The organism is Dokdonia ponticola (assembly GCF_042653865.1).
GTDB classification, from domain to species: domain Bacteria; phylum Bacteroidota; class Bacteroidia; order Flavobacteriales; family Flavobacteriaceae; genus Dokdonia; species Dokdonia ponticola.
In genome coordinates, this window is sequence record NZ_JBHSFV010000003.1 from 57,672 (window position 1) to 115,342 (window position 57,671).

Genomic DNA, 57,671 nt, shown 5'->3' on the forward strand with positions numbered 1-57,671 from the left:
TTGAAAATTCAGTTTAAAGCAAAAAATACAATTCATTTGGTGACTATGGTAAAAGATTTAGGGCTTTTGGAGTAATAGAATAAATTTCGTATTTGTTTTTTTGAAACAATACCTTCCCTTTTTTAAAATAATTTAAAGCCACAATAGATCATAAAATTAAAACATGGTAAATATTTTATACACGCTTTCGCGAAAGCGTGTATAGTCTTTTTAGAATATTTTTTTAAATTTTTAAACAAACCCTTACGGAAACCCGTAAGGGTTTGTTGTTAAGCTAGTTTAGTTTTGAGTATAAACTTAAAAACTCAAAATTATGGCAAAGCAACCACAAAAAACACCTAATTGGCCAAGTAAAAAACCAGGAAAACCTTCAGGTCCTAGAAGAGATGTTAATCCTCCTAGACAACCATCTAGACCATCTCCATCTAAACCGTCTAATCATCCTAAAAAATAAACAAATGGCAAAGTATTATGTAAATAATAATGCACAATCTAATGGAGATCATGAAGTGCATAAAGAAGGGTGTATATATCTACCTATCATAAAGAGCAAAAAATATTTAGGAGATTATTTGAGTTGTCAATCGGCAGTAATAGAAGCAAAGAAGACATACTCAAAATCAAATGGATGCTATACCTGTTCTAATGCTTGTCATACTACTTAAATTCTTTAGCATGAAAGCATTCATTTTAATTGGGTTCGTTATAATATTTATATCCTGTAATAATCGTTCATCGATTAAAGGAACACAGGATACTTTGGTTATAAATAATGAATACTCATCAACCAATACCAAATCTGATTCTATAAAAAAGAATTAAGAAAAAGAAGTAGAATTAGTTGTGCTAGATCCAAATCAAGTACTCGAAGAATTCGAACTGCTTTATAAGCAATTATTATATTTTAAAGATAGTCAAGATTTTAAAAAATATGGATTTGCTATAAATCAACCATATAATAGATGGTTAAAAAATGTCCAAGATTTAAAGAACAGTTCAAAGTCGAAATTATTATTAAGTAAAGGAATTATTGTTGTAGAACTTGAATTATTAGGATTGGAATATGTATCCTCGAAAGGTAAAGAGACAAATGTAACGAGACATTTTAATGCTATATTTTCTGAGATACTAGACTAAATTACATGTAGAGATACAAAATGTACTTAAAGCACTAGCAGATAAAATCAAACCTCTTAAAGATCATATTACAAATGAAGAATCTACAAAATAATATGATATTAATTCTCGCGTATTTTTGTTCAAGTTTTCTCTTTGGACAGCAAGCAGATATTATTAAGGAACCTATTGAAATTATTTCTACGAGAAGTGTTTATTTAAATTCAGGATTTGCATCTAACCTAGGTGGAGGCGTATCTAGAACATATATAAAAGTGGATCTACCTCCTAATACTATTAAGTGGTATTATAGTTTTACTACTTCTACAGATAAATCAGCAAGTCAAAACTTAAATTTAATTGCTCAACTTGCTTCTTTATATTATGATCCAAGCGGATTGTCTTCTAATAATTTACCATATCTAGAGGTTCCGACAGGCGTATGTGGAATAGACGTTTACTTACTTGATCAAGAGAATGTATCACCATTTTTAGATAAAGAAGATCTAATTGATGGAGGTTATTCTTACTATCTCGAAGGGACCATAAATAACACAAAGCAAGCTGTTGTAGAAATAGATGAAGTTATTGCCAACACTCTATACCTTGGGTTAAAAAATCCAGATGGTTTTACAGGAGTAAATATAATTCTTGAAGTTGTTGCAATAACTGAAATAGATTTGAGTAAACAAAGATATAAGGAAGAGGAAAGGGCTTCTCTTTATGGTACTCTAGCTTGGAGTTGTTTTGAGAATAAAGATTATGATAAAGCGCTACTATATTGCAATACATCTTCTCGATATTATAAGTTAGGCTGGGTAGAGGCTAATAAGGGATTAACTCAACTCGTATTAGGGGATACTTCAAAATCATTAGACACCTATATTCATGCGATACCGCTAATAAAAGAACAATTATACCCAGAATATGTTTTTGACGAAGTCATCAAAGATCTTGAGAATGTCAAAAATGAATTTCCAGATTTAGAAGGTGTGACAGAGGTAATGCAGTTAATAAAACTATATCGTGATTAATGCTTGTAGTATATGAACTCAAAAGATAAAATAGGATTGATCTTTTTACTCGGTTTTCTAGTTGGAGGATTATTTTTTTCTTCGGTTAGAGGTCGTGATACTATTATTTTTGAGTCATCCCCTGTAGATAATAAAAAATTAAATACACCTTTTACACCAACATCTTTTACCACTACAAATAAAACTGAAGGCCTAATTTACATTTGTAAAGGCCCACAGAGTAAGCGTTATCATTATAAAAAATCGTGTCGCGGTTTAAAACCTTGTTCTACAAAGATTTTTGAAGTTTCATTGTCAAAAGCAAAAGAAATGGGAAGGACATTATGTGGATGGGAAGACTAGTCTTTACAAGGCTTTCTTGAGAAGAGAGTCCTTCTTTATGTGTGTTTAAATTAAAATACTTCTTGTATTTACGGAAACCCGTAATGTACTGAATGTTAATGTTTATAGATTTGGTGAAATAGTAAAACCAATATATTAACCATGGAATATAAAGTAATCCCTTTTGTAGCATCTATACAGAATAACGGTAATTCTAAGCAGTCTGCTCAACAACTAGAAGATATTATAAAAGCACAATCTAATGAAGGCTGGAAATATATACGTTTAGAGAGTGTCTCAACTTTTGTACAACCTGAAAGTGGTTGTTTTGGATTTGGAGGAAAGCCAGGGTTTTCTACATCACATCAGATGATTGTTTTCTCTAAATAAACCATGCGTTATCTATTTCTTATAATAATTAAGATGTACTGGAAATATATTCCCGCTTCAAAAAGGAAGCGATGCATTTTTAAAGAAAGCTGTTCTCATTATGTGTATAACATCACAAAAATAAAAGGATTTTTTGCAGGTGTAAAAGCCTTGAAATATCGCTACAAGAATTGTAGATCAGGATATACAGTGCTACAAGTACATTCTCAAAAAATCTTAATCTCTTCAAACAACATTGTATTTCAGGAAGCAGAAATTCATCCACGTTTATTAAATAACTATGAACCATTACAACATGAATTATTATAAGTATAATTACATACCTATTTATTTCTTACTATTTTTTGTGATTACTGCGTGTAGTGACCCTCAAATGTATGTGCTTACAAAATCACAAAGCAATAAAAGTATAGATACTCTCCAAACAGAAAATATTAATTTCTATTTAGAGACTTCTGTAAGTATGAAAGGATATGTTAATTCAAATGTCTCGGGTAATTACACCTTAAAAAATATTGTCCCTTTTTTAATAACAGATTTAGAAAGAAATTATGGAATAGAGACAACGCTTCATACCATCTCAGATGTATCTCGTAAATACAGACAATCTAAAACCGTATTTTTTGATCAACTTAGAAATGGTTCATTACTTAATGGGAAATCATCAAAGTTACAGCGTGTTTTTGGTGATGTAATATCATCTACTAAAGAAACAGACATTAGTATTCTTGTATCAGATTGTATTGTAGATCTTGGAAAGACAGATACAATGGCAGAAGGCTCTTTGGTAACCAACGAGATATATCAACAGCTAGTATATAAAGAAAATCTAGGAGTCGCTGTTTTTAAATATATAAGTGATTTTAATGGAGGTTATTATTATGATAGAGAGAACACAGGAGGGAATGTTATTTCAAAGAGACCCTATCAAGGAGAAATTCTAAAGAATCGTCCTTTTTATATCTGGGTGTTTGGTGATAAAAGCCGAGTGAGTGATTTGGTGTCGAAAGGGATTATAAAAGGATATACAGAAGCCCATACTTATAATTTAACTCCAGAGAATATAGATTTTACTTTGTTAGAACATCCTAAAACAGGTAAAATTGCTATCAATTCTGAAAAAGGCACACTTATTATTAAAGAGATAGATCAAAAGCGTCCAGCACAATTTACGATAGGACTCCATCTTAATAAAAAAGAAAATCCATTAAATAAAATCATAACAACATCTACTAATTATTTGGTAACTCCCTCCTATATACAAAATACAATAGATATACAGATTAAGGATGCAGCGACACTACTTTCTGAAAATATTCCTAATAAATCACAGATTGATCAAGAAGGGTATACTCATTTTATCCAACCGACATTATCAGATTTTGATCCTGATACCAATGAAATTAAAATGAGTATTCATAATACAATACCCATCTGGATAGAAGAGACAAACCTTGATGATGACCTAGATATCTCAACAACGATGTTAGAGCATAAGACTTTTGCTTTTAAATTTATTTTAGACGCTTTCGCGAAAGCGTATGATGAAAAAAAACCACTACTAGAATTTACACTAACAAAACAACAGAAATAACAATATGGAAGCATTTTACTTTTTCTTTGAAGATTTAAATAACTGGTCCGTTTGGGATGAAAAAGGATATCTCATAGGCTTTTTAATACTACTCATTACCACTTTATTTTTTACGCTGATATATTACCTCTATTTCGGTAGGAAAAATATGAAGTATGCTACTGTTGGAAAGTGGTTTCTATTTGGATTACTCAACATGATTGTTGTTTTTATAGGTACTCTATTTATAGAGGGTATTGCCGTATTTGATCTTGCATTTGGCGATTTTTTCTTTGAAATATGGTTGTTTACCATGATAAACACCCTTTATGCTTTTGTATTCTATTTTATATTCTCTCTCATTTTTAAGCGTTTATCGATTTTTCCAAAATATATTCCTGTAAAATTCTAATATAATGTCAAAACCAAAATTATATCTATTTGCTATTGGAGGGACAGGTTCGAGAGTGTTAAGTTCTTTAACCATGTTGTTAGCTTCAGGCATTAAAACAAATACAGAAAAAATCATTCCAATGATTATTGATACAGATATCAATAATGGGGATGTAGAGAAGTGTCGAAATATTATAAAAGGATACAATAACATCCATAACACAGTGTATAAAGGAATTTCTGATGATCAGGATCAAGGATGTTTTTTTAGGACTAAAATCATGCCTCCTAAAGAACTCAATATTAGCGGCACCGATTATGGTACACTACGCGATATGGTAAGTTATAATACACTTAATGCTAAGGGCTATAAAAATACAAAAGGACTCTTTGATTTATTATACAGTACTAAGAATAAAGATATGCCTTTAGAAAAAGGATTTTTAGGAAACCCTAATGTGGGAAGTGTTGTATTAAAGAATGTAGTAGAGTCTCCAGAATTTAAAGAATTTACACAAGACTTTAGTCAGAATGATCGAATTTTTGTGATTAGTTCCATTTTTGGAGGTACAGGAGCAGCAGGGTTTCCTTTACTAATGAACGTTTTTAGAGATCCCAATACAACATTAAATAATGGTGCTTTTATTAATAGCGCAATTATTGGTGGTGTTTCTGTATTGCCTTATTTTCAGGTAGATGTAGAGAAGTTTAATACAGGAGAAAGTGCAATTAACTCCAGTACATTTATCACTAAAACAAAAGCAGCACTCTCTTATTACAATAGAAATTTAAGCCCGCTCATTAATGCGATGTATTATGTGGGAGATACAAAGCAAAGTAATTATGAGAACTTTGATGGAGGAATTGAGCAAAAAAACCCATCCAACTTCATAGAGGTTACAGCGGCATCTTCCATCATTGATTTTATGGATTATGATGCTACAGCAAACACAAAAGAAGATTTAGGAAGTCCGTCCAAGTTTTTTGAATATGGACTTGATACAGATACGGGGAGTATAGATTTAAAACACCTTAAAAACGATACACTAAAGCGTAGCCTTCTGCATTTCCATTATTTTAATGTATACGTATCAAATTATATGGAAAAAGGCTTACGTGATGAAAAATTAGCTTGGCGTAATGAGTTAAAATTGCCTAGTAATTACGATTCTCAAAACTTCTTTAAGTATTTAGAAAAATTCTCAAAACTTTACTACTACAGATGGTTGTATGAAACATCTCAAGATAGACATGATCGTAAATTTTTACCTTTTGATCTATCAATCATAACAAATAGAGATGAGTTAGGAAAAGATGTAGATGGCTTACTACCTGTTAAGACATATATCACTGATGAAAAGCTTTTTACACTTGTTACTGAAATGCCTGCAAACAAGAAGAAATCATTCTTCAATAAAGACAGTATAAACTACGATGAAGAGTTTTCAAAATTAGCCAGTGACATTATAGATCTCCAACATGGGAATCTGGATCGAGACGTACATATCCTCTTGAATAGAGGTATAGCCGAAATTATAGCAAAGCGCTATGTTCTTTAATTGTTTTTGAATATTTAATGTAAAGACTTTAATACAACCAGACATGTCACATAAATTAAGCCTGATACCTGAACAGAATATTGCAAATAATGGTTGGAATCCCTATCCTAATAATCCTTATGATGAAACTAGAATACAAGAGATCAAGGATAATATAACCAAGATAGAAGTTCCGGTTACTTCTATTCCTTCTCCATTTGCACAGATGCATCTTTTTGAAACCTCTTTTACATTTATTAACAAAGAGTTTGTCAATGATTCTTCTATACTTAATGGAAAAACGAGTTATCATAAATATATTTCACACTGTCTAGATGTTTTTGAAATTTTATTTAGTTATGAAACTTTAAAACTTCAAAATAGAATAGAAATTCAGCTATGGAAAAAGGAAGAATTAAATGCTTTGATAAAAGATCAAAACATAGGTCTGAAGACTTTTGCCGAAACGCTAAAGATTTTTATTACAAACTACAACAATGACAGACGATTTGTAAATCAAGGAATCACAAACGCATTTGATGAATTTATTTTGATTTATATAGATAACACGATAGTAGCTGGCACTTCTCCTTACACAGGGTTTTTTACTATAGGTGATGACATATTAGTGAATATCTCTGATAAACAAAATAGAAAATTCTTTTCCAGTAATAAACCATTATATGAAAGAGAAGTTGATTTTCAAAAGTATATGAATGTACTCTTTGCTACAGAACCGGAAGTAGCCCAATCGTTTAAAGAATTACAGACGTATATAAAAAACAACAATACAAAAACGGCTAGCGAAGAAGTTAGAAACCTTGTAGGAGAATTAGAAAGAGGTACTACTCCAGAGTTAGTAAGAGAGTATAGAATCCTTGAGATTAATAATGAGGAAGTTAGTTTTCTAAGTGGGCGAGTTCCTTTTCTATGCGAAAAATTTAATAGTGTAAATGAACAAGAAATTGCGAAGAATAGTGATTTTGTTATTAAAACATCTAAACGATTAGAACGTCCTCCACTTGCATTACTAGAAGGCGTTACTAAAAAAAGATGGACATATCTAGATAATACATTTCCTGAAAATTGTATTGTGAGATCTACAGCTCCTGTAGAAGACAGAAAATTACCAGAATCTGTCATAGAATACCCTTGGATTACTCGTGATGATGTGCTTTCTAAGCACCTTATCCAATTAGAATATAATGTGAATACAGATAAGTATTGGTTACCTCAAGGTCCCGTAAAAAATATTATGTTACCAGTGACTCCAATTTATTTTCATTATTTTACCATAGAAGACCTTAAAAAACAAATCACAGTAGAAAAACTCAATCTAGGTGCAATACTAGTAACACTAGATATTCCTGTTCAAGGTGATAATGGTAGGGGAACTATAAAGTTTGAACGTACGTATGATTTTGTAGCCCCAGAAACGATAGATAATCCTGATTATGGAGCGGTAATTAAGTCTTCTCTTGCCTTTGGGATATATCCATTTTTTAAAGTTTCTAATCCTGTATTTAATGATCGTTACAAAGTACTTTCCTTTCATTTGAAAGGAGAAGAAATTGCATATCAGTTTTTTAGAGAAGAAAATACGACTCCTGCGATTACAAAAATAGAAGCTAGCGCACATTCAAGAACGCGTAAAGATGAAGGTTATCCTTCTATTTCTACGTATTTGGATATCACAAATATTACGTATAATGCGCAAGGAGAGTTAGCATTTGATGGTGATCGTGATATCACTTTTGATGGAGTATCTGTTACTATAGAAAACCTTGATGAGAACAGTAGCTTGCAAGGTTGCCTACTTCCTTTAATGGGAGAGGCTAGACAACTTATAGATGGAGATACCTCTATCGCTTTTGATATAGGTACGAGCAATAGTTTTGTTGCTTTAAAGACAGCAAATATAGTAGAAAATCTATCCAGTTATGAAGGAAAAGGGTCTTCTATGCAACCGCATTTTGTGCTACTTAATGAGCGAGCCATTGAAGGAGAAGACTATAAAAAGAATGACCTTAATGAAGTAAACCCTATTTACGGGGTAGTACAAGATGCAGAGTTCTTACCAAGTATGGTAGGGGATGATTCCTTATTTAAATTTCCTATACGTTCAGTGATTAATGTAGATAATGATACCAATGCAGAAGAGGTAAATAGTATTAATATTCTCTCTAATGCAAACATTCCGTTCGCTTTTGGACATAATGTACTGAGAAGAGAATACGATTTTTCGCATTCCAATATCAAATGGGGTGTTACAGACAGCAAAAATCAAGGCGCTTTTAATAAACTAAGAGGTTTTATAGAACAGCTTGTTTGGATGGGGAGAAATAAGCTGTTGAGTGAAGGATACAATCCTAAAGTAGCGAATGTGATTTGGTTTAAACCATTAAGTATGGGGAACAAACAGATGACTGTTTTTAATACGATTTGGAACGAATTATATGCAAACTATTATAGTAAATCAGATAATCTGTCAAAATTAGTATCTGTTACCGAATCCTGGGCTCCTTATTATAGCTACGATAGAACGTTTGGTACTGGAGAGGTCTATATGAATCTGGATATAGGAGGTGGTACTACAGATCTTATTGTGTTTAAAAACAACAAACCTGCATTAACAACATCGTATCGATTTGCGGGTAATAGTCTTTTTGAATCCTACGGCAGTCATAACCCTTTTGATAATGGATTTGTATCAAAATATGAAAACCAAATGTTAAAACATTTTGGAAATGATGTAAAGAAAAGAGAAACAATGAAATATATTAAAGAGTCAAAAGGGTTACAGTCTACAGACTTAGTAAGCTATTTCTTTAATTATAGTTCATTTACTAAAAACTTGAAGTTAGATAGTGAGTTTAAGTTACTCTTCTTAATTCATAATTGTTCCATTTTTTATCACTCTATGCAAATTTTAAAGATGAGTGAGGTTGATAAACTTCCATCCTATATAGGTGTAAGTGGTAATGGAGCTAAACTACTAGAAATTACAAATGGAGACAAAAACTTGAATAGATCTCAAGGAATGTCAAAAGTGGTGCAATTGTTAACAAAAGAGGTGTTTGAATTGGAAGAACTCCATAAAATAGAGTTGCAGATTCTAAGCAATCCGAAAGAATCTACCGCTATAGGAGGTATACAGGGAATTGAAAAAATTAAACTAGACCCTACACTAGATACTGAGAATTACCACATCTCTATAGGAACGAAAGAAGATCTTATTAAAGACACAGATGCAGAAAGCAAACGAAACCTAAAATACGCAGACTTCATTAAGGAAGGTAACATGAAGATTGACGAGGTTGCAGAGAATATAGTTTCCTTTTTTGAATACTTCTTTGACACACTATGGTATCAAGCAGATTTTGTGAAGAATTTTGGGGTAGATAAATCTTATAATACAGATAAGCTTAAAGTATTCTTTACAGATGCTTCTAAAATAAAAAATACGATACGTGAAGTCATTAATCATAAGATAGAAGTAGAACAAGAATCTATCATAAATGACACTTTTTTCTTTGAAGCAATAAAAGCATATCTCTATGCCTTTTCAAAAATCATTGTTTCTGATACTATTAATGAATTTAAAGGGGCATAATAATGAGATATCAATATAAGTTATTCTTACTATTTATAACGTTTTTTATGTTGTTGGGTTGTGGTGATGGGTTAGAATCAGAAGGGACTAAAGAAAGTGCTCCTGATAGCAATAAAGAAGAGAAAGAATTATCAGAGGAAGAGAAATTTAAAAGAGATAGTATTCGTCTTGTTGAAAGAAAAAAAGAGCTTATCATAAAATTTTATGATAGTATAGGATACAAAATGATAGATCTTATACTGAAAAATCGAGTATATGAAACAAACCCAGACCAAAGACCTAATGTAAAAGATATAGGCTTAAATAATTTTAACTCTAAACTTAAAGAGGAAGCTGTAAAATCATATGCAAAATCTTTAATTAAGCATAGAGACATATTACTTTCTAATCTAATTGAAGATACTATCTATAAAAGATTAGACACTATTTTAATAAGTCGTTTTTATGTTGACACGATTGTTGGAGAAGATAAAGATGGGAAAGATAGGGGGTCTATAGATTTATATGTAAAGCTACATGATGAAATTCAAGCAAGTATTGATACTCTTAAAAATAATATTGAAGTATTAGATTTAAAAGATGATCAAAAACCTCACGAAAATCAAGTAAAAGAAGGAAATGCAAAAACTGCATTAAGTCAGGATTCAGTAGAAGATAATACTATTCCACTAATTGAATCTATCAAATCGCAAGGTATACTTTTTTTGATACTATTTTTAGCTAGTATTGTTTTTAACATCATACAATATATTATATATAGAAAGAAGTCAAAACAACGAAACGGGGAGCTATCACAAGCAAAGGATAAATTGACTTCAAATGAAACAAAACAGGGCAAAAATTCTGATGATTCTTTTAAACCTAAACCCTCACAGTTAAGTGCCCACATTGTCAGAAATAAAATAGAAAGTGCATATCAAACGATGCGCAAAACATTGTTACAGCGCTATCATCGAGACTGTGTGGGAGTACAAGAAGTTACCTACAATACACTTCTTTCAGATACGTTGACAGAAGCGCAATCAAAAAGATTTACTTCCGAACAAGAATTAGCCTCCTATATTTCTAATCCGCTTGATAAGCATCGTATGCTATTAGAAAGTGATATAAAAGAATGTATACCCCAAGATTTGGCAATACAACAAATACATACAAGTGTTACAGCAGAAAGTTTTCTCTCTAGAATAAATACTGCCATCATTCCCGAGTCAGATGTTCGTTCTAAAGTGCAAAGCCTAAAACAAAACCTTATAGATGAACTCCCTCTTACAACAACGCAAGAAGTGCTTTCTGGAATTATACAAGATTATAAAATAAATATAGAAACACATCTTACTAAGATGTTACAAGAAAATCTTGTTTTTTATTTCCCATTTGCAGATGTAAGAGGAGCGCTCTCAGACGAAAAAAAATCTAAGACAAAGGCACGCGACAGTGCTTTGCAATTATTGTTGTCTCCTGATGATATTACAAAAGCTGCCTTCCATTTATTACTAGATCAAGAGCAAATGATGCAAGCGGGAATTATGAGTTATGACTCCTTATTATTACCTATTTGTGAGTTGAAGCCAGAAAATTTTAATTCATCAGGCACAAGGATAGAAGAAATAGGAACACAGGGTGGCAAGATGGTTTTAGAAGACGGTAAGTGGAGAGTGAAAGATAAACTCCCTATTAAAATTATATAAAAATCTGATGAGGTTTTATGCGCTTTCGCGAAAGCGTATAGAATACTTTCAAAATAGTTAATCTATTATATTATGGAAATATTGGTTTTATTACTACTTATAACACACATCATCGTGTTAGTTCTTTTATGGAAATATATAAAAACATATAAAGAGAATAACTTTAATTACCTGAATAAGGAGCTTAAGACGCTGAAAAGTTTTTTTTCACAAGGTCTTTTAGTTTTGGAGAAAAATGTAACGGCATTTGTAGCATTATCTACAGCATCTTTTGATACCCTACAAAAAGAACATACACAGTTGGTGAGTGATCATAAATCAAGATTTAAAGAGGTAACCACTTTTATTAAGTCAGATTACACATCCCTTACAGAATTACTCAAAACAAATAATGATTTGCTCGCGAATCTTCTAGAGCGCACAGAAGAAAATATTACAAAGAATAATGATTTAAAACCATTGCTGGTTAATAGTAATGATGAACTTGAGAAGGTATATGGGAAAATAAAAATGGTCATCTCTAATTATGAGAAAAATTTAAAAGATATTAAAGAAGAGATAGAAGATGCACTCCAAATTATAGAAGATAATATGAGTAGTAAAATAAAACAAATTGCTATAAGCGGAGAGAAGACAATAGCAAGCTCCTTAGAAAACAGTAAAATAACTATTGAAAAAGTCACTCAAGAAACCAATAGTGGACTTAGAAAAGTGCTTAAAGAGAATCAGATACAATTGCTTACAGATAAGATGGGAGTGATGGAGAAAGAATTACAAGTAGGTCTTGAAAAAGTACAAGAAAACCTATCGGGTCTTGATGAAGCATTTATTATAAAATTCAAAAATCTTTTAGAATCAAGTGTAAAGAATAAAAATAAATCGCCATTAAACGATTTAAAGAAATGGTGGGATAGTTAATGTAATGTTTTTATGGAAACTTATTTTTTATGGTTTTTGATTTTTTTTGTAGGTAGTGTTATGGCGCTATTTTATTGTGAGTATAAATCTACACTACAGATTATAAAAAGCATTCTACCTAAAGTCTTTAGTAAAATACTTCTTATCTCCTTTGCCCTTATCACCTTTATTTTTGGTATACATGCTGATGTTTTTTCTAGTTATGATAAATATACAGCAGACCTAAATCGTCAATATAATTGGTTTTCTATAGAGGATATTCTTCGTTTTCCTGTAGAACAATACGGTATAAATATTAAAGATCTATATCCTAGCAATATTATTGATTTTAAAAATAATATTATTAAAGAATATCCCACTAGAAAAATCACCATCCTTTTAGATAAAACAGGGTCAATTAAAAATGATAAAGGAAGTAAAATAAAAAAAACATTAATTAAAAAACTAAATAATGAGATATATGAATTTGAAAAACATATAGATACTACTACAATAAAAGTTGAAGATTTATTTTTACTTACAGCTTTAGAACAACTTACCCGAGATGAGAAGAGAGGTTTAACACATATAGAGGTTCTCATCTACACTGGAAGCGAAAATAATAAAGGAGTGGTAAACTATATTGAAAAAGCACTTAAAATTGATTATAATAAGTATGATGATAGCCTTAGAAGTCAGGCCATAATAAAATGCCTCAAAAAAATAAATAACTACAATACTGAGGAGTATAAAAAAATTATAAATAATCGATTTACAGATTTTTATGAACTTGGGAACGAACTTAAAGCTCCTAAATTCATAGGAAATGGAACTTCAAAAAATAATGGTTATGGTAAAAAATATGATCATACAAGCATAATACTTCTTAGTGATTTCTATCATGAAGAAGGTTTTTTAAATAAAAATGTAAAAGATGTAGAAAATGTTTGGTATAATATTAGAAATAGAGTTTCTCAATTAAATTTAATCTCATTCAATAATTCAAATACTAGTAATTCATCCAAATATATCTCTAAGGCAATTAAAGAAACATTCCGAAAAAATTTCAATCATTTATATTTTTTTGAATATGAAGAACATCTTGATAATCAGCTTGCTATAGATGAAGAAATAAATACCATGTTTTCAACAGTAATTGATGCAGAAAATCCTCAACCATTGATAACTTACCATTCTTGGAATAAACAAGATTATAAGTTTGATTATAAAGGGGAGGTTCAAATTCTACGTCAAGATGGGGATAGAGATTTAATTATAGGATTTGCTAATAGAATAAGACCTCAAAATTATATAAAACCTTATGATTATATAACTATTATAAAAAAGAGAGACAATATTAGCGCTAGGAATACCTCTAATAAAATAAAATTATATGAATATCAGAAAGATAAAATTAAGGGCTCAAATAGTGATATATATGAAATCTCTTTTTTGATCGATGAGATAGAAAGCAAGAATTTTTTCCTGGAATTTAGCTATCCAAATACAAGTTACGCAGTTAGACATCCTATCCTATTTAAGCCAGTTTTGCCAGCGACAGCCTGTTTATATCTATTTGCTTTATACCTTGTATTTGCCTTTTCTTCTTTATACCTATTTTTTTATTATTTAGTTGTTATGTTCAAGCTTAAATCAAAAAAAAATAAAACCAAACCTTTTCTTATCATAGCTTTAATATTATATGTTCTGATTACAATATTCCTTGGCTATCATTTATATATACTTATTTCTGATCTAATAACATATAATAAAGATTTACTAGAAACTTTCCCAGTTGTGATTATAGTATCAGTTATTCTCTTTACTGTTTTCTTACACATTATATCATATAGAATTTATATTGATAGGGTTACTAGTGAAATGAACTTTAATGATAGTTGCTATAAAATTCAAAATGCAGATAATTAAATTATGAAAACTTCAAATTATTTAAACCCATTCCTTTTATTATTAATACTCACATCTTGCTCTCCTGAAGCAACCACTATACAAATGATTCAGGAAAATCCTGAAAAATACACTACCAAAGAGTACTTTATAATTTCAAATTTTTCTATTGTAGAGACCGCTTCCTTCATGAATTATTCTATAAGTATTATAGAAGATGAGACAGGTAGTATTTCTTTTATTTCTAGTAAACCTTATAATGACTCTCAAAAAATTTCTAGAGAAAAAGTAAAATATGTACGTCTTTAAAGTGATAAAAAACAAAATATAGAACTGTTGGTAGATAAAAAAAGTAGTGACATGATTAAAACGTATGGGCCTATGGTGGCTAGCTTTATTTTGGAAGCTTCATATAGAAGCCTTCAATAAAATTTTCTAATAAAACTTAAATTTTGTTTCAACTCAAAAACACAGTATTTCTTTTTTTTATATGTCTGTCTCATTCAGTATGTGGGCAGAGTACAAAAAAACAATTTATTCTTTCCTCAGGAAGTGCAGGAGGTAATTACAATAGGACTGGGGCGTTTATTACAAGTGTTTTGGATAGTGTATATCCACAGTTTCAGTTTATAAATATTGAGAGTTCAGGATCTTTAGAAAATATTAAACAGCTAGATGATCGTTTTGCAGATTTTGCCATTGTGCAACGAGATGTGCTTTTAGAAAATATATATAATGAGGTTAACGGGATCAAAAATGTAGAAGTAATTCTCCCCTTATTTGAAGAAAAACTTTTAGTGTACATAAAAGGAGCATTATCTAATAGTAAATCGCTAACGAGTTCTTGTAAAAAATTTAAAAAAATAGGGTTCACTAGTAAAGGAGGGTATTCATTCAAAATATTTGAAAAAATTTGTCGATTACTCAATGTCAATCTTAAAGATATGGAGATTGTAGAGAATACATATCCTGTATTATCTCAATCTTTGAAGGACGGAACAATAGATGCATTAATTACATTTTCACTTCCTATAGAAGCTATACATTCCGACGAAAAAATAGGGTTAGTAGGGTTGTCAAATTCAGAAATAGAACTTATAACAAGTAAGATTAATAATGTTTCTTCTATAACTTTTATGACCGATTCTCAAAAAAGGACAATAGGTAGCTGGACATTTTTAGTAGGACTAGATAAGAGTATCGAAGATATTCATAGCTCTAACAAAAAAACAATGTCTCAGGAGTTATTTGAAGCAACAAAAGCGAAAGAAATTCCCATCGCAAAAAATATAAAAGAGAGTGTTCTTTATTTTCAAAAAAAAGAAAACCATTCATTTCTTTATGGTATTCCCATGAGTGCCTCAACAGGAGAACTTATGAATTATACTACTTGGGATATTACGAGAATATTATTTCTTCTATCCCTTTTTGTATTTGCTGGAATTTTAATATACATGCTACGAAAAAGATTATTCCAAATAGATATGCATATTATCTGGATTAGATATAAGCACATTATTTTTGGGATACTTATTATTTGTATATTTTACTATATAAGTGTAGAGGGTTTGCTTATCGCAGAATCTTCTTTTTACAAGAAATTAGGTATAAAAAGTAAAGTCCTTAATCTTACGAAGTCAGACCTTCATTTCTGGATCATTATTACAAACCTTACAGGAAATAATAATAACATTTTCCCTTTGTCCTATGTAGGACAGCTCATGTTATCTTTTAGTTCTTATATATTAATTGTAGGATCTATTATTATAGGTTTTTTTGAATATATCATATACAGATTTAATAAAAAGAGAAAACAAGGACTTATGGAATTTAACAACAAAAATCACATTGTCGTCATAGGCTGGAAAAGTAATACTTCCAAATTTCTTGAAGAGCTTATTATTGCTAAAAACTCTTACAAAAGGAAACTAGGTAAAATTATTACTATTGTAGAAAATCCTATACAAACAATAGAGAATTATCCAGAGATAAAAAAGTTGCAGGAAAAAAGATATATTGAGTTCGTTGCAGGAGATGCAACAGATGAAATAGTTCTTAAAAAAGCGAGTATTGAAAAAGCAAATACAGTTGTCATTCTATCTGAAAACACAACAAAAGAAGCAGATCAAAAAACACTTTTAAGGGCATTAGCAATATCACGCTATTGTCGAAAAAAAATGCTCGAAAAAACAAATAATCTTGAAAGTATAATATCAGAATACGATAAACATCAAGTAGATAAATATATAGATTCTATATACATAATTGCAGAATTAAATGATCAAAAATATACAGAAGACCTTAAAAAATCTGATGTAAATGAAATCATAAATAGTAGTGTTTATAGCAAAAATATTATTACGCAGAGTCTTCTAAATCATGGTGTTTCAAAAGTGCTAGATGAGGTGCTTAATTATAATGAGTTTAATGAGTTTTATACTATAGATTTAAAATTACATAAATTCAAATCCTTTGTAGGCAAAACATACGATCAGTTATTACCACTTCTAAGATTAAAAGGTATTTTATTAATTGGAATACGTGTAGTATATCACAATACGAATGATCAAGAAATTATAGATGACGAAGCATTACAGCTATTATTAAAAGAGGAAGGTTTAAAACGACAAATTATAGTAAATCCTACAAATCAAATAGAAAAAGATAGACCCACAGATGATGATGACCAATTAATCGTTTTTTGTACAGGAGCTAGCGTTCTAGAAAAAGCATTTTAAAAATTACATTAGGAAGGCTAATAAACTACTGAAATTGAATTTTTCATGCAATTTCGCGAACCTACCTGATGACAGACAGCAACGTACTAAACTTACTCTAACTATATACGATCAACTTGAGGTTACAAAATGACTCAGCCGTGAGTATGTAAAACCCTTTGAAAACGTAATTATGCTGCCATAGGTAAGGAATCTGGTTGTAAGATGAAAACTTGCTGAGGGGTTTCTAATGTTGCTGTTTGTGTCATAAACATAGGATACACACTGTACGATAACCAAATCTGCACTAACTTAACAGGAATCTGGATCGCATCTTTCATTCCTAATTTAGAATCATCTACGTGAATCCAACGTTGTAAAGGCTGCTCATACATTTTGGTCATAATTTCTTTGGTCCCAAAGTGTTTTTTAAGGCGCATAAAGATTTCTACATCAAATAACCATCTTGTTAAAAATGCGTTGTTATACGCCAAAGGAATCGCGCTTCTTCTGAATACTTTGGCACCACATTGTGTGTCTTCAATCGGGAGACCAAGAATCATAAAAACAATCATCTTTATGATTTTTGAAAATAGATTTCTCATGACATTTCTCTCAATCTGCCCGTCACCTTTTCCTCGGGATCCATATACCAGCATAAGCTCTTTGTTTTTATGAAGGGTATTGGTGAGGCTTTTAAAATCATCAAAATCTGTAGAGAGATCTGCATCTATAAAACCAATGTAATCAATATCTTTTCGGTTAAATAAATAGCGAGAGCCATAACGCACAGCAGATGCTTTTCCTGCATTTTTCTTAATATCTACAATACTTACTCTAGTGCTAGCACTTTTTTGTATTTTTTCTAAAACTTCAACGGTATTGTCTTTACTTCCATCATTTACAAAACATAAATGATAGTTTTCATGCGTCGTAATAAAGTGAATAAATGCGTCTACAGGTAAACGTTTTGCTTCGTTGTAACAAGGGATAATAATTCCAGTTTTCATAGTATATTAGTTTTGATTTCTGAGTCAAAAGTAGATTGGACCCACCCCTGTTTTTGAACAAATTCGATGGATGGCAATTTTGTATAGATGAATGAAAAAAAGGCATAGACCATCACTTCGTTTGAAGAAGGAAGTTTGTTATATCTTTAAATTTCAAAAGAATAGTGAATCTATACATGAAAGAAAGCACCAATAAACACCTGTTAATAGCCCTACTTGTGGGGCTCGCATTTCATGGCACTTCTATATTTTTTACACTAGAAACTACGTATGATGCATTAATCCATTTGTTTTTTGCAGATCATTATGCAACTAGTTGGTTTGAACCGTGGAATTATAAATGGTATACAGGATTTACCGTAACGAGTTATCCTCCATTAGTGCATCAATCTATCGCAATACTATCAATACTAGGAGGATTAAAATTTGGGTTATTCACTATTGCGATTGTCAGTGTTATTTTATTTATAACAGGGGTGTATCGGTTTTCGTTGTTAATCACTTCCAACAGAACTATTGCAGGGTATGCAGCGATACTGGCAGTATTTTCTTCTTCGTTTGTAGAAACGCTTCACATTTTTGGTCAGTTGCCTAGCATTATCGGTATTTCTGTACTTATGCATGCCTTGCCTGAGATTTATCTTTGGTTAAAAACAGGGAAGTACCGCTATTTGTTTACGTCGTTATCTTTAATAGCTGTTACAGTAACTTCACATCACGTAACCCCCATTTTTGGAATGATATTCTTTATTTTTCCTTTGATAGGTATGGTGATTATGGATGTATCTAGAGAACAAGTGGCTTCTATGAAAGCAGTTACGTTCCAAGTCTTCTTCCATAGTTTTTTAAAATTGTTTAAGCGAATTCTAGGCTTTGGAGCACTGTCACTTGTGATTATTGTGGGCTGTATTCTTCCGTATTGGATCAATTCTAAAAATAACCCAATTACACAGGTTCCTATTCCTCATGGATCTCGAGATCATTTTTTAGAGATCACCTCATCAGGATTGGTTTTCTTTTTAATCCCCTGGGGTGTGTTGCTCATTGTTTTACCGTATATCTTCTATAGATATTTTAGTAAACGTTATTTATTTTTTGGACTTTCTATCACATTGCTGTTTATATTAGGTACAGGAGGAACCACCCCTATTCCTAAAATGATGTTAGGAGAAACCGCCTTTAATATTTTAACCTTAGACAGATTTACATTGTGGGCAAGCATTATGTCGTTGCCTATTTTTGGAGAGTTTGTTTACCGATTTTCTGAAGGTGATTTAAAGCAACGCATTCAATCGAAGTTTGGAACGATCTATCACCGCATTATTGGAGGAGTTTTGGCGGGACTTTTTATTTTTATGACCATTTTTACGATGAGTCTTGGGTACTTTAGACCTTCCCAACCTCAAAAAATAAAAATGCTGCCTATTGTCAACTTCCTTAATCAGGATGATCACGATAAATGGCGATTTTTAACCTTAGGGTTTGGAGATCAAATGGCGTGGTTATCCGCACAAACCAACGCTCTTTCAGTAGATGGTAATTACCACTCTGCACGACGTTTGCCAGAATTAACAACAAGACCTATCGAACGTTTGGAAAATTCAAAATATAAAGGTGTTGCAGGGATAGGCTCCTTACAGCAATTTTTAACAACTCCAGAAAAATACAATCTTAAGTATATTTTTTCTAATGATAAGTTTTATGATCCTGTATTATATTTCTGTGGCTGGCAACGATTGCGACAGTTAGAAAACGGAATCATGGTATGGGAGCGTCTCAATGTGAAACCCATTCCTGCGATTTTGCCTAAAGATAACATCCCCCAGTGGCAAAAAATACTTTGGGGCATTATTCCTTTTTTAACGGTCATCATCGCATTTATGCTCAACATCCAAATGCTATGGATACGCACTTTAAAAACCAAAGAAAAACCCATCCCTGCCTATTTAAACTTTAAAAATGTATACACGCGATTTTCCAAGAATCTTCTCAGGGTGACACATATCTGGTCTATTATTTTAGGGGGATTGGTGTGCTACGGACTTTATTTGTTTTACCTTAAAAACGACTCGCAACGAACTCCTAAAAATGCGATTGTTGCCTATTATGACGCCTTAGATTTTAAAGAGTTTGAAAAGGCATATGCGCTCGTGGAAGGAAAAGAAGCACTACCCATAGCACAATATATGTTAGAAATTTCTGTAACTGATGGTTTATTGAGTTCGTATGCCAAATTAGACCATATTGAAACCATCATTACTGAAAATAATGATACATTGGCGACTGCCAAAGTCATCACCCACTGGATCACACCACTTGAAAAAATACAACAAGAAGACTATAAAACCTTGATAAAGCAAGACGGAAAATGGTATATACAGCATCAGCCTTTAGATACAGATATCCCCCCCGATCAGTTGTATGCGTCCAATAGAACCCAATACTTTAATCAAGGGAGAAGACGTGTTACAACGGAGCAAACACATCACGAAGATGTTTTAAAACAACCCGTTTTAGAAGTGCTCTCTGCAAAATTAGTTCAGTATGACACCCATTATGCGATTGTAGGAGAAGTGCAAAATTTAGAAAATGTCCCTGCCGATGTCGTCTTAAAAGGAACGCTGTATAATGATGCTAATAAAGAACTCGCCACCTACAATGCAAAAGACCACATAAAGCATAAATTAATGCCAAAAGAGATCAGTTCCTTTAGAATTGATTTTGAAGGGATCGCCTGGTCTAGAACCAAGGATTCGATTCCTACATCATTTAATCCTGATGAGTTTACACCTGTCGAATTTGAAGAACAACCCACAAAATTTAATGTACAAGTCGCTGGTAATGTCGCAACGTCAGATGTATACAAGGAAGCCTCACTAAGTGCCATTTCTGTTGGCTCCAAAACGATTACAGGAAATATATTTAATAGCGGGATCGAAGAAATTACAGTGCCACAGCTTCTGATTACCTATTATGATACGAATAAAACCTTACTTTGGGTAGATCACTTATTTATCAAAGAAGGCATCCGACAACAACGCAAACAAGAATTTGAGTTTCCTCTTTTAGAAGAAGGAGGAATACAAGTTATAAATGATGAGATGAAAAATATTTTTGTCAACGGTTTACCTAATGATGGTATTTCCAATAAAGTGGTTCCTAATAGAATTGAAAGTCACACGACTTCAGAGCTACAAAAAATTGTACATCCTAATTATTCCTATATTAAAATTGAAATCAATTCCTATATCGGAAACCCTAAATAAATGAAGCATCGTAAAAACATACCCCTGATCTTTTGCTTATTTATGTCCCTTTTTGCTATGGGACAAAACAACAACCAAGATCATACCATCCAACTACTGACAAATCAAACAGATTTTGAAGTGGGGAGTGCTGTCGCATTGCAGTTTTCATCTTCTCAGGAAACACAATCATTTATGTATTGCTCAAACAGTTATGGTACAATACTGATATCACCAACAATTGAAAACAAAATACTCAGTTATACAATACCTGATTTTATCACCAACAAATCAGGTGTTATAAACTGGAAGTTGGTCGATGATTCTTCAGTTTCAGGTTCGTTGATGATGTATTCCAAAAAAGAAGTGACCTCTATGGAGACATATATTGGTCCCCCAACGATTGAAGCAGGAGGTACAGATTACACCATGCTTGTCGTGATCCCAACAGATTCCTTGGATAATCCGTTGCCAGAAAATACGATTGTGACAAGCTCATATCAATTTTTGGCTACCCAAAAAGAAGAAGATATTGTTACCAATAATATCATCGCCTATCAAAATATATATTCTCAAAAGAAAAGCGGTCGGTTATTTATCTCTTCTGAGTGCTTAGAAACCCATTCAAAAGAATATACAATTGATGTCCTCCCTGCCATTCCCACAAATTTCACCATCTCAGCAACCCGGTCTCACAACTACGCAGACGGAAATCAAATCACTTCTTTCCACACTTCTATCTTAAAAGATGCCCACGGTAACACGGTAAGTGACGGCACTTTTGTTACTTTTTTCATCCGAAATAAAAAAGGAAATATCTTGAAAACATCTGGGACGACCGTACAGGGAATTGCCACGTCCAAGATGATTCATCCAGATCACGAAGACCAGTGGAGCATCAAGGCGTATGTGCAAGGAATGGCAGAAAGCAATACTATCACCGTAGCTTATCAACAAGTGGTTAAGGAGGTGGAGACCGCTTTCGCGAAAGCAAATAGAGAAATCAACGTCGGTCCCCTACAAAGTTTTATGGGACAAATGATCCCAGACGGCTTCCAGGTCTCGCTAGAAGTATATAAAAATGAACGTTTGCTCACCACCTATACCGAAACCTCAAAAAACGGACATGTCTCTTTTGAATTAATGTCCGCTATTTTTGAAAATGGGATCTATACATTGAAGGTGAAAACCGCAGGGTTAGAAAAGAACTATCCAAATATGAAGCTATGGTAAAGATGAATAAACATCTACTCAGAACCGCTCTGATCGTATCGTATATGGTAATCATCGCTGTTATTATAGGCGGAATTAGTTCGCTGTTTAGCTATCTAAATACAGGCGCCGATAGAGCCTCTATCCTACACACGGAGATCCAGAAAATAAATCAATATATACCCACGGTGGTTTGGGGGTCTTTACAAAATGAAGGCCGACCCATGGATGCGCAAACATTGTCGCGTCTTGAAAATAATTATCTGGATGCATGGTATATCAAACAACGAGCCTATCAATCCAATTCAACAGAGGGAATTGAGGACTATTACACAGAAAATGCCCGAAAAAACCTGTATGAAACCGTTGCCTACAATAAAGCAGCAGGAATTACAATAGAAGCAACAACCCTAGAACATCATCCTGAGATCGATTTTTTTAGTGAAGATGGTCAATTGATAGTACTTACAGATACGGATGTTGTAGAGTACAAACGGATGTATATAAACAATGTGTTTGTCCTCGAAACCAAAGAAGTATCCACCTACAAAGTGCTGTTTTTACTGGAAGACGGTTTTTGGCGAATTAGGCACATGATTAGAGAAAACACAAAACCATATATTGAAAAACAGTCAACTAAACTAGTAAACGACATCCCTACAAAAGGTATCAATTATTACCCTCAAGCAACTCCTTGGGATACGTTTGGAGAGGGTTTTGACACAGAAATACTACACAAAGATTTCAACATCCTACAAGACGCAGGCTTGCAAAGCATTCGCATATTTGTTCCCTATGAAGATTTTGGGAAAGCCAATATACATGCAGAAAAATTGAAAAAGTTAGAACAAACCCTTGATATGGCTGCGCAATACGATCTAAAAGTAATGATTACGCTTTTTGATTTTTATGGAGCGTATTCTGTGCTGGATTGGACCTTAAATAGGCGTCACGCACACACCATCGTTTCCCAATTAAAAAACCACCCCGCTTTGTATGGTTGGGATATTAAAAACGAACCCAACCTAGATTTTGAATCTCGCGGCAAGCAAAATGTAGTAGCATGGTTGGATATGATGACTTCTTTTGTAAAATCTATCGATCCCCAACATCCTGTCACAATTGGATGGTCAAATGCAGAAAGTGCCATAATTCTTAAGGACCAAGTAGATGTGGTATCCTTCCATTTTTATGAAAATATAGATACACTAGAAGAGGTGTATGCGTCCTTACAAAAGGAGATTCCTCAAAAATCGATCGTACTCAGCGAATTTGGAATGTCGTCTTATAAAGGATTGTGGAATCCCTTTGGGAATTCAGAAACAGCACAAGAAGCCTATCACAAAAAAGCACAAACTATTTTTGCAAAAAATAAGATTCCCTTTATGTCTTGGACACTCTATGACTTTGCAGAAATACCCACCGAAGTTGTTGGAAAACTACCTTGGCGTAAAAACAATCAAAAACGATTTGGGTTTATAGATGATACTGGAAATAAAAAACCAGCATTCCAATATATTTCTACGAATTCTAAGGATAGTAAGTGAATTCTTATTTTCAATTAAGGGCATTGTAAAGTGAGCTACTACCTACTTTAGTTCAAAACAGCACACCTCTATATAAGTAATAAAGACTTACTACTATCCTCCCAGAGGATTACTGTGCTGACGATTCCAACAAAATCAATGTGACACTTACCTAAGTAAGGGCTAGGGAGGTGTGAATTTTCAGTTTCAATTTCGACTTCAATTTCAATTTTGAGATAACACACCCCTAACCCTCCTTTCTAGGAGGGAATACTCTTATGAAAAAAATAGAGGGACAACCATTAATTTTCCATTTCCGCTTTCGCGAAAGCGGTTTTACCCCGTATCTTTGTGATAAATTGTACTACTCTTGAGTAAAACAACACTCTCGCAACACCTTGCACAGTCTCAGCAACTGCTGAAATTGCAGAATGCTATTGCCCAAAATCATCGAAACATACAAGCTAAAGGGCTGATAGGCTCTGCAGTATCTTACACCATAAGCGCTGTGTATGAAAACCTTGAACGCCCCATTCTCGTGGTACTTAACGACAAGGAAGAGGCAGCCTATTACCTAAATGATCTGGAGCAATTACGTAAAGAAGTCAATGTATTATTCTATCCAGGGAGTTATAGAAGACCGTACCAGATAGAAGAAATCGACAATGCAAACATTCTTTTACGTGCAGAGGTATTAAATCGGATCAATAGTCGTAAGAAATCGGCATTGATTGTGACGTATCCAGATGCGCTGTTTGAAAAAGTAGTCACAAGAAAAGAACTAGACCGACAGACCTTAAAAGTACATGTAGGAGACAAGCTCTCGATTGATTTTATCAATGAGATGCTGTTTGAATACCATTTTAAACGTGTTGATTTTGTTTCAGAACCTGGCGAATTTTCAGTGCGTGGAGGAATTGTAGATGTGTTTTCTTTTAGTCATGACGAGCCGTATCGGATGGAATTTTTTGGTGACGAAGTCGATAGCATCCGTACATTTGATGTGGAGACACAACTTTCTTCTAACCAAGTTAAGAAAATTTCGGTCATGCCAAATGTCGAAAACAAGGCATTGGAAGAAAAACGAGATACCTTCCTTAAATACATCGCGAGTAACACCTTAGTCTTTATCAAAAACCGATCGCTATTTTATGATCAGATTGATAAAAATTTCGCGAAAGCGGAAGAAGCCTTTACCAAACTCTCTTCAGAGATCAAACGGAGTGAACCTAGCGAATTGTTCTGTAAAGGGTCGCTTTTAAAATCCCAGCTCGAAGGGTTTCAAACCATAGATATCAGCGCTACGGTACCCGATGTGACAATTAATACATTGGTGGCATTTAACCAGCAACCGCAACCGTCATTTAATAAGCAATTTGATCTGCTAATTCAGAACTTAAATGACAATCATAAAGCAGGCTATAAAAATTTTATCTCTTGCGTCAGTGAGCAACAAGCCAAGCGTTTTAAGGATATTTTTGCGGATGCACAAAGTAATGTGACCCAATATGAAACGGTGATTACTTCCTTGTATCAAGGATTTATAGATGATGATTTAAAAATTGCCGTTTACACCGATCATCAGATTTTTGAGCGCTATCATAAGTTCAATATTAAAAATGGGTATGCGAAGAAGCAAGCGATTACGCTCAAAGAACTAACCAATCTCAAAGTGGGTGATTATGTCACGCATATTGATCATGGAATTGGGAAATTTGGCGGACTTCAAAAAATAGATGTTGAAGGTAAAAAACAAGAAGCAATTAAGCTCGTATATGGAGAGCGAGATATTTTGTATCTCAGCATCCACTCCTTACATAAAATTACCAAGTTTACAGGCAAAGACGGTAAGGCTCCTCAGATTTATAAACTAGGAAGTCAGGCGTGGAAAAAACTAAAAGCCAAAACCAAATCCCGTGTGAAGCACGTGGCTTTTAACCTCATCAAACTCTACGCAAAACGCAGATTACAAAAAGGATATGCTTTTGGCCCTGACACGCACATGCAGCACGAACTCGAAGCGAGTTTTATTTACGAAGATACTCCGGATCAGAGTAGCGCGACAGAAGATGTAAAACGAGACATGGAAAGCGATCGTCCTATGGATCGATTGGTGTGTGGGGATGTAGGTTTTGGAAAAACAGAAGTCGCCATTCGTGCAGCTTTTAAGGCAGTGGATAACGGAAAACAAGTAGCCGTGTTGGTACCGACAACCATTCTTGCGTTTCAGCATGCTAAAACATTTAAAGAACGTCTGAAAGATTTTCCTGTACGTATCGAATATCTGAATCGTTTCCGATCGGCGAAACAAAAACGGGAGGTCCTTGATGGTCTCACCAGTGGTGCCGTTGATATTGTGATAGGCACCCACCAACTCACAAGTAAAAACGTGGTCTTTAAAGACCTAGGACTGCTCGTCATCGACGAAGAGCAAAAATTTGGGGTGGCCGTCAAAGACAAACTCAAAACCATTAGTGAAAACGTAGATACCCTCACCTTAACAGCGACGCCTATTCCAAGAACCTTACAATTTAGCTTGATGGCAGCACGAGATTTGAGTACGATTACAACTGCACCGCCTAACCGGTATCCGATAGAAAGTAGTGTGATTCGTTTTTCGGAAGAAGCGATTCGAGATGCCATAAGCTATGAGATTCAACGTGGCGGACAGGTGTTTTTTATTCATAACCGGATTCAAAATATTAAAGAAGTGGCGGGGTTGATTCAGCGTTTAGTCCCCGACGCCAAAGTAGGGGTCGGTCACGGGCAAATGGAAGGAAAAAAACTCGAAGGACTCATGCTCGCATTTATGGATGGGGAGTTTGATGTACTGGTTTCGACCACCATTGTAGAGAGCGGATTAGATGTGCCAAATGCCAACACGATTTTTATTAATAATGCCAATAATTTTGGGCTTTCAGACCTTCACCAGATGCGAGGTCGCGTGGGACGAAGTAATAAAAAAGCATTTTGTTATTTCATCACCCCACCGTACAGTGTGATGACTGCCGATGCGCGTAAACGCATCTCAGCATTAGAGCAATTTTCTGTACTTGGAAGTGGTTTTAATATTGCCATGAAAGACCTTGAGATTCGCGGTGCAGGAGACTTATTGGGCGGTGAACAAAGCGGATTCATTAACGAAATTGGATTTGATACCTATCAGAAAATCTTAAATGAAGCCATCGAAGAGCTCAAAGAAAATGAGTTTGCAGAATTGTATGCCGATGAGAACGCTTTCGCGAACCTGCCTGCCGGCAGGCAGGAGCGGCAATTTGTAAAAGATACGGTGATTGACACTGATTTTAGCTTGCTGTTTCCAGACGACTATATCAACAATATTTCCGAACGTCTGAATTTGTACACACAACTGAATGAGACTAAAAATGAGGAAGAGTTGGCTGTTTTTGAAACCACCCTTGTCGATCGTTTTGGACCGTTACCCGACGAAGCGAAAGACCTTTTAAATTCGGTGCGTATCAAATGGATTGCGACCAAAATAGGGCTGGAAAAAGTGGTCATGAAAAACGATAAATTTATCGGGTTCTTTATTTCAGATCAAACCTCTCCATTTTATCAAAGCGATGCCTTTACTAGGGTATTACAATTCGTTCAAGAATATGCGTATCGTGTCAAACTAGAAGAAAAGAAAACCCGTACAGGTTCGCGATTATTACTTAAGTTTAGTAATGCAAGGTCTATTTTGGAAGTATTTGAAATATTACAACCGCTGATGCCTAAATCCAACCAAAAAGCATAATGATCCTCTCTAAAACTTCACAGCAATTTTTCCTCGTACATAAAAAGGGATTCCGGGTGTAAAATGAATTTCTTCTACAGGCGCTGGTTCATTAAAAAGTCGGCTCTCTGTGGCAAATTGAGTTTCATTCCATTCCGTATCAAATAGGTTTTCTACAATAAGGCTATACGTCCAATTATTACGGACATAATTGAGATTTAGATCGGTAACGAAATATCCGTCGGCTACAATAGAATTATCTTCATTGGCTGGGCGATCATCTATAAAACGATACGATAACGATCCTGAAAAAGGGCCTAAATTATCAATGGTCATTCCTCCTACGGCTGTTAAATCAGGTGCTAGTGGGATCAAATCGGCATCATTAGGTTCGTCTGTACTTCTTGCGTACGTATAGTTTATATCTGAATAGGCGTACAGCCAATCGGTTACTTGATACCGTGCACCTAGTTCGATACCCAATCGGCGAGATCGTCCGCTTGGTTCTACAATGCCGGCATCTCCTACATATACAAACTCCTGATCCAAAAACAAACTCCACACCGCCGCATTGACAACAAATCGATCCAAAGGTTTTATAATCGTTCCTAGATCTATCCCATAGGCCGCAGGTAAAATATCTTCTCCCTGATTGGCAATCACCACACGTGCATCATTGGAATGAAACCCTACGCCAGATTTAAAAAAGAATTGCACATCTTGATGGGGCGAATACACTACATTAAATTTTGGACTCAATGCCAACTTGCTTTGGCTTTGTTTATCGTACTGCGCACTCAGTTTGTTTTCATAATCAAACTTAAAATAGTCCAATCGAAGGGAGGGATTCAATTTCCATTTGCCTATCTCAAATTCGGTATTTAAAAACCCATAGCTATTGAACTCGTCTACGTCTCCAAATGAAATTCTTTCTAAAGTAGTTTGTCTATTCCGTGTTTTGGAAAGCTCTACATCATTGACATCGTCATATCGAAATCCTACGCCTGCTTGGTATTCAAATTCAACAGCATCAGAAAGTGAGATATTCTTTTGCTCGTACGTCGTATTGGCTCCAAAAAGAAGACGATCTTCTTTTTGCCGAATCTGATCGCCATTTTCTGGATCTTCCAAAAAGAAAGTGAAGTTAGAATACAATTCAAAGTCATATTGACTCAGGTACGCATTGGTTTTTAAGCGGCTATTCTCTGGTAAAAATCGGGTGTGATTGAGTGCAAGATTCGTCCGACTTGTGTTTCCACCTTCGGTATCGTCTATGGCTCCAAAACGAGAGATCAATCCTTGCTCTACAGCTCTTACGGGAATTTGCCCCGAGGCATCCCACTTGCTTTGAAAATGAGAAGCAGTCAGTTCCAATGTTTGGATCCCAAGATCTATGTAGCGATATTTCCCCATGAGGTTCATACGATTAAAATTTTGTGGAGACTCTACAGGCCCATTTGTCAAGTACAGTTCTGAGCCGATATAACCCGTGCTTTTTTGACTGTTTACTATGGGGAAAAGTCCGACAAATCGAGAGGTGTCAAATTGCCCTGCTTCGGCAGCAATGTAGGTGTTTTCTACTGCATCTAAGAGTTTTAAATTTACAAAGCCTGCAGTATTAAAATTTCCTTTATCTGCATAATACGGCCCTTTGCCAAATCCTACATTTTTAATGGTTTCTGGGATCACAAAGTGTAAGTCGGCATAGCCTTGTCCGTGCGCATGAGAAGGCATATTCACGGGCATCCCGTCTACGCTAATCGCTACATCCGTTCCATGATCTACATCAAAACCTCGTAAAAACAGTTGTTCCGCTTTTCCGCCTCCCGCATGTTGCCCAATAATAAGACCTGGCACTTTACGTAAGATTTCTTGAGAAGATTTTACAGGGTTATTCTGCACATCAATGTCTGTAATACGACTTAAAATATCTATTTCTGAGGTGAGTTCTATCTGATCTAAGGAGATACTAGAAGCCTCCATATAGACCACAAAAGGGGTTGCGAAATCTTTTTGAGAAGGAACAATAACGACTGTGGTGTACCCTAGTCTAGAAAAATAAATAGAATCTCCTACCGTTGTTTTAGGAAGTACAAAACTCCCGTCGCTATCACTGTGACTATGTTGGCCTGTATTTTTATTAAAAATCCCTACATAATCTATAGGTGTTTGTTGTCCTTCTTGGTTCAATACGGTTCCTTGTAAACGTTGTCCGTACATAGATACGGTAAGGCATATACAAAGGCAGATCATAAAAATTCTCATGGGTATGTTTTGATTTATTCAGAAAAACCTACGAGTAAAATCGCAGGTTGGTTTTCTAACATTCATCTTTTTTGAAAAAAGGGAATTTATCAAAGTATGACAGGAGGTTTTATATGTTTAAAGAAAAGAGGTATACGCTTTCGCGAAAGCGAAAACAACCATAAAAAATTCATTCTAAAAAAGCAGCATTTCATAAATGAACCTTAACAATTTAAAGAGATGATTTTTAAAATTTTATGCATTTTTTCACGTTATCACGATGACTTATGAACTAACTTTATAGTTTATTATTAATAATCATCGAATATTCACTAAATAAAAGAAATGAAAAAACACACTACACTCATTTTAAGTCTGTTTCTCTCTATTGGTTTTGCTTTTGCTCAAAACACAGGAGATTTACAATCATCAGCTACGATTCCTATAGCAGAAATTCCCACAGATCCTAATGTAAAAGTAGGTACACTTCCTAACGGACTTACTTATTACATTCGTAATAATGGGAAGCCAGAGGACAAAGTAGAATTAAGACTTGCCGTAAATGCAGGGTCTATTATGGAGACAGAGCGACAATTAGGACTTGCGCATTTTATGGAGCACATGAACTTTAATGGGACGAAGAATTTCCAAAAAAATGACTTAGTCGATTACTTACAAAGTATCGGTGTCAAATTTGGAGCAGATCTCAATGCCTACACAAGTTTTGACGAGACGGTTTATATTCTGCCTATTCCAAGTGATGATCCAGAAAAATTAGAAAAAGGATTCCAAATCATAGAGGATTGGGCACATAACACCACTTTGTCTGAAGAAGCGATAGATGGAGAACGTGGGGTAGTTCTTGAAGAATTACGATTACGTCTAGGTGCACAAGAACGCATGCAACGCGAGACCTTACCAAAAATAATGTATGGCTCTAGATATGCAGATCGTCTTCCTATAGGAACTAAAGAAAATCTTGAAAACTTCACCTATGATGATGTACGTAGTTACTATAAGACATGGTATCGCCCAGAATTAATGGCGGTTGTGGCTGTTGGAGACCTTGATGTAGATGTGATGGAGCAAAAAATCAAGGACCACTTCGGGAAAATCCCAGCAACTACAAATGGACAAGAACGTGAAGAATATGAACTTCCTAATCATGAAGAAACGCTTATTGCCATCGCTTCTGATCCAGAAGCAGCTTTTAGTCAAGTGAACATCATGTACAAGGATCGTAAAAATGCACAACCTATGGTGACGATAGATGACTATAGAGAAGGGTTGGTTCGCAGTCTTTTTTCGCAACTTATTAATAATAGACTTGGAGAACTTCGTAATAGTCCGAAACCCCCTTTTATTTTTGGGTTTTCTTTTTATGGAGGTACGTTTGCAAGAACAAAAAATGCGTATCAATCTATTGCACAAACCAGTGCCGAAGGACAACTTGACGGACTTAGAGCGTTGCTTACAGAAAATGAGCGTGTAAAGCGTTATGGTTTCCAACAAGGAGAATTAGATCGTGCTAAAAAAAGCATTATCGCACGTCTTGAAAAAGCATATAATGATCGTGATAAAATAGAGAGCGGTCGTATTGTAGGTGAGTATGTAAATAATTATCTAGAGCAAGAGCCTATTCCTGGTATTGAGTGGGAATATGAAACGACAAAACGCTTATTAAACACGATCACCATCCAAGAAATAAGTGACCTTATCAATGTTTTCATCCATAATGATAATAGAGTGATCACGCTTACAGGTCCTGAAAAAGAGGGTCTTCCTAAGGTTACCGAAGCACAAGTACTAGCCCTTATCAACGAAGTGGAGAATTCAGACATTACTGTCTATCAAGATGAGGCAGTTCGAGAATCCTTAATTGAAAAACTACCTGCGCCTGGCACCATTGTTTCTACGACAAAAAACGACGCGTTAGGAACAACGACAATGACCCTTTCTAATGGGGCTAAAGTGACCATCAAAAAAACAGATTTTAAAAATGATGAAGTGCTTTTTCAAGCGTTTAGTTTTGGAGGAACTAGTTTGTATTCTGATGAGGAGTTACTGGCTACCACTTTTGCTAACGGAGGGATTACACAAGCAGGAATCGGTGGTTTATCCCTTACAGATATGTCGAAATTTATGAGTGGTAAGATTGCTAATGTATCGCCATTTTTATCCAATTCTTCAGAGAATTTCAGAGGATCGGCGGCGCCAAAAGACTTAGAGGTTTTATTCCAAATGGTGCATTTGTACTTTACAGACATCAATAAAGATGAGGAAGCGTACCAATCGTTTGTTTCAAAGCAAAAAAGTTTTTTAGGAAACTTAATGGCCAATCCTAACTTCTACTTTCAGGATAAAGTGGGGAATAACCGAAATGAAGGGAATCCAAGGTATTCAGGCTTTCCAACACCAGAAAAATACGATGCTTCCGATTATGATTTAGCGTATGCAAAATTTAAAGAACGGTATGCAGATGCGGGTGATTTTCATTTTTACTTTGTAGGAAATGTGGATGAAGCACAGGTGGCCGCTTTCGCGAAAGCGTATATCGCCTCTTTACCTGGGTTAAATAGCAATGAAAAATACATCCCTACCAAGTTTAGAGAGAAAGACATCTATGAAAAGTTTGTCGTCAACAAAGGAACAGATCCTAAAAGTACGGTGAGTATTGCATGGCGTGAAGAGACGACCTATGATAGAAAAACCGAAATGGCTGCTATGGCCCTTGGGGAAGTGCTTACTATTAAACTTGTAGAGAAACTTCGTGAGGAAGAAGGTGGTGTATATGGGGTAGGTGCGAGAGGAAGCTTAAGTAAAATTACCTTTACTGATTTTGATTTTTCGATCTCTTTTCCTTGTGGACCAGAAAATGTAGATAAGCTCGTCGCAGCAGCGCTTGCTGAAGTAGAAAAAATCAAAAAAGAAGGGGTTACTCCAGAAGACCTTGCAAAGGTAAAAGAGACGTATCTCGTGGCGCGTAAGGAACAGCTAAAAACCAATCGTTTTTGGATGAATAGCTTAGTGTCTTTAGATCAAGAGGAGCGTGATCCTTCGTATATTTTAGACTATGAAAAAAGAGTCAATGATCTTACTGCAAAAGATATTCAGAGCGTAGCTCAAAAGTTTCTTGATGACAATTACTTCTTGGCTATTTTGATGCCTGAGGAAAAATAAACATATTTAGTATAGAACATAAAAAGAGACTGTGTAAAAAGTATTTTTAGTTTGTCAAACTGAGCCTGTCGAAGTTTTAATTTTTGATCACCAATACCCCTTCGACAGGCTCAGGGTGACAATTACATTGTTTTACCCTTTTTACACAGTCTCTTTTTCATTTTTAATTGTTTGGGAATAAAGACGCTACTCTAAAATAGGCGTTACGCTGTATCCCGCTTTACGTAATAAGGCAATAAGGCTTTGATCTCCTCCTAGGTGACCCGCACCGACTCCATAAAATACTTTTTGATCTTTAGATAGTTCGCCTATTTTTCCTATCCAATTGATATTACGATCGTCTAGAAGTGCCTTTTGCAATGCAGGATCCATCTCAAAGGTATCATTCATCGCATTGTACAGCCCTTGAATATCTTCTTTTTTGTAGGTTGCAATCATATCGCTAAACATGTTGGCAACTTTTTCTTTGTCTGTTAAGTATTCTATCACTTGATCTATTTGCTCATCGTAGGGTTGCACGTCAAAAACGCCCATTTGAAACTCTGGTGTTTCTAACCCTAACACTTCTTTTTGATCTGCTTTGGTGCGTCTAATAATTTCTTCTTCATAACTTACTGTTTGCGTTCCCATCATGGCGATGGTGATCATAGAAGAGATTGCAAGTGGTTTAAAAGAATTAAAAGCAGTCATACCGACGCCCATTTTTTCTTTTAAATAGGTATCTATGATTTCATATTCTTTTTCGTCCATGTAACTACTCAATTTTGAATCCCCTTCTAGCTGCATAAGCGCCTGCATGCCTCCCATCATTTTAGGGTCATCCATGTCTAATTCCAAAACGGTCACTTGGGTATCTTTAATGGCTTTTTCTACTTTTTCTTTAAACTCAAAGTCTGTTTTAGGAATTAAATGAAATGTGCCAAATACATAAGAAGGCTGTATCCCATTGCCTTCAATTTTCCATAATAAGCTGGATTCTTCTTGAGCGATTAAAGAGCATGTACTAAGAATACAAGCTATAAAGGTTTTAAAAATATTTTTCATAGGTATTATTTTATGATTATAGTGTATATGAATGTTAAGTATAAAAAAGGGTATTAAAAGACAGAGCAAGCTCTGAACTCTGAACATCGACCTAAGGGTCGAAGTATGAAACCATAGATCTCGCTAAAAGCGGGATTAGCCTGCCTGCCGGCATAGGCAGGTTCAACTAACTATTTTGAATGCGTCTTGCAGACTTTACAAAACAGGGTTTCATTAATAAGTGTCTATACCTATAAAAATGTTACAACAAATATGCTAAAAGCCCATTATCACTACAATGACGGGTAAATGTCGGGTTAAATTCAAGATAAAAAGTGAAACAATTATCAAAGCCTGTGTACTATTGCAATGTAAAACTTCTTGTATATTGAGGCATGCATCGTACAAGGCAAAATTAATGATGATGAAACAACCAGAACTAGGGCGTAAAATACTAGAGCTACGTCAACAAAAAGGATTGACACAAGAAGAACTTGTAGAACAATGTAACATCTCAGTGCGAACGATACAACGCATTGAGGCAGGGGAGGTATCTCCTAGAATATATACGATCAAAACCATCCTCTCTGCGCTCGATAGAGACTTGGATGATTTACAACAAGACTCGGTATTTGAAACCAAAGTAAAAGAGGCGATGCTTTTGGAGATAGATCCTAGTAAAGACGTCTCTTTCTTATTTAAACAATTGAATGTAGGATGGATTGCTGGGATTTTAAGTATGATCTGTTTTGTCTTTCAGCTTATTGAAGATACTTATTATATTTCAGAAGGAGATTATTATTTTGGAGGTGTCTTTTACATTACTTTAGGAATCATTTCTATTATCATGTTTGCTTTACATATGAGAGCCTTTGTTCTCATAGGAGAGCTTTTTAAAAGTTACTTTCTAAAAATTACTTCTGTTCTTTTTATTGCTGTAAATACATTGATGATCCTCTATTCAATTATTGATATGTATTTTGAGTATTTGCATGAAGCTGCATACGCTGTTATCTTTTGTGTGTTTTATGGATTGATGTATCTCTTCTTTGGATACGCATTACTTAAGTTAAAAGGGTTAGGGCAACTTCCAAAAGCGACAGGTTTGATGCAAATCGTCATCGGCGGCATGTTCTTAACCATTATTTTTTCTATCGTCGCTAATCCTGCCAGTATTCTTATTCAAGGGCTTAATGTTGCTATTATTTTAAAAGTAATTGAGACCATTAAAGCACAGCTTTCTGAGTAAGCTATTTGTGTAAAAAAACATCTAAACCTATATAAAAAAGTAAGCCGAGGAAAAAATTCCTCGGCTTGATAATCATCAGTCTTCTCTCACTTAATTTTATCTCACTAAAACAAATTATGATATTACTAGATGATTTATTTGTTACTCACAATGCTTGTTATATGAGTAACATTATTTGGAAATCAAATTAATATCATTTCCTCTTTTTTGGTTTTATATAAACATACTTGTATCTGAATACCAAGTAGTAGGATTTATATTTTTACAAATTTACAACCTTTGCTAGATATATTTTACGTTAACAAACGTGTATCTATAAATATTAGTATTTTATTAATATACTTATTACGTAAATTAACAAAATATATGGATTTATCCCTTCTTATTTAATCACTTTTCTAGTAATCACTGTTTCTCCTGCTTGAATTTTGACAAGATACACTCCCTTACTCCATGAACTAACATTTAGCGTTGTGTCAAACAAACCTCCCTGAATAGTTCCTTCGGTTTTTTTTATCAGTTGTCCAGAAGATGTATATACATCTATGGTATAGGTTTCAGCGTTTACTAATTTGCCTTTAATACTAATGGTATCACTTTGTGGATTAGAAAACAGGTGGATGGTGGGGTCCGCTTTCGCGAAAGCGTCCACATTCAGACTTACATTTTCGATCACACGAAGATTGGAGGTTCCTACATCCGAAATATAGATACGATCATTGATGTCATCTCCTAAAATACCATTCGGAAAATTAAAAGTGGCTGTTTCAAGATCGCCATCTGCGTTCCCTGCTGTACTTCCCGCAAAAAGATTGACCTCACCTGTTTCAGGATTAATTTGATAAATGCGATGCTCTCCTATTTGAGTGCCATATAAAAAATCTCCTTTTGAGGTAAGAAACCCTAGCCGATTACTCTGAGCTGCACTTGCAGGTAATTGTGCAATTTCTGTGAGTGTATTATTTTCTTCTAAGCGAAAAATTTTGCGATCGTTAAAATTAGAAATATAGGTTTGATCTCCTATAAAAGCAATCCCGGAAGGTCCATTAAGAGGAGCACCTTGAATAAGAATTTCTGTTTCATTAGTGTCAGGATCTAAAACATTCAAGCTACTTTGATTGTAGGAAACCCAAAGCAACCGGTCTTCTTGTGCATCATATTTAACACCTGTAGGGTTGTTGAGTCCTGTGATGGTATCTAGCACCTCACCGTTGGTGTTATAGATATGAATGGTGCCACCGCCTGCTTCACAGATATAAATATGGTCATCTTCGGTGACTCCGATTCCGTTAGGATTTGTAAAACCTGTGGCAAACGTGGTGACATTTCCCGTGGCAAACTCGTATTTGAAAACTTCATTCCCTTGGAAATTGGAACAATAAACGTCCCCATTTGAAGTAATTCCAAACCCGTCATAAAATATCCCTTCAGGAACTGTTGTGACGGTTTGGGCATGCATAAGTATTGTACATAAGAGGATCCATAGTGTAGTCATTGTTTTCATAAACTGTTCGATTTTTAAATTGATAAAAGTCAAAGTAAAAACCAATCGTTTTATCCTACGACAGTATGGGTACACGAGTACAAGTTTAACCCTACATTATGCTACTTTTCGACTTTTTATATATTCACTAGGCGTCTGTGAAGTCACATGTTTAAAGGCTTTATTAAAGGTTGACTTTGAGTTAAAGCCAGCGTCAAAAGCAATGGCTAATAAGGTCTGTTTGAGATGTAATTCCCGATCAATACTTTCTAATACATCCTGTACACGATGCGTATTGATATAATCATAAAAGGATTTTTGATAAATCTGATTCAATAACCAAGATAGATTATTGGGAGACGTGTTTAATTTTTCGGCCAGTGTTTTAAGAGAAAGATCGGATGTTTTATAAATCGCTTCCTCTTGAATAAAGAATTTTAATCGTTTTTGTAGTTGTTGTATTTCGTCTGGTTTCAAACGTGCTTTTTCATCTTTGTTTTTAGGTTGTAGCGGCATTCTAAAAATTTCTGGCTGACGTAAACTATAATAACCAACAATATAAATAAACAACGGAATAGAGACCCACATCACTGCATAATTGAGGACTGTGCTTATACTTGATAGTTTAAAAACCATCCCTAGGAAACTAGCTAACCACAATACCGTAAACAAAGCTACGGCTCCTAGTACCCATCCAACATAACGTCGTATCACAAGCACATAAGACACTTGATGCTCCATCACTTTTTTGTGTTTTTTAAATAATTTAAAAGAAGCGATTGTATAACAGAGAAAACTTAAAAGGCCTCCCATTTCTGCAAAGAACCAAAAATAGGCTATGAAGCGTATTTCCTTAAGAAAAGCCATTATTTCTTCTGACGCTACGTATATCCCTAACGTAATAATGATGTGTATAATAGCTGGTAAATAGTGCCAAAAAGAAAGCTTGAATGTTGGTTTTTCCTTAAAAATAAGACGTCGTATGTAGCAATAGATCAAAGGACCAAAAAGAAAAATAGTTACATCTACTAGACCCGCAACATAATACACCCAAGGCGCTTGTATTCTAAAAGCCACTACCCGCCCAAAAAGCATGATCACTGCAATACCTATCGCGATAGATAATACATCATTTGCTACTTTATTACGATTTTCTATAAGACGCAAGGTGATGGCGAGAAAAAATCCCTGACTCACTCCTAAAAACAAAATAACATCTAGTAGTGTAAATGACATATTTACATAGGTTTAATTCATATATTTTTTGGAATTGGAAAGTAATCCCTTTGACAATATCTAGCTTACATTACTAATAGTAAAGAACTTTAGTATTTAAATTTAGAAATATAAGAAATCAAAGTTTGCGAATCTTTATTCAGCACAAAATTATAAGTCCATGTGGGTACGATGATACGATATATCCTTATTTGTACTTTATATGCTTTCGCGAAAGCGTGTGTATGAAAAATCTAAAAATGATAAAAAGCATCTTCAAAATGAGTGAGTTCCTCTTGTTTCTCATTTTTAAGAATGGCAATAATATCAAAACGAACCTCCACGTCAAGATCGTTGGAGACCACATATTCATCGGTTACTTTTACGATGTTTTTAATTTTAGAAGGGGTTACAAATGTTTGAGGATCTCCAAAAAACTCGGAGTTTCTGGTTTTCACCTCTACCACGACAAGTGTTTCTTTTTCTTTCTGACAGACAATATCAATCTCTGCTTTATTGTAAAACCAATTGCGCTCTAATATGGTGTACCCTTGTTTGATTAAATACAAGGTGGCGTATTCTTCACCCCATTCGCCTAGTTCGTTGTGTGTCATTTAAACTTCATTTTCATTTCCGTGAAGGCGGAAATCTTTTCTTTATGATTCCTTCTTCATTTCTGATTGATCTTTTACTTCAAGCGTAAAAATATCAGGTCTTGCATTAGTATTGATTAGAATAATAAGCACGACGTAAAGAATCTACTTTCTTTTTTAATCCCCAAGGAGGTAATCCCACAGAAATACGCCGCTTATCTAGGTTTTTTAAATCTAAAATACGACTACTATCCGCATTATCGTAAATTCCGTAGTCATAAACCCTTCTAGAGCGTTGCCTGCTGTCTAGCATAGTTCCTAAAATATAAGCAGGTGCTTCTCCATCACGAATCATTTTAAGAAGAATTGGTTTAAAATACGTCGTATCATCCAAATGAAAAAAAAGGGTTCTTAGTTCAACTCGTTCTCCGATGGCTCTATTGTCTTTTCCTACCATCTTAGCAGTGGGATATCCGTATTCTCTAAAAATTTCTTTAACGCGCAGTTGGTGAATGCTATCCACCTTTGCCATTTGAATATAATCTATAGGCTTTTGCCTGACTGCTTGATCTAACATGTTCATTGCAATAATTTCTTCCCGAAGTTCTTGATTAATCCCTTCTTCAAATTCAGTAGCAAATTGAGTAGCATTCCTCTCCAAATAGCGCCACTCTTCATATTCATGAAGTATGGTGTAAGTATCATTATTGACAAAGGAATCAAAAGACATTCCTTCTTTGAGCATCCGTTCTATGTACGGAAATGCTGCTTGTGGTTTCCCTACTTTAATACTTAATTTGGCCATCATTTCTGGCTCTCTGGTGATATACTGATTTAAAAGCCCACACCGAGATTCGACTTTTTTTAATAAATCATACGCAGTTTGATAGTCTTTTTCCCAATACGCAAGTTCTGCTTTGTAGACATCTTGATAGTAATTCTCTATATAATCACAAGGTTCTTTTTCTTGACAAGCAACGCAGCATAATAAACAGATTACGAGGAGTCTATACATAGGTAAGTGTGGTTTTTTTGTTGGTTACTTCAACCGTTACATCGGCTCCCATCATCAGTGCTCGGTTATCATCTACATGTCCAGCTGGAAAATCAAACGCTACGGGATAGGTACATTCTCCAACCGCATCTAGTACGATTTCTTGTGCCGTTTTCCCAAACGGAATTCGATTATCATGCATTTTGGTCATGCCCCCCACAATTAATCCTGCAAGATTGTCTAGCATTTTATTACGTTTCAAATTCATCACCATACGATCTACGTGGTAGAGATATTCATCAAGATCTTCTATAAATAAAACTTTCCCTTCGGTATTGATTGCAGAATTGCTTCCGCACATCGAATACAGCATGGATAGATTTCCGCCAACTAAGGGCCCTTTGGCAACGCCAGGTCTGTTAAGCGGATGGGATGTCTCGTACGTAATCGTTGGTTTTTCTCCAAAAAGGGCTTGTTTTAGGGACGCTTTCGCGAAAGCGGTATTCTCCTTCACACTCACTGGCATGGTTCCATGAATGGTTTTGAACCCGATCTTATGCAAATGACTGTGAAACACCGTCACATCCGAATAACCTACAATCCACTTGGGGTATTTTACAAATTTGTAAAAGTCTAATTGGTCAATAATTCGCACCGAACCATAGCCGCCTCGGGCACACCAAATGGCTTTAATCTTAGGGTTATCTAGCATTTCTTGAAAATCACGAGCACGCTCAGCATCTGTCCCAGCATATTGGTTGTCAGATGCATCAATGGTTTTTCCAATTACAGGAACGAGCCCCCAACTTTTAATCAGTTGAATCCCGTCTTCGAGTTCGTTAAGTGAGATTTTACGTGCGGTGGCGACAAGTGCTATACGATCTCCTTTTTTAAGAAATGGTGGTGTTATCAATGTCATTGGGTTTTAAAATGACAAGTTACTATATTTCTCAATATCTGAATTAATCATATCCAACTAAGACGTAAGACCGCTTCGCTTTTAAACATAAGACACTCGTAGACTTACAAAAAATCGCCAGTACTCATACATGAATACTGACGATTAAAAAAGGGACAACACATGAATTTACTAATCTCTCCCCTTTATTTTTAAATCCAAACAACAACTTGTGCTTTTTCAATGGTACCCGTTGCACCCACTGGATTTGCACTAAGAACGATGGTATATTTTCCTTTTTCTAACTTTCCAGGATATTCATTTTTAAGCGGATTACCTTGGGCATACGTCAATAGATGAATGATATCAAAGGTTTCAACGGGTTCTAACATCTCTCCTGGAAAGAACGGCATAGGTTTTCTTTTGACAGCACCTAGGAGCTTGCCATCCTTATAAATTTCTGTTTCAAATTCAAAAAGGACTATGCCTCTACCTTGATCATCTTTGGGTAAATCGCTACCGTCAAAAGAAAAGATAATAGGAAAATTACCTGTTTTACACTTTTTAAAGAACTCAACGACATTGCCTTCCTCTAATTCTGTAGTTAGGGTACTTTTTCCGTCAATGGTAATCTTTCCTTCCACTTGAGGGGCTACCTCCATATTTAAAATGGATGTTGTAGGAATGGTGTGAGATGATGTTGCAGCGAAGAATACGATAAAGAGTATCGACGATACGATTCCTGTGGTGATATATGTTTTCATGATTCTGCGTTATTTTTCAGATTATTCTAATGATAAGAAGTAGAAATACCCCCATTTATTATTGTTACTATATTGCTTAAAAGCATAGCCTTTGACCATTCTTATATTACCGCCATCATCTCCTAACCAGAATGTATGATCACAACCTGGTATATTTTTACGTCCATCTGCCGCATCAGAAAATGAAGAAGCTGCGCGCTTAAACTCTAAGTACTCTATAATGGGCTTTAAATCTATTTTATCAATATCTGCAAGAGGATCTTGCGCATTAGAAATTGAACGCATTCTTTTGTAATCCAAGTTAAAATACAGTTGTGGATTATCGTAATATCCTACTCCTGAAACTGTATATACTAGGTTATGTTCAAATACCTCGTTTATAACTACGTTACGATCCTCTTTCCAAGTTATGTTTCTAGTATCTTCATAAAGGTCTTTATCAAAAAGACGTCCTATATTGTCACTTCCTTTTAAATTAAGGGTTACTTTTCCTTTTTCTTCACCGTGCATAAGTCCCATGTTTTCATAGTTTTTTATGCTAATAAGCGTGATTTTAAGCTTTTTTCTGTGTGTAGCGCCTCTAAACGTTTTTTGTGACTGCCCTGGTATTGTTGCTTTCCCATACATTCCGTTTTTCCAATCAAATGTTAATGTATAAGGTCCTGATGTATTAATTTGATCTTCATTTTTGGTTATAAAGCCACTAAATTTCAAGTCGTTTGGCGCTCCACCTACACGACCATATATATAATATTCTTTTCCATCAGCATATAGGAAGCCTCCCACTTTACCACTTTCATTATGAATAAGTTCCATAGTCCCTAAATCAGTCTCAAACGTATTCCATAAATACAAGCCATTAAGCTTTGTATCATTAAGGAAGTTGCCATCCCAGCTTCCGTTCCAACTATTGGGGGGTAAGTTGTTGCTATCATATTTCCAATCTCCATCCCATTTTTTATTATTTATTTGTGTAAAGGCTACTTTCCCTTTTGAGGTACTGTTTGAGAATGATCCTGTAAAAACAGTAGCTCGTCCTGAAATTGTAAAAGAGGATACTAGAATATGCCCTTTTGTATTATAGAGACCTACTGCTTTTGATCCAGAACGACTAGAGATAAGATGAATATTCCCATGATCTGAAGTATATACTCCGTTTTTAAAACTATTTGCAAAGCTAGTTGTGATACATAGCATTAGCATTATAATAGTATTCGCTAGTGTTTTCATTACTCAATTTTTTTAATGTTATTCTTATTTGAATTCCCTCTTTATGAAAGATTTTTTAAGAAGGTTAACACGCTAAGAAAAATAATTTGAGGTATAGTGGCATCTAAAAAGGTTCTATATGGCGTATATAAAAAAGGTTGGTGTAACCAGATGATGGTTGCACACGTCATAGAATAAGAAATCATTAAACTATTTCGTTTTTAACCTGTCAAATGTTAACAAATTGTTTGTTTATAACGTTTTGCCTATTTTTAAAGTAACCTAATCCCTCTCTCATGGAAATTCTTACTTCTTGTAACCTCGCTTCCATTGCACCGTATACTCCTGAAGACACAAATCCTTGGGATATCCAAAAAGCAAAACACGTCTACAGAAGACTTCATTATGGAGCTACGGATGCCACATTAAATATTGCTGTTTTAGAAAGTCCAAGTGAACTCATAGATACACTCATCCAAGAAGCAATAGGAACGCCTGCACCACCACAACCTGAATGGGGATTTTGGAATTTTAATGACTACACCAATTATAATGAGCAAAATAATGCTCAAATTAATGAGTGGTATAATCAAACCTCTTTAGAGTTTATCAATGGAAATCTAAAGAATCGCTTAGCTTTTTTCTGGTTGAATCATTTTGTAACACAATTAGAAACCTATTTTTATGCCCCCTATTTATATCAATATTGGGACTTAATGCATACACATGCACTAGGTAATTTTAAAGATTTTGTGAGTGCCGTTGGAACATCTTCTGCCATGTTGCTGTTTTTAAATGGGTTTGAAAATACCAATAATAGTCCTAATGAAAATTATGCGCGCGAACTTTTTGAGCTTTTTACCTTAGGTCTAAACAATGGATATACCCAAACTGACATCGAAGAAACCTCTAGAGCGCTCACTGGGTATAATCATTTTGGAGACGGTGTAACTGGAAACCCTATCATTTTTGACGCATCTACTTTTGACAATTCAAACAAAGTTATTTTTGAACAAGAAGGGCCTTGGAACTATGATGATGTGATTACTATTCTTTTTGAACAAAAAGCAGCATTAATTGCACCATTTATATGTGAAAAACTGTACAATTATTTTGTGAGCCCAGACACCAATCAAGAGATTGTCAATGCTATGGCAACCACATTTCTTGCCAATGATTTTGAAATAGTGCCTGTCTTGGAGCAATTATTTAAAAGCGAACACTTTTTTGATCTTGATGCTTCTGGACTCATTATTAAAAGTCCTTATGATCTTACTACAACCTTTCTAAGAGAAACCGGTTTTCAGTATAATAATACAGAGAATCAGTTTTCTAGTTTTATTGTTTATCTCAATGAAATTACAGGGCAGAATATTTTTCAACCAGTAGATGTTGCGGGATGGCAACGCAATCGTGACTGGATCAATAGCAGTACCCTAGCGGGTCGATGGGAAGGGATAAAGATCTTGCTCTGGAATCATTGGAATGTTGACCAAGAACAGTTTCGAGATTTTGCGATTAACCTCTCTGGTGACAGTAATGACCCAGCGTTTATCACTCAATCTATTATAGACTTTTTAATGTCAAGACCATTACATACCGCAACAGATTATGACAATGCCACTTCCATCTTTCGATGGGAAATTCCAGACAATTACTACGACGATGGTTTGTGGAACTTAGGATGGGATTCGGCTCCTTACCAAGTTCTTTTACTTTTATTCCATATCATTAGAATGCCTGAATTTCAACTTAAATAGCCTGTATTATGTGTAATCACAACCCCCATTTAAAAGACAACGCACAAAAAGGGCAAAAAGCATCTAAAGGCCCTTCTGCAAAAATCACCGATCAACACCATGATCAAGAACATACAACTTGGAGCAGACGTTCCTTCATGCAAGCCCTCGGACTTGTAGGGACAGGATCTATTGTTGTGGGAGGTACCAACCTCTCTGCGGCGTCACCTTCTAGGTTAACCACAGCACTTGCCAATGCAGATAGTGATCGTATTCTTGTTTTAATACGCCTTAAGGGAGGAAATGACGGTCTCAATACGATTGTGCCGATGTACGATTATGACTTCTACGCACAAAGCAGACCTACTATTCGCTATCAGGAAAATGATCTCTATAACCTATCGCCAGATTTTGGCATTCCTCCTTCTATGGATCCTTTACAATCCTTATGGGGCAATGGACAGATGAAAGTAGTACACGGGGTTGGGTATCCAGACTCAAGTCTTTCTCATTTTAGAGGATCTGATATTTGGGCATCGGCACAACCTGATGAGATTGATGATACGGGTGTTTTTGGACGTTATTTTGAAGACTTATATCCCGACTTTCTCATTAATCCACCTGATGTACCACCTGCCATTCAGATTGGAAGTAGTGGAAATTTAATTTTTGATGGTGATGAAGCGGGCTATGCCTTTTCTGTCGCCAACCCACAACAACTCGAAGACATTGCTGAAAATGGTGTGTTACATGATGTCACTAATATTCCTGATTGTACCTTTGGGGATCAATTAGGGTTTATGCGAAGTGTGATCAACACCTCATTTACCTATGCAAGTACGATTAATGAAGCGTATGAAAATGCAAGTAACGCAGTAGAATATGGTGCTGGACAATTGGCAAAACAACTCGCGATTGTCGCAAGAATGATTAAAGGAGGACTAGGCACACAAGTATATTTGGTAACGCTAGGAAGTTTTGATACCCACGCCAATCAACTGGAAGAGCACGCCGAACTCCTAAGTGATCTTTCGGCCTCCGTAAAGAACTTTTACGACGACCTCAATAGTGTTGGGATGGGCGAAAACGTACTCTCTATGACCTTCTCAGAATTTGGACGTCGTATTTATGAAAACGGCTCCAATGGCACCGATCACGGAACAGCATCACCTATTTTGATGTTTGGCGACGGACTCAATGACCAAGGGTTTGTGGGTACACATCCCGATATTCAAGACCCCGACCCCACAGGAAATCCTGCTTTTACGACCGACTTTAGACAAGTGTATGCCACCGTATTAAAACAGTGGTTGTGTATTGATGAAAGCCTTGTTGACCAAATCTTATTCGGGCAAACGTATGAACCGTTGGATTTAGGGTTTAATTGTAATGCTTTAGGGATTACAGATGTTGCAAATACTAGTGGTTTCCAGCATTTAGCCACCTATCAGGGCGATCAAACCTTTATTGAATTTACCATGCCTACTACGGCAAGAGTGACGGTTTCTTTATTCAATTTATTAGGACAGGAAGTAGGCAAGCTTAAAGACGAATATACCTTTGAAGGGCCACAACGTCTCAATGTCAAACAATCGATACGCACACGTTTACGAACTGGGCAATATGTCTATCGTATTTCTTTCAATGGGAAAAGTTATAGTAAATCGATTTTGGTAAGGTAAGAGCCCCCTCTGCCTTCGGCATCTCCCCCAAAAGGGGAAAAGGCTATAGTAATTAACTTTTTTAGGGAAAAGTTATATCGAAATCACACTCATTTTGGGATTTCATTCTGTATCCGCTCCTGTCTGCCGGCAGGCAGGTTCGCGAAAGCGCACCCAAAATCCATCAAACTAGCAAAGGCAGCATTCATTTATACCTTGTGATGCTTTCTTACCCGTTTGTTTTCTTATTTTTGTGCCTTTAAAATTATAGTTAATGTCTCAACGATATACCATTACCGCTGCGTTACCGTATACCAACGGTCCCATTCATATAGGTCACCTTGCAGGTGTTTATGTTCCTGCCGATATTTATGCACGCTACCTGCGTATGCAAGGCGCCGATGTTGCGTTTGTCTGCGGAAGTGATGAGCACGGAGTCCCCATTACCATCAAAGCCAAAAAAGAAGGGGTAACGCCTCAGGACATCGTTGATAAATATCATGCAATTATCAAGCAATCCTTTCTTGATTTTGGGATTACCTTTGATAATTACTCGCGCACGACGGCAAAGATTCATCATGAGACCGCATCCGATTTTTTTAAGACCATGTATGATCAAGGCAAGTTTCTAGAAGAAACCAATGCCCAATTATACGATGCCGAAGCCAAGCAGTTTTTAGCCGATCGATTTGTGACAGGTACCTGTCCAAAATGTGGGTTTGAAGAAGCCTATGGTGATCAGTGTGAAAATTGCGGGACGTCCCATAATGCTACCGATTTAATCAATCCTAAAAGTGCGATTACAGGTGCCGTACCTACGCTAAAAGAAACCAAACACTGGTTTTTGCCCCTCGATCAATATGATGCGTTTTTTAAAGAATGGATCTTAAAAGGACATAAAAAAGATTGGAAAAGTAATGTCTATGGGCAATGTAAATCATGGATCGACGACGGTTTACGTCCGCGTGCGGTGACCCGTGATCTGGACTGGGGAATTCCTGTGCCTGTTGAAGGTGCCGATGGAAAAGTATTGTACGTTTGGTTTGACGCGCCTATCGGGTATATTTCTGCGACCAAAGAATGGGCGGCGCGTGAAGGAAAAGACTGGGAACCGTATTGGAAAGACGAAAACACCAAACTGATTCATTTTATTGGGAAGGATAATATCGTGTTTCACTGTATTATTTTCCCTGCGATGCTCAAAGGGCATGGTGAGTATATTTTACCTGATAATGTCCCCGCCAATGAGTTTTTAAACCTAGAAGGAAATAAACTGTCGACTTCCAAAAATTGGGCGGTTTGGTTACACGAATATTTAGAAGATTTTCCTGGCAAACAAGACGTATTACGTTATGTTCTGACGGCAAATGCACCCGAAGGAAAAGACAATGACTTTACGTGGAAGGATTTTCAGCAACGTAACAAAAGTGAGTTGTCAGATGTTTACGGTAATTTCATTAACCGCGTAGCGGTGTTGACTAATAAATATTACGACGGGATCGTACCGACACCGAATACTTTTAACGAACTTGATCTAAAGACATTAGAAGAGGTAAGAGCCTATCCTTCTGTTATTGGAAGTAGTGTGGAGAAATACCGCTTTCGCGAAAGCTTAACCAGCCTTATGAACCTAGCACGCCTAGGAAATAAATACTTGGCGGATGAAGAACCTTGGAAAACCATTAAAACCGATGAAGAGCGCACTAAAACAGTGATGTATGTGGCTCTTCAAATCGCCACTGCACTTTCTGTGCTCAGCGAACCATTTTTACCCTTTACAAGTGCCACGCTTAAAGATATTTTAAATGTCAGTTCGAGCACAGTCGAGAACACGCTGGGTTGGAATGATGTAACAACTAAAGAAGTACTCATAGCGCCTGGACATAAAATCATTGAGAAAGCACCGCTTTTATTTTCAAGAATAGAAGACGCCGACATCCAAAAACAATTAGATAAATTGGAAGCTAGTAAAAAAGCAAACGAAGCAGAAAATGCCGTTGCCGAGCCTCAAAAAGAGACCATAGGTTTTGAAGATTTTACAAAAATAGATATGCGTGTCGGTACCATCTTGGAAGCCGAAAAAATGCCGAAAACCAAAAAGCTTTTAAAGCTCACCGTAGATACGGGTATTGACGTACGCACCATTGTTTCTGGGATTGCAGAGAGTTTTACAGCTGAGGAAGTTATTGGTAAAAAAGTAACCGTATTGGTCAACCTAGCGTCACGTGCGTTACGTGGGGTAGAAAGCCAAGGCATGATCCTTATGACCGAAGATACTGATGGGAAATTAGTGTTTTTAAATCCAGATACGAATGGGGTGAAGAATGGGGAGACAATAAATTAAAACCATATTGTAACAATTTTACCAATAAAAGCACACGTGTAATAATAACGCGAACTATCCTTTATGAAATCCATTTTTTGTTGTTTTCTAATTTTTATAACTTCATTTGTATATAGTCAAAAACCCATTTTAGACTTTAAAAATCTCGATTTTAAAAGAAGCATTAGAAATGTAGAGAACTATTCTTTAGCAGACAGCAAAACGAATAATTTAGCTATCATCTTAGGTCAAAAAGAAAAAATTTCTGGGTATTTGTATGATTCTGATTTTCGAAAAATTGGTGAAGCTTCTGGAGATCGTCTTAAGAGAAAATACAAAGAAACCATAGGGTATATTGTAACTAATGAAACTACGTATACCCTAGTGTATGGAACAAGCTCTCGCAAAAAATTTGGATACCTCTCCATAGATCTAAAAAATGGTGAAATTACCTCTAACGAAATTGAGTTTGAATTTGACAATGAGAAATATCTAGAAACGATCCTTTTTGAGAATAGAATGATCATGATGAGCGCAACAAAACAGAATGCACTTACTTTAAGAGAATTTACATCAGATTTTACATTCAAAACCATTGCAACTTTTCAGTTTGACGCTGAAGATAAAGAACAACAGTTACTAGAAAGAGGTTTTGGATTTAACCTTTTTGATTATTCTAATACTACAGGAGGAATTACCAAAATAGATAATCGTGTTCCAAATACGATAGAGCGTTCTTCAAACGAAAACAAACTATATCATCAAGGGAATAAGGTATATATTACATTTGAAGATGAAGAATCTCAAACAATTCTCAATATTCTTGATCTTTCAACTTTAAAGTTAACCACTAATAAATTATCATATCCTAAGGGAAAAATTGACGAATTTAAAAACTTCAATTCGTTTATTCATGGCGAGAACTTTTTCCATATAGCGAGTTCTCGTGATGAAATGATATTTCAAGTGAAGAATTTTGACAACGAAATACTCAAGGAGTTTTATGTAGCACAAGAAGACAGTATTGAGTTTAAAAATTCGACTATCATTCAAGACGGATCTGCGTATCGAAATAAAAAAAGAAATCTTAGTACAACAAAACAATACTTACGGAAAATTACAAGTGGTGATATTGGTGTTTCTATTCATCAAGAAAACGGACGATACCAAATTAGCTTAGGAAGTCACACTGTTATTAGTAATGGTGGTGGTTTTGTGGGTGCTCCCATAGGTCCTGTAGGAGGAACAACGGTTCCTATTCCTAATGGCAATAGTATTTTTGTCCCTGCTTACAATCCTACGTTTTCATCTTATGGTGGTTACGGATTTTCAAAAGCTGTTTTTATAAATAGCCTTTTTGATTCCGATTTTAATCATATCAAAGATGAAATATTTGAAAATAACATTTTTGATCGCGTAAAAGAATATCAAGATGAACTTAAATGGGATACCGCAGAAGACGTGTTTATTCATAATGGCAAAACCTACTTTAGCTATTGGAATACAAAAGAGCAACAATACTCTTTACTTGAATTTTAAGTATTATTAATCACTCCCCCAACACCTCCTTAATCCGAGAGATAAACACACCGTTACTTGTCCACGACTTCCCAAGGCGTACAATAATGAGGTCATCACTCGGAGAGACATATACTTGCTGTCCTAGAATTCCAAGAGCATAAAAATCTTCCTCGCACTTGTTGCTATACCATTGGTATTGGTAACAGTCATTTTCTTTATTGGGTGTGACTAGCTTTTCCACCCATGCTTTTGAAACAATCTGCTTGCCGTTGTACTCGCCTTTGTGGATCATGAGACGGGCAATTTTAGCCAAATCAATCGCCGTCGTATTCAAACAGCAAAAAGCTTTGGTGTTTTTATTCTTTTCATCGTCATAACTCCACGTAGCTGGGTTTTCCATGTCTAAGGGAATCCATAGTTTGGCTTCTAGGTATTTCCCCAGTTGCATTCCCGTGACACGCTCTACAGCAATACCCAGTAGCGTCGTGCATACACTTTGATATTCGTGATGTGTGCCCGGTTCGTAATTAAAGGTCATCCCTGAGATTTGCTTCAATTGCTTCTTTCCATAATATAAGCGGCTCACCTCATCAAACGGACTGCTATAACTTTCATCAAACTCCAATCCTGCCCGCATATTTAATAAATGTTCTAGGGTTAATTTTTTAAACAAAGGGTCGGCGTCGTTGAGTTCTGGAATATATCGGGTAATCGGATCCTGTACACTTTCTATTTTCCCTTCGTCTATGGCAATACCCACCAATAACGAAGTCACCGATTTAGAGACGGAGAAAATATTAGAAATCGAATCTCGTTTGTACCCTTCATAATAGTTTTCAAAGACAATTGCATCGTCTTTAATCACTAGAAATGCGGTCGTTTCTGAATAATCATCTAAAATCTTGTACATCACATATCGCTGCCCTTTTACAGAGAAACGAAGGGTATCTAATTTTTTAGCCGCATCGGTGTTGCTGCCATCTTTAAAATAGAAGGTGTTTTCTCCAGTGTTTACCTCTGTGTATGGAAAAATTTTATGATCATCAATATCCGCTTTATAATACCGAATCATACGTCCATAATGACAGGATTGTAAACACACCATAAGAAGTAAAAGAATTGCTTTTTTAATCATCACTAATTGTTTTTATAATTGATTACTGATGACAAAACTATTTTATTTCATATGTGTAAACGGAGTATATATAGGGATTGTGGCGAAGTGCTACGTATTTGTGGCGAGTTGTAATTTGCTTTTTACATCTCCTTGTAATCCTCTAGAAACAGGAATACGTGTTGTATGCCCTACATCAATAAATAGCTTTTTGTCTTCTATGTGATAGTGTCTAAAATGTATTGGGTTGATCAAAAAAGAACGATGTGTTTTAAGTAATTCTGGAAATGACTTTTCTATTTCAGAAATCGCACGTCTTACCAATTTCTTTTCAATGGCTTCTCCTTTAAAAAAATAAACTTCTACATAATTATCCGAAGATTGTACATACAAAAGTTCTTGGAAGTTAAGCTGTATAAAATCATATTGACCCTTCCCTTTGATAGTGATTTGACTTTCTAATTTTACGCGTTCTGAAAACTTCCCAAGTATAAAACGTGCAATACTAACAAACGGCAAAATGACAGTAAGTCCAGGAAGGTAGACAAATTTTGTGTATTCAAAATAAGAATAAACACCTTCTTCTTCAGGAACAACAGCAAACTTATAAAACAGGTAGTTAACGAAGGTTCCAACACCTACAACTAAAAGTAAAAAGACGCATTCATTTATTACATACCAAACCCTTTGTTTTTTTGCAATACAATACTGATATACCAAAGGAATTGCATAACAAAATCCCTCTATCAATCCATAAATAGGTAATAATATTAATTTTTCTCTGGTTGAAAATCTATGAATATCAAAAGGCTCAGAAAGGTATAAAAACACAAATACCCATATACTTACACCTATTGCAATCCAGAAATGATTCTGAATACTGTTATGAAATGGATATTGTTTTTTCATTCAAAAACTAAAATACTAAAGTCCAATATAAATAAAAGGATAAACATTAATTTTTAATTACTTTTGAATGTATTCATATAAAGAAATTGCCCTTGTTACAATACATTCAAAAACACACCCAACTCCCAGAATCAGGGATTAAAAACACCCTAAAACTTCTTGCTGAAGACTGTACGTTACCATTTATTGCACGTTATCGCAAAGAAGCTACTGGGAATCTAGATGAGGTAGAAATTGGTCAAATCATCACGTTTAAAGAGCAATTTGAAACCCTCGAAAAACGCAAAACAACCATCGTAAAAGCCCTCGAAGAACAAGGCGTATTAACAGCCGAATTACAAGCAAAAGTAAGCAGTTCTCAAGACCTTACCACACTAGAAGACCTTTATCTACCCTATAAAAAGAAGCGTAAAACCAAAGCAGAAACCGCTCGTAAAAATGGATTAGAACCACTGGCTAAAATGATCATGAGCCAGAATGCAACAAATTTAGAGGGGCTTGCACAGCGCTATACAAATTCTGAAGTTCCTTCGTATGAAGATGCTCTAGAAGGTGCCCGCCATATCATAGCCGAGTGGATTAATGAGCGCCTTGATATTCGCGCTGGCATCCGCCAACAACTAGAACGTTTTGCGCTGATAGAAACCAAGGTCATCAAGACCAAGGAAACCGATGAAAAAGCGCAGAAGTTCAGAGATTATTTTAACTGGTCTGAGTCTTTACAGCGTTGTCCCTCCCATCGATTATTGGCTATTTTGCGTGCTGAAAATGAAGGGTATATTCGTGTGAAAATCATCATAGATGATGACCGTGCTTTAGAAAAAATAGAACGCAAACTCATCCGATCTCATAACGAATGCGCTATACAGATCGAATTGGCTGTAAAAGATGCGTATAAGCGATTATTCCTTCCGTCGTTGTCTAATGAAGCGCTTTCTGAAGCCAAAAAGAAAGCCGATGAAACCGCCATTCAAGTGTTTGCCAAAAACCTCAAACAGCTCTTACTCGGTTCGCCGTTGGGTGAAAAACGAATTCTTGCCATTGACCCAGGCTTTCGAACAGGCTGTAAAGTCGTTTGCCTCGATGCACAAGGTGGTTTGTTACACAACGAGACTATCTACCCACACGCACCTAAAAACGACGATAAGGGAGCGATTAAGAAGTTAAGTTCCCTCACCGATGCGTATAAAATAGAAGCGATCGCGATTGGAAATGGTACCGCTTCTCGCGAAACCGAACGCCTTGTCAAACGCATTCATTTTAAAAACGAGATGCAAGTGTTTGTAGTAAGCGAAGCAGGCGCGTCGATTTACTCGGCTTCCAAAATTGCGAGAGATGAATTTCCTAATTACGACGTGACAGTACGAGGTGCGGTTTCGATTGGGAGACGCCTCGCCGATCCGCTAGCAGAATTGGTAAAAATTGACGCCAAATCTATTGGAGTGGGTCAATACCAACATGATGTTGATCAGACAGCCCTTAAAAATAGCTTAGATCGCGTGGTTGAAATGTGTGTAAATAGTGTAGGAGTCAATGTCAATACCGCAAGTGCACCGCTGCTGAGTTATGTATCGGGGATTGGACCCAAATTAGCTGAAGGCGTGGTACGCTTTCGCGAAAGCGAGGGTCCATTTACCTCCAGAGTTGCCATTAAAAAAGTGCCACGACTGGGCGGAAAAGCCTTTGAGCAAGCCGCCGGTTTCCTCCGAATCAAAGGCGCTAAAAACCCACTAGATGACTCCTCAGTACATCCAGAACGGTATCAACTTGTAGAAAAAATAGCCAAAGACCAGCAAATTTCTGTTGCTGAAATGATTGGGAATAGTGCGCTTTTACAAGCCATTGACCTCCAAAAATATGTGACCGAAGACGTGGGACTCCCCACCTTAACCGATATTGTCACCGAGTTAGAAAAACCTGGACTGGACATTCGGGAGAAGGCAAAGGTGTTTACCTTTAATCAAAACATCCGAACGATTGAAGACCTCCAACCCGGACAATTGCTGCCTGGCATTGTAAATAATGTGACTAATTTTGGCTGTTTTGTCGATATTGGGATTAAAGAAAGTGGCCTCATTCATATCTCAAACCTTGCCGATGGTTTTGTGTCGGATGTTTCGGCGCATGTGAGCTTGCAACAACAAATTATCGTCAAAGTGCTCGAGGTTGACATTTCGCGAAAGCGAATTCAATTAAAATTACATACCTCATCCTAACATTATTGTTTACAACACACTTATGAGACATCTTATTTTTCTTTTTTTATGTTTTTTATCCCAAATCGTCACGTGCCAAGAACCTTTTTTGACATTTGATCATACCGTAAATACGCTTGGCAAAAAACCAACACAACTTTTTTCGGCGGTTTTTCCAGAAAATGATACGTTTTTGATTTTTATAGAAGATAGCAAACAATTATCTGTGTATGAATTTGATAAAAACGGTGACGAAAAGGCACAAGGTTTTTCATTTCCTAATTTTGCAAAAAAGTATCCCAATATAGGAGGCTATACGCAGCAAAATGACATATATACATTATTTCTGTCCACTACAAATAAAAAGAAGTGGGCGATTGTGACATTAGATTTTGCCTATAAATCCTTTAGTCTTGAAGAAGTAAAACTCGATATAAAAGGAGATCGCGTTTTAGAATCTTTAACATACAACGGCAAGCACTATTTATTTACCGTACAACGAGATAGCTCTACTTTTGAGGTATATGCTATGAATCCAGAAGGAGGTGTAACAACACAAATATTCCCTTTTGAAGATGTTGAATTTGGAGAAGGAAGGCGCACTATTTCAAATGTAGATCGGTTGTTGCATGGTTCATTTACAAGAGACGCTACCATCATTGATAGTGATTCTCCTATTTCTTTAGAATCTTCAAAATCAAGAGCTAAGTTTTATCAAGATGAAGCCCTCATCACGTTTACGATTGATGCTTCAAAGAATACTACTTTTTACTTACAATTTGATTTAGAAAATAACACGTCGAGTTCGCAAACCATTTCTAAAGCGTCTTTTGATAAAGATGTGATCAGTGCGAAGTCGAATTCCTTTATTTTTGAAGACAAGCTTTTTATCTTTAAAGTTTCTTCTGATGAGATGGATTTCTCTATTTTCAATGTAGATTCTATGGAAAATCTGGCTTCTTTTTCTGCCCGAAAAGGAACGCCTATTCCCTTTAAAAATACACCTATTATTCAAGAAGGGGGACAATTAGATTCCTATCGAGAGCTCGAAAAAACGTCTAAGTTTTTACGTAAAGTAGCAAACTCAAATCCTGCTATAGCTGTTTTTAAAGAACGTGATCAATACATCATTACCCTTGGAGGTACCGAGGAAATAACTAATGGCGGCGGCGGAATGTTTATCGTGGGTGGCGGCCTTGCAGGCGCCGTGGTAAGTGGGCTTGTTACAGGAATTGCAAATGCCACTTTTTACCAATACAATGCCTATACCTATACCAAAAGTGCTCGTTTTCAAATGGTCCTAGACAGTAATTTGCAATTTGTGCCAGATGCAGAGGTCCCTCTCAATGTCTTTGATGAGATTGGTGAATTTACAGAAGAAACCTCTCCCAAAGTGCTACAAACTGTTTTTAAACTGAATGAATCGTATGTTTGGGGTGCTTTAAACCCTAAAGAGAAAACGCTTAATTTCTTTACATTTTAGAACGTGCTTAAAATCGCCTTTCATCCTATTTATAAACATCATTTACCCGACGGGCATCGATTTCCTATGGCAAAATATGATTTGCTGCCACGTCAACTTCTACATGAAGGGACTTGCACCCAAGACAATTTTTTTGAACCTACAGTCATAGACGATGTGCATGTTTTGCGTTGTCATACCCAAGACTATCTTACCAACTTGAAAGCATTAACCATTGAGCGTCGAGAAGCTCGGAAGATAGGGTTTCCTCTTTCTGAAGAGCTGGTACAACGCGAACTCATCATTGCACAGGGTACCATCTTGGGATGTGAATATGCACTAGAGCACGGCATCGCGATGAATATTGCTGGAGGCACCCACCATGCCTACACAGATCACGGAGAAGCTTTTTGCATGCTCAATGATCAGGCGATTGGGGCTCGGTATTTACAAGCACAAGGACTTGCCAAAAAAATACTCGTTGTTGATCTGGATGTGCATCAAGGGAATGGTACGGCCGAAATCTTTCAAAACGACCCTACCGTGTTTACGTTTTCAATGCATGGGAAAGCGAACTATCCGTTCAAAAAAGAAACCTCCGATCTAGATATCGCCTTAGATACGGATACCGATGATACAACCTATCTCACTATTTTAAAAGACACGCTTCCGGGGCTCATCAGCCAAGAGCAACCTGATTTTATTTTTTACCTCTCTGGGGTGGATATTTTGGCAAGTGATAAATTAGGCAAATTGGGATGTACTATTGAAGGCTGCTTAGAAAGAGATCGGTATGTATTACAAATCTGTCATGACCTACAGATCCCTGTGCAATGTAGCATGGGCGGTGGCTATTCTCCAGAGATTAAAATGATCATTGACGCCCATGCCAATACATTTCGGCAAGCGCAAGATATTTATTTTTAAAAAGTCCCTTCTCCCTTTGGGAGAGGGGATTTAGGGGTGAGGGAAAATACGTAACTTCGTATCGTGCAAACACAGTATGATTATATCATTATGGGAGGCGGTCTTTCGGGGCTTACCTTGGCGTATCGCATGGCTCAGGATGCTTTTTTTGATGCTAAATCCATTCTTATTATTGATGCCGCTGCCAAAAAAGAAAATGATCGTACTTGGTGTTTTTGGGAGTCTCAACCTGATATTTTTGAAGACATTGTTTCCCATCGCTGGTCGACCATTGGGTTTAAAAGCCCTGTATTTTCTGATGAGATTCTCATACAGCCGTATCAATATAAAAAAATTGAAGGAGATGATTTTTACGCTTTCGCGAAAGCGTACTTAGCCACAAAACCTCATATTTCCTTTTTACAAGAAACCGTCCTGTCTGTCGAAAACCAGCAACACCAAGTGGTGATTACTACAGCACAGCAAAAGCTTTTTGGAGCCAAAGTATTTAATAGCATTCTCAACTCAGAGCTGTTGGAATCGCAGTCGCAACACCAATATCTCAAACAACATTTTATAGGATGGTTTATCAAAACGGAAACACCCATTTTTGATCCTGATTGTGCTACTTTTATGGATTTTACCGTGCCACAAAAAGGGAATTGTCGGTTTATGTATGTACTACCGACTTCGCCAACCGAAGCATTATTTGAATATACCTTGTTCTCCAAGGAGCTCCTCGAAGACAGCGAATATGAAACGGCTATTCAGGAATATTTAACCAAAAAAGGCATATTGCAATATCACATTCAACGTAAAGAGCAGGGGAACATTCCAATGTCTTCCTATCGTTTTGACAAACATAACTCTAAAAATATGTTGCATATCGGGAGTGCAGGTGGCTGGACCAAAGCGAGTACGGGTTTTACGTTTAAACATACGTTAAAGAAAACCGCAGCCCTTGTTGGGTTCTTAAAAACCGAAAAGGACTTTCGACTATTTTCAAAACGCTCGCGTTTCTGGTGGTATGATTTGCTTCTCGTAGATGTGTTGTATCGTAAAAATCATT

43 protein-coding genes (2 of these 43 cut by a window edge) are annotated in these 57,671 nt (G+C 35.6%); 31 read left to right on the forward strand and 12 right to left on the reverse strand.

Features of this window, described 5'->3' with window-relative positions; genetic code table 11:
- The 17 genes from ACFO3O_RS06650 to ACFO3O_RS06730 all read left to right on the forward strand — a co-directional run.
- On the forward strand, positions 1–75 hold the 3' end of the coding sequence (locus ACFO3O_RS06650; protein ID WP_379977790.1) for a response regulator. 597 nt of this gene lie to the left of the window's left edge; 75 of the gene's 672 nt are visible here — the last part of the coding sequence; its start codon lies beyond the left edge, outside the window; it ends in the stop codon at positions 73–75.
- Between the two features lie 238 nt (positions 76–313).
- Complete coding sequence (locus tag ACFO3O_RS06655; RefSeq protein WP_379977791.1) at positions 314–454, forward strand: hypothetical protein; 141 nt, start codon at positions 314–316, stop codon at positions 452–454.
- 4 nt (positions 455–458) lie between these two features.
- Positions 459–665: a hypothetical protein gene (locus ACFO3O_RS06660; RefSeq protein ID WP_379977792.1), complete on the forward strand. Its 207-nt coding sequence runs from the start codon at positions 459–461 to the stop codon at positions 663–665.
- A gap of 178 nt (positions 666–843) precedes the next feature.
- Positions 844–1,137, forward strand: a complete 294-nt coding sequence (locus tag ACFO3O_RS06665; protein ID WP_379977793.1) for a hypothetical protein — start codon at positions 844–846, stop codon at positions 1,135–1,137.
- 95 nt (positions 1,138–1,232) lie between these two features.
- Positions 1,233–2,150 (forward strand): hypothetical protein, encoded by a 918-nt coding sequence (locus ACFO3O_RS06670; protein ID WP_379977794.1) that lies wholly within the window; start codon positions 1,233–1,235, stop codon positions 2,148–2,150.
- Positions 2,151–2,162: 12 nt separating this feature from the next.
- The gene (locus tag ACFO3O_RS06675) at positions 2,163–2,492 is read left to right on the forward strand and encodes a hypothetical protein (protein WP_379977796.1); all 330 of its coding nucleotides are present in this window, start codon (positions 2,163–2,165) and stop codon (positions 2,490–2,492) included.
- Positions 2,493–2,633: 141 nt separating this feature from the next.
- A complete protein-coding gene (locus ACFO3O_RS06680) occupies positions 2,634–2,861 on the forward strand; it encodes a hypothetical protein (RefSeq protein WP_379977797.1) in 228 nt (75 codons plus the stop codon).
- A 3-nt stretch (positions 2,862–2,864) separates the two neighbouring features.
- Positions 2,865–3,170, forward strand: coding sequence for a membrane protein insertion efficiency factor YidD (gene yidD, locus ACFO3O_RS06685; RefSeq protein WP_379977798.1), 306 nt, complete (start codon positions 2,865–2,867; stop codon positions 3,168–3,170).
- Positions 3,157–4,455: a hypothetical protein gene (locus ACFO3O_RS06690; RefSeq protein WP_379977799.1), complete on the forward strand. Its 1,299-nt coding sequence runs from the start codon at positions 3,157–3,159 to the stop codon at positions 4,453–4,455. Before yidD ends, ACFO3O_RS06690 begins: the two co-directional genes overlap by 14 nt.
- Positions 4,456–4,459: 4 nt before the next feature.
- Positions 4,460–4,846, forward strand: coding sequence for a hypothetical protein (locus ACFO3O_RS06695; protein WP_379977800.1), 387 nt, complete (start codon positions 4,460–4,462; stop codon positions 4,844–4,846).
- A gap of 4 nt (positions 4,847–4,850) precedes the next feature.
- Positions 4,851–6,386, forward strand: a complete 1,536-nt coding sequence (locus tag ACFO3O_RS06700) for a hypothetical protein (RefSeq protein WP_379977801.1) — start codon at positions 4,851–4,853, stop codon at positions 6,384–6,386.
- Between the two features lie 43 nt (positions 6,387–6,429).
- Complete coding sequence (locus tag ACFO3O_RS06705; protein WP_379977802.1) at positions 6,430–9,978, forward strand: hypothetical protein; 3,549 nt, start codon at positions 6,430–6,432, stop codon at positions 9,976–9,978.
- A gap of 2 nt (positions 9,979–9,980) precedes the next feature.
- Complete coding sequence (locus ACFO3O_RS06710) at positions 9,981–11,666, forward strand: hypothetical protein (RefSeq protein WP_379977803.1); 1,686 nt, start codon at positions 9,981–9,983, stop codon at positions 11,664–11,666.
- A 72-nt stretch (positions 11,667–11,738) separates the two neighbouring features.
- A complete protein-coding gene (locus ACFO3O_RS06715) occupies positions 11,739–12,584 on the forward strand; it encodes a hypothetical protein (RefSeq protein ID WP_379977804.1) in 846 nt (281 codons plus the stop codon).
- Between the two features lie 12 nt (positions 12,585–12,596).
- Entirely contained in the window at positions 12,597–14,492 is a 1,896-nt protein-coding gene (locus tag ACFO3O_RS06720) for a hypothetical protein (protein WP_379977805.1), read from the forward strand.
- A gap of 3 nt (positions 14,493–14,495) precedes the next feature.
- Positions 14,496–14,780, forward strand: coding sequence for a hypothetical protein (locus ACFO3O_RS06725; RefSeq protein WP_379977806.1), 285 nt, complete (start codon positions 14,496–14,498; stop codon positions 14,778–14,780).
- Between the two features lie 143 nt (positions 14,781–14,923).
- Positions 14,924–17,209, forward strand: coding sequence for a TrkA-related ion transporter (locus ACFO3O_RS06730; RefSeq protein WP_379977808.1), 2,286 nt, complete (start codon positions 14,924–14,926; stop codon positions 17,207–17,209).
- A 170-nt stretch (positions 17,210–17,379) separates the two neighbouring features.
- On the opposite strand, the gene ACFO3O_RS06735 is transcribed toward ACFO3O_RS06730, so the two are convergent.
- The gene (locus tag ACFO3O_RS06735; protein ID WP_379977809.1) at positions 17,380–18,198 is read right to left on the reverse strand and encodes a dolichyl-phosphate beta-glucosyltransferase; all 819 of its coding nucleotides are present in this window, start codon (positions 18,196–18,198) and stop codon (positions 17,380–17,382) included.
- Positions 18,199–18,374: 176 nt separating this feature from the next.
- Between ACFO3O_RS06735 and ACFO3O_RS06740 the strand changes: the two genes are divergently transcribed.
- The 4 genes from ACFO3O_RS06740 to mfd all read left to right on the forward strand — a co-directional run bounded on the left by ACFO3O_RS06740 (position 18,375) and on the right by mfd (position 27,941).
- Positions 18,375–21,464: a hypothetical protein gene (locus ACFO3O_RS06740; protein WP_379977810.1), complete on the forward strand. Its 3,090-nt coding sequence runs from the start codon at positions 18,375–18,377 to the stop codon at positions 21,462–21,464.
- Positions 21,465–22,676 (forward strand): hypothetical protein, encoded by a 1,212-nt coding sequence (locus ACFO3O_RS06745; RefSeq protein WP_379977811.1) that lies wholly within the window; start codon positions 21,465–21,467, stop codon positions 22,674–22,676.
- 2 nt (positions 22,677–22,678) lie between these two features.
- Positions 22,679–24,202 (forward strand): DUF4434 domain-containing protein, encoded by a 1,524-nt coding sequence (locus ACFO3O_RS06750; protein ID WP_379977812.1) that lies wholly within the window; start codon positions 22,679–22,681, stop codon positions 24,200–24,202.
- A gap of 349 nt (positions 24,203–24,551) precedes the next feature.
- Positions 24,552–27,941, forward strand: coding sequence for a transcription-repair coupling factor (gene mfd / locus ACFO3O_RS06755; RefSeq protein WP_379977813.1), 3,390 nt, complete (start codon positions 24,552–24,554; stop codon positions 27,939–27,941).
- 9 nt (positions 27,942–27,950) lie between these two features.
- On the opposite strand, the gene ACFO3O_RS06760 is transcribed toward mfd, so the two are convergent.
- Positions 27,951–30,185 (reverse strand): TonB-dependent receptor, encoded by a 2,235-nt coding sequence (locus ACFO3O_RS06760; RefSeq protein ID WP_379977814.1) that lies wholly within the window; start codon positions 30,183–30,185, stop codon positions 27,951–27,953.
- Positions 30,186–30,509: 324 nt separating this feature from the next.
- Here ACFO3O_RS06760 and ACFO3O_RS06765 point away from each other — a divergent pair, with 324 nt between their 5' ends.
- Positions 30,510–33,344, forward strand: a complete 2,835-nt coding sequence (locus tag ACFO3O_RS06765) for a M16 family metallopeptidase (RefSeq protein WP_379977815.1) — start codon at positions 30,510–30,512, stop codon at positions 33,342–33,344.
- A gap of 186 nt (positions 33,345–33,530) precedes the next feature.
- Here the strand turns inward: ACFO3O_RS06765 and ACFO3O_RS06770 are convergent, their stop codons facing one another.
- A complete protein-coding gene (locus ACFO3O_RS06770; protein WP_379977816.1) occupies positions 33,531–34,388 on the reverse strand; it encodes a TraB/GumN family protein in 858 nt (285 codons plus the stop codon).
- 397 nt (positions 34,389–34,785) lie between these two features.
- Here ACFO3O_RS06770 and ACFO3O_RS06775 point away from each other — a divergent pair, with 397 nt between their 5' ends.
- Positions 34,786–35,616: a helix-turn-helix domain-containing protein gene (locus ACFO3O_RS06775; protein WP_379977817.1), complete on the forward strand. Its 831-nt coding sequence runs from the start codon at positions 34,786–34,788 to the stop codon at positions 35,614–35,616.
- Positions 35,617–35,998: 382 nt separating this feature from the next.
- Here the strand turns inward: ACFO3O_RS06775 and ACFO3O_RS06780 are convergent, their stop codons facing one another.
- From ACFO3O_RS06780 to ACFO3O_RS06810, 7 genes are all read right to left on the reverse strand, one after another.
- Entirely contained in the window at positions 35,999–37,120 is a 1,122-nt protein-coding gene (locus ACFO3O_RS06780) for a T9SS type A sorting domain-containing protein (protein ID WP_379977818.1), read from the reverse strand.
- 96 nt (positions 37,121–37,216) lie between these two features.
- Positions 37,217–38,335: a helix-turn-helix domain-containing protein gene (locus ACFO3O_RS06785; RefSeq protein WP_379977819.1), complete on the reverse strand. Its 1,119-nt coding sequence runs from the start codon at positions 38,333–38,335 to the stop codon at positions 37,217–37,219.
- A gap of 233 nt (positions 38,336–38,568) precedes the next feature.
- Positions 38,569–38,928: a YraN family protein gene (locus ACFO3O_RS06790; RefSeq protein ID WP_379977820.1), complete on the reverse strand. Its 360-nt coding sequence runs from the start codon at positions 38,926–38,928 to the stop codon at positions 38,569–38,571.
- Between the two features lie 106 nt (positions 38,929–39,034).
- Positions 39,035–39,922, reverse strand: coding sequence for a hypothetical protein (locus ACFO3O_RS06795; RefSeq protein WP_379977821.1), 888 nt, complete (start codon positions 39,920–39,922; stop codon positions 39,035–39,037).
- Positions 39,915–40,820, reverse strand: coding sequence for a S66 peptidase family protein (locus ACFO3O_RS06800; protein WP_379977822.1), 906 nt, complete (start codon positions 40,818–40,820; stop codon positions 39,915–39,917). The genes ACFO3O_RS06795 and ACFO3O_RS06800 overlap by 8 nt, the downstream gene beginning before the upstream one ends.
- Positions 40,821–41,011: 191 nt before the next feature.
- Positions 41,012–41,563, reverse strand: a complete 552-nt coding sequence (locus ACFO3O_RS06805; protein WP_379977823.1) for a hypothetical protein — start codon at positions 41,561–41,563, stop codon at positions 41,012–41,014.
- A 21-nt stretch (positions 41,564–41,584) separates the two neighbouring features.
- Positions 41,585–42,793 carry a hypothetical protein gene (locus ACFO3O_RS06810; RefSeq protein WP_379977824.1) on the reverse strand — a complete coding sequence of 403 codons (1,209 nt, stop codon included), beginning with the start codon at positions 42,791–42,793 and terminating at the stop codon, positions 41,585–41,587.
- Between the two features lie 275 nt (positions 42,794–43,068).
- Between ACFO3O_RS06810 and ACFO3O_RS06815 the strand changes: the two genes are divergently transcribed.
- The 4 genes from ACFO3O_RS06815 (at position 43,069) to ACFO3O_RS06830 (ending at position 50,034) form a co-directional block, all read left to right on the forward strand.
- Complete coding sequence (locus tag ACFO3O_RS06815; RefSeq protein ID WP_379977825.1) at positions 43,069–44,532, forward strand: DUF1800 domain-containing protein; 1,464 nt, start codon at positions 43,069–43,071, stop codon at positions 44,530–44,532.
- A gap of 8 nt (positions 44,533–44,540) precedes the next feature.
- Entirely contained in the window at positions 44,541–46,193 is a 1,653-nt protein-coding gene (locus ACFO3O_RS06820) for a DUF1501 domain-containing protein (RefSeq protein WP_379977826.1), read from the forward strand.
- A gap of 253 nt (positions 46,194–46,446) precedes the next feature.
- A complete protein-coding gene (gene metG, locus ACFO3O_RS06825) occupies positions 46,447–48,516 on the forward strand; it encodes a methionine--tRNA ligase (RefSeq protein WP_379977827.1) in 2,070 nt (689 codons plus the stop codon).
- Between the two features lie 63 nt (positions 48,517–48,579).
- Positions 48,580–50,034: a hypothetical protein gene (locus ACFO3O_RS06830; protein WP_379977828.1), complete on the forward strand. Its 1,455-nt coding sequence runs from the start codon at positions 48,580–48,582 to the stop codon at positions 50,032–50,034.
- 10 nt (positions 50,035–50,044) lie between these two features.
- Here the strand turns inward: ACFO3O_RS06830 and ACFO3O_RS06835 are convergent, their stop codons facing one another.
- Positions 50,045–51,151 (reverse strand): serine hydrolase domain-containing protein, encoded by a 1,107-nt coding sequence (locus tag ACFO3O_RS06835; protein ID WP_379977829.1) that lies wholly within the window; start codon positions 51,149–51,151, stop codon positions 50,045–50,047.
- 90 nt (positions 51,152–51,241) lie between these two features.
- Entirely contained in the window at positions 51,242–52,039 is a 798-nt protein-coding gene (locus tag ACFO3O_RS06840) for a LytTR family DNA-binding domain-containing protein (protein WP_379977830.1), read from the reverse strand.
- 86 nt (positions 52,040–52,125) lie between these two features.
- Between ACFO3O_RS06840 and ACFO3O_RS06845 the strand changes: the two genes are divergently transcribed.
- From ACFO3O_RS06845 to ACFO3O_RS06860, 4 genes are all read left to right on the forward strand, one after another.
- On the forward strand, positions 52,126–54,255 hold the full coding sequence (locus tag ACFO3O_RS06845; RefSeq protein ID WP_379977831.1) for a Tex family protein: 2,130 nt from the start codon (positions 52,126–52,128) through the stop codon (positions 54,253–54,255).
- Positions 54,256–54,277: 22 nt separating this feature from the next.
- On the forward strand, positions 54,278–55,717 hold the full coding sequence (locus tag ACFO3O_RS06850; protein WP_379977832.1) for a hypothetical protein: 1,440 nt from the start codon (positions 54,278–54,280) through the stop codon (positions 55,715–55,717).
- Positions 55,718–55,720: 3 nt separating this feature from the next.
- A complete protein-coding gene (locus ACFO3O_RS06855; protein WP_379977833.1) occupies positions 55,721–56,623 on the forward strand; it encodes a histone deacetylase family protein in 903 nt (300 codons plus the stop codon).
- Between the two features lie 63 nt (positions 56,624–56,686).
- Positions 56,687–57,671, forward strand: partial view of a lycopene cyclase family protein gene (locus ACFO3O_RS06860; RefSeq protein ID WP_379977834.1) — the 5' portion only. It continues 161 nt past the right edge of the window; the window shows 985 of its 1,146 coding nt (coding positions 1–985); the start codon lies at positions 56,687–56,689; its stop codon lies off the right edge, out of view.

Excerpts from the sequence above, each read along its gene's own strand:
- ACFO3O_RS06655 (WP_379977791.1), top strand. The coding sequence starts at position 314 with ATGGCAAAGCAACCACAAAAAACACCTAATTGGCCAAGTAAAAAACCA.
- ACFO3O_RS06660 (WP_379977792.1), top strand. The coding sequence starts at position 459 with ATGGCAAAGTATTATGTAAATAATAATGCACAATCTAATGGAGATCAT.
- ACFO3O_RS06670 (WP_379977794.1), top strand. The coding sequence starts at position 1,233 with ATGATATTAATTCTCGCGTATTTTTGTTCAAGTTTTCTCTTTGGACAG.
- ACFO3O_RS06675 (WP_379977796.1), top strand. The coding sequence starts at position 2,163 with ATGAACTCAAAAGATAAAATAGGATTGATCTTTTTACTCGGTTTTCTA.
- ACFO3O_RS06680 (WP_379977797.1), top strand. The coding sequence starts at position 2,634 with ATGGAATATAAAGTAATCCCTTTTGTAGCATCTATACAGAATAACGGT.
- yidD (WP_379977798.1), top strand. The coding sequence starts at position 2,865 with ATGCGTTATCTATTTCTTATAATAATTAAGATGTACTGGAAATATATT.
- ACFO3O_RS06690 (WP_379977799.1), top strand. The coding sequence starts at position 3,157 with ATGAATTATTATAAGTATAATTACATACCTATTTATTTCTTACTATTT.
- ACFO3O_RS06695 (WP_379977800.1), top strand. The coding sequence starts at position 4,460 with ATGGAAGCATTTTACTTTTTCTTTGAAGATTTAAATAACTGGTCCGTT.
- ACFO3O_RS06700 (WP_379977801.1), top strand. The coding sequence starts at position 4,851 with ATGTCAAAACCAAAATTATATCTATTTGCTATTGGAGGGACAGGTTCG.
- ACFO3O_RS06705 (WP_379977802.1), top strand. The coding sequence starts at position 6,430 with ATGTCACATAAATTAAGCCTGATACCTGAACAGAATATTGCAAATAAT.
- ACFO3O_RS06710 (WP_379977803.1), top strand. The coding sequence starts at position 9,981 with ATGAGATATCAATATAAGTTATTCTTACTATTTATAACGTTTTTTATG.
- ACFO3O_RS06715 (WP_379977804.1), top strand. The coding sequence starts at position 11,739 with ATGGAAATATTGGTTTTATTACTACTTATAACACACATCATCGTGTTA.
- ACFO3O_RS06720 (WP_379977805.1), top strand. The coding sequence starts at position 12,597 with ATGGAAACTTATTTTTTATGGTTTTTGATTTTTTTTGTAGGTAGTGTT.
- ACFO3O_RS06725 (WP_379977806.1), top strand. The coding sequence starts at position 14,496 with ATGAAAACTTCAAATTATTTAAACCCATTCCTTTTATTATTAATACTC.
- ACFO3O_RS06735 (WP_379977809.1), bottom strand. The coding sequence starts at position 18,198 with ATGAAAACTGGAATTATTATCCCTTGTTACAACGAAGCAAAACGTTTA.
- ACFO3O_RS06740 (WP_379977810.1), top strand. The coding sequence starts at position 18,375 with ATGAAAGAAAGCACCAATAAACACCTGTTAATAGCCCTACTTGTGGGG.
- ACFO3O_RS06745 (WP_379977811.1), top strand. The coding sequence starts at position 21,465 with ATGAAGCATCGTAAAAACATACCCCTGATCTTTTGCTTATTTATGTCC.
- ACFO3O_RS06750 (WP_379977812.1), top strand. The coding sequence starts at position 22,679 with ATGAATAAACATCTACTCAGAACCGCTCTGATCGTATCGTATATGGTA.
- ACFO3O_RS06760 (WP_379977814.1), bottom strand. The coding sequence starts at position 30,185 with ATGAGAATTTTTATGATCTGCCTTTGTATATGCCTTACCGTATCTATG.
- ACFO3O_RS06765 (WP_379977815.1), top strand. The coding sequence starts at position 30,510 with ATGAAAAAACACACTACACTCATTTTAAGTCTGTTTCTCTCTATTGGT.
- ACFO3O_RS06770 (WP_379977816.1), bottom strand. The coding sequence starts at position 34,388 with ATGAAAAATATTTTTAAAACCTTTATAGCTTGTATTCTTAGTACATGC.
- ACFO3O_RS06775 (WP_379977817.1), top strand. The coding sequence starts at position 34,786 with ATGATGATGAAACAACCAGAACTAGGGCGTAAAATACTAGAGCTACGT.
- ACFO3O_RS06780 (WP_379977818.1), bottom strand. The coding sequence starts at position 37,120 with ATGAAAACAATGACTACACTATGGATCCTCTTATGTACAATACTTATG.
- ACFO3O_RS06785 (WP_379977819.1), bottom strand. The coding sequence starts at position 38,335 with ATGTCATTTACACTACTAGATGTTATTTTGTTTTTAGGAGTGAGTCAG.
- ACFO3O_RS06790 (WP_379977820.1), bottom strand. The coding sequence starts at position 38,928 with ATGACACACAACGAACTAGGCGAATGGGGTGAAGAATACGCCACCTTG.
- ACFO3O_RS06795 (WP_379977821.1), bottom strand. The coding sequence starts at position 39,922 with ATGTATAGACTCCTCGTAATCTGTTTATTATGCTGCGTTGCTTGTCAA.
- ACFO3O_RS06800 (WP_379977822.1), bottom strand. The coding sequence starts at position 40,820 with ATGACATTGATAACACCACCATTTCTTAAAAAAGGAGATCGTATAGCA.
- ACFO3O_RS06805 (WP_379977823.1), bottom strand. The coding sequence starts at position 41,563 with ATGAAAACATATATCACCACAGGAATCGTATCGTCGATACTCTTTATC.
- ACFO3O_RS06810 (WP_379977824.1), bottom strand. The coding sequence starts at position 42,793 with ATGAAAACACTAGCGAATACTATTATAATGCTAATGCTATGTATCACA.
- ACFO3O_RS06815 (WP_379977825.1), top strand. The coding sequence starts at position 43,069 with ATGGAAATTCTTACTTCTTGTAACCTCGCTTCCATTGCACCGTATACT.
- ACFO3O_RS06820 (WP_379977826.1), top strand. The coding sequence starts at position 44,541 with ATGTGTAATCACAACCCCCATTTAAAAGACAACGCACAAAAAGGGCAA.
- metG (WP_379977827.1), top strand. The coding sequence starts at position 46,447 with ATGTCTCAACGATATACCATTACCGCTGCGTTACCGTATACCAACGGT.
- ACFO3O_RS06830 (WP_379977828.1), top strand. The coding sequence starts at position 48,580 with ATGAAATCCATTTTTTGTTGTTTTCTAATTTTTATAACTTCATTTGTA.
- ACFO3O_RS06835 (WP_379977829.1), bottom strand. The coding sequence starts at position 51,151 with ATGATTAAAAAAGCAATTCTTTTACTTCTTATGGTGTGTTTACAATCC.
- ACFO3O_RS06840 (WP_379977830.1), bottom strand. The coding sequence starts at position 52,039 with ATGAAAAAACAATATCCATTTCATAACAGTATTCAGAATCATTTCTGG.
- ACFO3O_RS06850 (WP_379977832.1), top strand. The coding sequence starts at position 54,278 with ATGAGACATCTTATTTTTCTTTTTTTATGTTTTTTATCCCAAATCGTC.